Raw genomic sequence first — 57671 nt, 5'->3', positions numbered from 1 at the left:
TTCACCGGAGACCACGTTCTCCCCACCCTCTACCCGGGGCTCGGGCTCGGCGCACGAGTTGCTCCCCTGTCTCCGGATGCGGACCGGCAGGCTGGGGCGCAGTCACACCCGAAGCAGACGCACCCGAAGCAGTCAAACGCTGAGCAGTCAAACCCTGAGCAGGCGAACCCGATCGCCGACTATCTGCACTCTCTCGACCGCATTGCGCCGTACGACGAGTTCCAGGCGCTGCCAGGGCACGGCTACCGATTCACCGGTCTCGGCGAACGGCGTCTCGATACTGAACAGCATCACCTGGCCCGGTCACGTGAAATCGCAGCCATCGTTGCCGAAGACGCAGATCTGTCGGTCTGGCAGATCGCCGAACGGGTGAGCTGGTCGGCGGGCTGGGAGAATCTGCCCGCCTTCAACAGGATCTCCGCGCTCGCCCAGACGGAGATGCACCGGGAATTCGTGGCTTCGGCCGAGGGACGTGCCCGGCGGCTGCGCTGATCTGTTGCCCGGCTGCTGCGCTGGTCTGCTGCGTGATCTGCTGCGTGATCTACTGCGTGGTCTGGAGGATCGGGCTGACTGTTTTCCGCCAAGAGCCGGGTCGCTCAGGGTCTGCACACCTCGATCTGCCTAGGCTCGTACCCGATGACTACTGTGACCCCGCCCCATCAGCAACCCCGCCAGCACCGGCCGCTCACGCCCGAGCAGCGTCGGCGTCGGCGGCGACGCCAGGTCGCGACCCGGTGGATCGTCATTGTGGTGGTGCTCGCCGTCGTGGTGACGGGTGGGTACGTCGCCTACAACTACCAGAGGTTCGTCAACGGGATCACTCACATCGACGGCATCGGGAGCAACGGCGGCAGCGGTAAAGACCAGAACATCCTCCTGGTCGGCGACGATCACCGGCCCGACAACGCGACTCCGGAGCAACTGGCACAGCTCGGTACCGAGCAAGATGGCGGCGGCACCTCGACCGACACGATGATCATCGTTCATCTGCCGGCGGATGGCAGCTCGGCAACCATGATCTCGCTGCCTCGAGACTCCTGGGTCGACATCCCTGACAACGGCAAGGGCAAACTGAATTCGGCGTTCGTGCTCGGCACCGAGAACGGTGGAGGCGACGCCGGGGGCGCGAAGCTGCTCATCACGACCATCCAGAACCTCACCGGCCTCACGATCGACCATTTCGTTCGCGTCTCCCTGCTCGGCTTCTACAACGTCGTGCAGGCGCTCGGGCCGGTGCAGGTGTGCCTGAATGAGGCGGTTGACGACCCCTTCTCTGCAATCAATCTGCCCGCTGGTGTGTCTGAACTCAACGCATCGCAGGCTCTCTCATTCGTGAGGCAGCGCCACGGGCTCCCCCGCGGCGACCTCGACCGCGAAGTGCGGCAGCAGTACTTTCTCTCTGTCGAAGCCCGGCAGATCCTCTCGGCCGGCACCCTGCTGAATCCCGGCAAGCTCGCGAGCGTTCTTGACGCGATCAGTTCATCGATCGAGACCGACTCCGGGCTGAACATCATCGATCTCGCAGCGCAGATGCGAAACCTGAACGCCGACAAGATCTCGTCGGCCACCATTCCCATCACCGGCACACCGACCATCACCGTCGATGGCAACGATGTCTCAATCGTCGAGGTCGACACGGCTGCCATGCCCGCGTTCATCCAGGGCATCGTCAACCCAGGCGGCTCCGGTTCGTCTGGGTCAGCTTCGTCGGCACCGTCGGCGTATGACTCGGCGACGGCTTCGAACGTCGGCGACGTCACGGTGACGGTGCTGAACGCCAGCGACTCCGACGGCGTGGCGGCCTCGAACACCGATGCCCTGGGCGGGTTCGGATTCAAGACCGGTACCCCCGACTCTGCGGCCACGCGTGCAACGACCACCATTCAGTACGCTCCTGGCAAGGAGGGTGACGCAAAGGCCCTCGCCGCCTATGTACCGGGTGCCGCCCTGGAGGAGTCTTCGGACGCCACTGACGTCACGCTCATTCTCGGCACTGACGGCCTCGCTGCCGTGGACCCCAGCGCGGCTGCTCCAGCGACAAGCGACGCTCCCGCGAGCACCCCGGCCTCGTCTGCCCCCGCAACGGACGCCCCGACCACCAGTTACGCGTCAGGCTCCTGCATCAACTGAGGTGATTCCAGCCCGACATGCTGCACGGCCAGCGCAGCATCAGCAGCATCAGCGGCGTCAGCGGCGTGAGCGGCGTCGCAGCGGCGTCGCAGCGTCAACTCAGCCCATCTCGGGCTCAGCGCATCGCCTTCACGTACGGACGGAGACCGATCGCCAGATCGACGCAGATGGCGCAGAGAATGTCGCGCTGTAGCTCGGACAGCTGACCGGTCACGATGAGACGCGTTCCCTGGACGAGAATGGGCAGGGAGCTCCTCCCGGACATGTTCGTGAGATCGGCCAGGTCGCCGATGACCCCGTCGAGGCCCAGATTGTTGAGCCCCAGCCGCCACGCATTGGGTTGCAGGATCACATCGAGCCGCCCGATCTCTGAACCCGTGACATCAAGACCCGACTCGGCAGCGAAATCACCGGCAGTGCCCGCGAAGCCCGCAAGGCCTGAAGCATCACCGGCGGAGCCGCCAGCAACCACACGCAGCCTGTATAACTCGGGAGATTTCGGCTCCACGGGATCGGGAATGATCGTGAAGAGGTGTGTTCCGTCAGCCAGTATCACCTTCGAGACGTCGCCCCGTTCCACGGTGGCAATCGCTTCTCCCGCTGAGCCCGCGCCGGAGCCGGAACCTGAACCTGGACCCCGCACTATGCGAGTGGGGTCTCCTCCGCTGGTGACCACCGTGACCACCGAGCCGTCGCGCATGGTCATCACGTGCTGGCCCGAGCCACCGTTCTTGAAACCGAAGAGAACACCGAGCTTCGAACCGACCCCGTCAGCCCCGCCCTGCTGCGCTACCGCCAGCGGAGCGCTTGCGGGCCCATCGTTGAACGTCAGGACAAGCGAGTTGTTCGTCTTTCGGGTCACCCGGCCGATGATCATCGTCGGCGGCGTCTGGGTGACGAGGGGTTCGGGCAGCATGTCTGACATACCCTCAACACTACGCCGAAAATGACGGATCATCAACGACTCTGCGAGTCGATGCACCCGCCCGCTGGTGCGCGTTCGCAGTCTCAGTGAGGGGTGATGTCACGCCCCCACGCCGCAGGCCCCTCGCTGCCTGCACGGTACTCCTCGAGAGGCACCTCATTCCGCCTCCATGAGTTCAGCACCGGCGCGACGATACGCCAGCACGTCTCCGCAACGTCACCCCTGATCGAGAGTGTGGGGTCGCCGCCGAGCACACCCCGCATGACCTCTCCGTACGCGGTGATGGGCGCAGCATCCAGTGTCGCCGACAGGTCGTGTCGGTCGAGCCCGAACGGGTCTCCATCGCCGTTCATGGTCAATTCGAGCGTGACCGACGACGGCTTCAACCCCACCACGATGCGTTCCGGTCGCTCAGTGCCGGTCAATCCACGCGGCACGAACCCCACGGGTTTCAAGGTCAGGATGATCTCCTTACGAGGCACGCCGATCGCCTTGCCCGACCGAAGTACGAACGGCACGCCCGCCCACCGGCGCGTGTTCACCTCGACCACCATCTCGGCGAGGGTCTCGGTCTCGCGAGAGGGATCGACACCCTTCTCCTTCGCGTACGCAGGCATGCTTCTGCCGCGGCCCGTCTCCCCGGTGCGCGCATCCCCACCCACCGTTCCAGCGGTGTATCGCGCGCGCCTGCTCGGTAACGTCGTTCCGGAGAGCACCGGGGGCCCTGACCAGACCTCGGTGGCTCGCAACACCTGCGCCGTCGCCGCACGGAAGTCGACGGGGTCGATGCTCGCCGGCGCCTCCATCGCCACGATCGAGAGCACCTGCAGCAGATGAGACTGCAGCATGTCGACGAGCGCGCCCGAGGTGTCGTAGTAACCGGCGCGGCCTTCGAGGCCCAGGTCTTCGTCGTAGACGATCTCGACCTTCTCGATGTTGTCTGCGTTCCAGATCGGCTCGATCAAACGGTTCACGAACCTCAGACCGACCAGGTTGAGAACGGTAGCCATGCCGAGAAAGTGATCGACCCGGTGGATCTGCTCTTCGGAGACAACCTTGAGCAGCCGGCGGTTGAGGGTCGCGGCACTGCGCGAGTCCGATCCGAATGGCTTCTCGACGGCCAACACCGCCGTCTCGAGAATCTTGGTCGCCGTTGCGCTCAGTTTCGACAGAGCATCGGCGACGGTCAGTACAATCGCAGGCGGCAGGGCGAAGTAGATGATCAACCCAGCTACGTCTCCTGCATCGGGGCCCTGGCTGGCGCTGCTGCTACCGCCAGCATCGATACCCTCGATGATCTGGTTCAGGTCGTCCTTCGAGGTCGGGTCTGCAACAACATAGTCGGCCGCCGCAACAAGGGCACGGGCATCCGCTGCCCTCACACCCGCCTCGGCGAGCGCGGCCTCCACCTGTTTCTGCCAGTCGCTGCGGCTCCGCTTCGACCGCCCCGAGCCCACGATGCGAAGGCCTGCGACCATCTCCCGATCGGCCGGCACCGTGCTTGCGATGAGACTCGAAATCCCCGGAAGGAGCAGCCGCTTCGTGAGGTCTCCGCTGGCTCCGAGAATAAGGAGTGTTCTGGGCCGAGCCTGTTTCCGTGCTGTCATGATTTCCAGCGTACGATCCGGCAGGCGCATTCGCTCGCTCTGTGCCGACGGCTTGACAGGTAGTGCCGAGCACGCGTTCGATGTCGGATTCAGTGCCAGATTCCCGGTCAGCTATCCTTGGGATTCGCGTGCGAATCCGCTGCATGCCGGGGGGAAATCATGAGCATCGTCGCGTCCAGGCCTCCGGCCCCTACACGCCGCACCAAGTTGATCGGACTTGTCAGCTTCTCTGTTGTCGTTGCGCTTCTAACCGCTGGGGGCGTCACCGCGAACGTCATCCACAATGCCGAGGTCCACGACAGGGCAGTCGCGACAGCGCAGCAGGCCGAGTCCGACCTGCTTGCCGCGGGCACTGCACAGGATGCTGCGCTCTCCGAGCTAGAAACGGCAACGGCTGCGCTCAGTTCCGTTCGCACCGGACTGGGCTCGACGGTGGCCCAAACCGACGGCTATGCCGGGAGCGACGAGCAAGCGGGCATCACAGCCCAACTGTCATCGATCGACAGTGAACAGACAAGCAACACGATCACAACGGCAAAAGCGACCTCGTCGGTAGTCCCCCCCCAAGGTGAATCCTGCGTCGCTTCGCCCTGCTCAGCTTGCCGAATTGACGACCACGCTCACCCAGCAGATCTCCGATGCGCGCGCTCGCACAGACCAAATTGCCATCACGCTAGCCGATGTGAACTCTCAACTCGCTGCTGGCGAGGCTGCACTCGTCGCCCTGGCCACCTCGGTCCCGGCAGCGAGTGTCGCACTCATCGCCAGCAACCCCAGCGCAGACCAGGGAACGAAAGATGCGCTCACGGCTGCACTCGCGGCACTCGCCGCGGCGTCCGCCACTGCGAGTGGGACTGATGCTGTCACTGCCACATCGACTGCGACTGACACTCCGACTCCCACTGCGACCGCGAAGGTAACAACCGACGTGGCCGCACTGACGGAAGCGTTGAGTGTCTATGTAACGGCAGCGAAGGCCGTGCAGCAGAGCAACGCTGACCAAGTCGCAGCCCAGCAGGCTGCTGCTGACGCGCGGAAGCGATCTGCATCATCTGGATCAACATCCTCAGGATCATCGGGGGTCACAAAGATCTACTCGAACCCTGCCCCATTCGTGTTCACTGTCCCGCTTTCGCCAATGCCCGGTTTAGCTCCAGAACCGCAAAACAGTGCAGCTCCACCGTGTGTCGGCTCAGACGGCAACCCGTGCTGACAGACTCACTACGTGCACATTGGCGGAGACTGCGAAATGTACTTCGCGCTGGTCAATGAAAGGGGCACAACGGGCGTAGCCTGACTTCCTGAAGGTGAAGCCCGCCGTCAATTGGATGACTCATGAGAATCAAATGCCCTTCGTGATGGACGAATCAGTGTGCAACCACGCCAGCGCAGAAACCTCCCTCGCAGCGTGACCGGCGCGGCGACCCGCGCTGACGTCGGCTTCCGCTCCGAGCGCGGCCCCGTACTCATCGCCCTCATGCTCACGACAGGCCTCGTCGCCATCGACTCGACGATCCTGGCAACCTCCGTTCCCTCGATCGTCAGCGACATCGGCGGCTTCTCCCAGTTTCCGTGGCTGTTCTCGATATACCTGCTCGCGCAAGCGGTGTCGGTGCCCGTCTACGCGAAACTGAGTGACACGCTCGGGCGCAAGCCGATCATCCTCGTCGGTATCGGTCTCTTCCTGGTCGGCTCCATTCTCTGCGGGTTCGCGTGGAGCATGCCCGCTCTCATCGCCTTCCGCGTGGTGCAGGGCCTCGGCGCAGGCGCCGTGCAACCGATGGCCGTCACTATCGCCGGCGACATCTACAGCGTGGCCGAACGGGCCAAAGTGCAGGGCTACATCGCGAGCGTCTGGGCCGTCTCCTCTGTAGTCGGCCCGACCCTCGGTGGAGTCTTCTCGGAGTTCGTCTCGTGGCGCTGGATCTTCTTCGTCAACATTCCGCTCTGCTTTCTTGCGGGGTGGATGCTCGTGAAGAACCTCCATGAGAAGATCGCCCCGCAGAAGCACACGATCGACTACGCGGGTGCCGTGTTGCTCACCCTGGGCCTCAGCGCCCTCATTCTGGCGGTGCTGGAAGGCGGACAGGCGTGGGCGTGGGATTCTGCGATCAGCATCGGCGCATTCGTTCTCGGGGCGCTGCTTCTGGTCATGTTCGTGCTCGCCGAGCGTCGGGCCGCCGAACCGATCCTGCCCCTCTGGGTCTTCTCGAGGCGACTCCTGTTGACGACGACCCTCGTGTCGCTCGGCGTCGGCGCCATCCTCGTCGGGCTCACCTCATTCGTGCCTACGTTCCTCGAGGGGTCGATCGGCGTCACACCCATCGTTTCCGGGCTGGCTGTTGCAGCACTCACGGTGGGCTGGCCGATCTCTGCATCACAATCGGGGCGTCTCTACCTGCGGCTCGGATTTCGCCGCACTGTTCTCATCGGTACCAGCATCGCGGTCATCGGCACACTCGCGCTGTGCTTCACCGCTACCACGCCCAACCTCTGGCTGACCGCCGCGAGCTGTTTCGTCGTGGGCCTGGGTCTTGGGCTCACGGCTACCCCGGCACTCATCGCCGCGCAATCGAGCGTGCCCTGGAACGAGCGTGGTGTCGTCACCGGCACCAACCTGTTCGCCCGCTCCATCGGCAGCGCAGTCGGAGTCGCGATCTTCGGAGCGATCGCGAATGGCATCTATGCGGCGCACAGTGTTGGGGCGGGCTCCGGAGCAGGCTCCCAACACGATCCGGCGGTCATCGCGCTCGCATCTGGAAGTGCCTTCGTTGCCATCGCTGTGTGTGCTGGAGCAACGATATTCGCGGCTGCCGCTATGCCCGAAGCCCGGGTCGAAGACGTCGAGCGCGCCCGGCCAGCGCGGGGTCAGGGGCGGTAGACTCGCCAGAGGTCGCAGCAGACCGGATAAAAGCTCACAAGAATCGCAAGCACACAACGCTCAGCACAAAATGCGCACCACAGAATTTGTCAGCTCGACACGCGTCAGCACAAAACGTGTCAGCTCAACACAAGCCAGCTCAACACTCAGCAGATCAACATTCAGCAGCTCAACACTCAGCAGCTCAACGCTCACCAGATCAACGCTCACCAGATCAACGAAGATCGGAGAACCGTGGCCAGTCCCTGGATTGTCGCCCCGCCAGGCGGCCGTCATGATGGCCCACGCGAACGTGCGCGATCCCAGGCGCAGGCCCACGATGCGCTGATCGGCGCTGGAACGAGTCTGGACACCGGCTTGGACAACACCGCCAGAAGCGTTGTAGACACCTCGGGCACCCGAACCGGCGCCAGCAGCGCTCTCGACCACTCTGTGGGCACCGACTATGCAGACGCGGCTGGCGTGCGCCGCCTGGTCGAGGAGTCGTGGATGCGCTCGCTGGCGCGAAAACTCGACCCCGACACGCTTCTTCCGCGATTCGACCTCGACGATGAGACCCTGCGCGAGTACCGCAGGGAGCATCCCTTGTCGCTGGTGCTGCCGATCATCCACCGCCTGCTGATCGCCCACACCTTCGAGAGCGGTCTCATCGTCGCAATCGGGGACCAGGCCGGCAGACTGCTCTGGATCGACGGTGACCGCGAACTGCGCCGCCGTGCAGAGGGCATGTACTTCGTCGAGGGTGCCGACTGGTCTGAGGCCAGTGTCGGGACAAGCGCCCCGGGCACTGCCCTGGCACTCGACCATGGCATCCAGATCGGTGGCGCGGAGCACTTCAACCGCATCGTGCACCCCTGGAGCTGCACCGCCGTTCCCGTGCACGACCCCGCTACCGGCGACATTCTCGGTGTCATCGACATCACCGGCGGCGACAATGCCGTCTCTCCGGCGACAATGCCCCTGCTCGAGGCCGCTGTAGCCGCAGCGGAATCCGAACTGCGCATCCACCAACTGGCCCGGGCCCACCCCAGACTCGGCCTCACCACGCAGCTGCGACTGCCTCCGAGGCCAGGAGACACTGCTGGCTGGCCAGGTGCGGGAGGGCACGTCGTTGCCAACACGGCCGCGGCCAAAACGGCCGTTGCCAACACGATCGCTGCTATCAACCCGACCGCTGCCATCAATACGGCTGCCATCAATACCGCCGTGAGCATGAACACAGCCACCAGCATCAACACGGTGAACAGCGCAATCAGCGGCGCACCCGGCAACGTCGAGACCAGGGCCCGCTCATCGAGCAGCACGAAGAAGCCGCGAGCAACGGATGCCCGGCAACTCAGTGTGCTCGGCCGCGAGGTTGGCCGCCTCACGGTCGGCGCAGCTGCAAACACAGTCGAACTCAGCGCCCGCCACACCGAGATCCTGACGCTGCTGGCGTGGCACCGCCGCGGGCTCTCGGCCGAGCAACTGGCACAGAAGCTCTACACAGCCGACAATTCGGTCGCCACCCTGAGGGCAGAGATCGTACGATTGCGTGCCGTGTTGGCTGAGGTCGACCCTTCCGTCGTCATCGAATCACGCCCCTATCGACTCGCCACTCCGCTTGAACTCGATGCTCATCGCGTGCTGGCGTTTCTCGAACGTGGAGCGCACCGCGTTGCCCTGGCCGCGTACGTCGGCCCCGTGGTGATGGGTTCGACTGCGCCCGGAGTTGTGGAGATCCGGGCCGAGATCAGTGCAAATGTGCGCGAATCGCTGATGACCGATGCCTCAGCGGATGTGTTGCTGGCCTACGCCCACACTGATGAGTGCGCCTACGACCGCGAGGTGTGGATCGCCTGTCTGCAGCGTCTGCCGGCGCAATCGCCGAAACGGGCATCCGTCGTCTCACGCATCGAACGAATCGACGCTGAACTCAGACGCTGAGTTGTGGGGTGCGCGCCCACCACCCCGCAATTCCGCCGCCCTGCTTGCCCGCAACCCCTCGCAACCTTTCTGCAACGTGCACGGCCGTAGTGTGAGCGACACAGTCTGAACCTCGACTGTGAAGTACGTACACGACAGCACATACACGACAATGACGTCAGAAGGATGCAGACATGACCGTCTACGCAGTGCCCGGTACCCCCGGGTCCAAAATCACTTTCAAGCCCCGCTACGAGCACTGGATCGGAGGCGAATGGGTGAAGCCTGTTCAGGGCCAGTACTTCGAAGACATCTCCCCCGTCAATGGCAAGCCATTCGCCGAGGTTGCCCGCGGTACGCATGAAGACATCGATGCGGCGCTCGACGCTGCCCACAAAGCTGCACCGGCCTGGGGCAAGTCATCGCCTGCCGCGCGAGCCGCCGTACTCAACAAGATCGCCGACGTGATCGACGCCAACCTCGAACTTCTGGCGGTTGCCGAGACGTGGGACAACGGCAAGCCGATCCGTGAACCGTTGAACGCCGACCTCCCGCTTGCGTCGGACCACTTCCGTTACTTTGCGTCAGCCATCCGCGCTCAAGACGGTGACCACGCTGAGATCGATAGCGACACCGTCGCCTACCAGTTCCACGAACCGCTCGGTGTCGTCGGGCAGATCATCCCGTGGAACTTCCCGATTCTGATGGCAGTGTGGAAGCTCGCTCCGGCGATCGCCGCGGGCAACACGGTCGTGCTGAAGCCGGCCGAGCAGACCCCGGTCTCGATCCTCGTGCTGATCGAACTCATCGGCGACATTCTGCCGCCCGGCGTCATCAACATCGTCAACGGTTTCGGTGTCGAGGCAGGCAAGCCGCTGGCTTCGAGCCCGCGCATCCGCAAGATCGCGTTCACCGGTGAGACCAGCACCGGTCGCCTCATCTCGCAGTACGCGAGCGCCAACCTCATCCCCGTCACCCTCGAGCTCGGTGGCAAGTCCCCGAACATCTTCTTCAAAGATGTCGCGGACGAGAACGACGCGTTCTACGACAAGGCGCAGGAGGGCTTCACTCTCTTCGCATTCAACCAGGGCGAAGTCTGCACCTGCCCGAGCCGCGCGCTCATCCAGAAGCCGATCTACGACTCGTTCCTCGACACCGTCAGCGCTCGCACGGCCAAGGCGATTCAGGGCAACCCCCTCGACACCGACACCCAGGTCGGCGCCCAGGCATCGAACGACCAGCTCGAGAAGATCCTGAGCTACATCGACATCGGCAAGCAGGAGGGTGCGAAGCTCCGCCTCGGCGGCGAGCGTGCCGACCTCGGCGGAGACCTCTCAGAGGGCTACTACGTGCAGCCGACGATCTTCGAGGGCCACAACAAGATGCGCCTGTTCCAGGAGGAGATCTTCGGCCCGGTTGTCGCAGTGACTTCGTTCGACGACTACGACGACGCCATCTCGATTGCCAACGACACCCTCTACGGCCTCGGCGCCGGCGTCTGGTCACGCAACGGAAACGTCGCCTATCGTGCTGGCCGCGACATCCAGGCCGGTCGCGTGTGGATCAACAACTACCACGCCTACCCCGCTGGCGCAGCTTTCGGCGGCTACAAGAGCTCGGGCATCGGGCGCGAGAACAACAAGCTCGCCCTCGACCACTACCAGCAGACCAAGAACCTGCTGGTGTCGTACTCCGAGAACGCGCTGGGCTTCTTCTAAACCATCACTCGTGACGGAAGGGCGGGTTTCGGTATTCCCGAGTACCGAAACCCGCCGCCCGCCAAGGAAGGCCCCCGAGAAGCCCACGACAGGCGTAACGTTCTGAGAAGAGAGAAGGTCACCATGCTCGACACGACCGAAGCGCCGCTCGAAGCGCCGCTCGAAGCCACCGTCACGATTCCCGGGGAAACCCTGTCGCGGGTCTCCCTCAGCGCGACCGCCGTCGAGCTCCTCCGCAAGCTCTGGACCCAGTACGGCCCCCTCATGTTCCACCAGTCTGGGGGTTGCTGCGACGGAAGCTCCCCCATGTGTTACCCGGAGGGCGACTTCCTCACCTCCGACAACGACATACTGCTGGGCACCTTCGACATCAGCCCTTCAGCCGCGGCGGGTGCCGACTCCACCCCGACAGAACACCAACCGATCAACTTCTGGATGTCATCCGAACAGTTCGCCTACTGGAGCCACACACACCTGACGGTCGACGTGGTCAAAGGCCGCGGGAGTGGCTTCTCGGTCGAGGCTCCCGAAGGTGTTCGGTTCCTCATCCGATCGCGCCTCATGGAGACAGCGACACCCTTCGTCTGAGCTTCTGCACCGCAACGAGCTAACTGGCACAGCAGTGAGTGACTCAGCAAGGAGGCTGAGCAATCGGGTCTGGCAGCAGGGCGAGCTGGCCCGGCTGCCGAGCCGCTCGCAGACCCGTTCGCGCAGGCCCATTCGCACAAACCCGTTCGCTCAGACCCGTTCGGATTCCCGTTCGCTCGGGGCACTGGCAGACAACCCCTCCGAACCTTCACGCGCAAGCGCCGCAGCAACCAGCGAGGCATGCGTGGGCCCGTCGGGCACCGTCGCCGGCCGGTTCACGGCGAATTCCTTGCGAAGCACGGGAACCACCTCTTCGCCCAGCAGGTCGAGCTGCTCGAGCACCGTCTTCAACGGCAAACCCGCGTGGTCCATCAGGAAGAGCTGGCGCTGGTAGTCGCCGAAGTGTTCACGCATAGACGCGTAACGGTCGATGACCTGCTGCGGGCTCCCCACCGTCAGTGGCGTCTGCTCGGTGAAGTCCTCCAGTGATGGCCCATGGCCGTACACCGGAGCCTCGTTGAAGTACGGGCGGAATTCGTTCACCGCATCTTGCGAATTCTTGGCCATGTACGCCTGCCCGCCCAGCCCGACGATCGCCTGGTCGGCGGAACCGTGCCCGTAGTGTTCGAAGCGCTGGCGGTAGTAACCGATGAGCTGCATGTAGTGCTCTTTCGGCCAGAAGATGTTGTTTGCGAAGAACCCGTCGCCGTAATAAGCCGCCTGCTCAGCGATTTCAGGCGAACGGATGCTCCCATGCCACACAAACGGAGGCACCCCGTCGAGCGGGCGCGGCGTCGACTGGAAACCGTGCAGCGGAGTGCGGAACTTCCCCTCCCAGTCGACATACTCTTCGCGCCACAACCGGTGCAGCAGCGCGTAGTTCTCGATCGCCAGCGGGATGCCCTGGCGAATGTCCTGCCCGAACCACGGGTAGACCGGGCCAGTATTGCCGCGGCCCATCATGACGTCCATGCGACCGTCAGACACGTGCTGCAACATCGCGTAGTCCTCAGCAATGCGCACAGGATCGTTTGTCGTGATCAGCGTCGTCGACGTGCTCAGGATGATCTTCTCGGTCTGGGCCGCGATGTAGGCCAACATCGTGGTCGGCGACGACGACACAAACGGTGGGTTGTGGTGCTCCCCCAGCGCAAAAACGTCCAGCCCGACTTCTTCGGCCTTCTTGGCAATGGCAATGATCGCTTTGATGCGCTCGTGCTCGGTCGGGGTGGTGAGGTTGGTGGGGTCAGTGGTCACATCGCTGACGCTGAAGATTCCAAACTGCATGATGCCCTCATTTCTATGCTTACGCATTGACATACGAATCAACGAGCACCTGGATCGAACTATTCCAAACGATCCCAAACTATTCCATCATTCTTCAGGGTATTCCCATATTGAGTGGGATCACCTGATACCCCAAACACAATCGCCGCGCCTGAACTTTTCAGATCCCTCGGCCCTCCGTTGCCGCGTAGGCGGCTACTGTCTGGTTCTTCGTTGTGTGGAGGTCCTGGGTGTTTGTGTCCAGTCGATCTCGGGCGGCGGGATGATGCCGATCGATATACGCCGTGAACCCATCAGCCAACAACTGCTCACGCGCACGCCCATCAGCCAACACCGGGCTCACCTCATCGTCGCTGCCGTCGTCGGTGTCGTCACTGGTGAATGTGGGGAGTCGGGGGCTGAGGATGGTTTGGGCGATGGCCTGCCACTTCGCACCCTGCACCGCCGTCAACAGACCACCGACCTTGAACGTGCCGTCAGCCTGCTGCCGCAACCACAACCCGCGTTTCTCTTCCAACTCCGGAGACAAGACCACTGCCATCAGTCATCGAACGACTCGTAGTGTCCCGTCACTGTCAAGCTCGAGGCCTCAATCTCCAGCAGACCGGCGCCGTGTCAAAGAGTTCACGCAGATCACCATCGCGCGTGCCAGGGAGCGTCGTCTCACCCACCTGAAACGGGAACCGTGCGCTTACAGTTTCTCTGCACGCTCGGAGTCGGCTGACCAAGCCACACCCAAAGCGAACAGTGTCGACACACCGTAGTGCTCCATCGCTGCCGAAACCCGCCTCCGACCGGTGCGCGGGTTGACGCCGACGGCGCGCGAAGCCGTCTCGAGAGTTACTCCCTGCCTCATCAATCTCAGCAAAGGCGTCCACGGGTGTGTGACAGGCACAACAGGTTCGGCGCGCTCCCACAACTTCTGGAAATATGCGCCTGCAAGGCCGGCGATCACGCCGTTGCGAACGCCGAGAACGCTGGTCGGGCGCGATTCCCCCCATTCGAAGGGCAAGGCAAGCTGCTCACCGTCGATCCAGAACCAGCTCGGCAGATCGTCGAGCATACGAAGTTCGACACCAGCACTGTCGTAGCGGTGCACAATCGCAGCCGTTGAAGGATCGGCAATCGCTGATGTCGCGATGATGACGCGCACTGAATCTTTACCGCTGAGCGCGTGCGCAAACCGCGCGATCCGATCTTCGGCACCCGAGAGAAAGCGAGTCACATCGGGCACGATCGCCTGAAGTGTGCCCGAATCATGGCGAGCAGTGTCGAACCAGAGGTCTTCCGATGCGTTCGTCCCGTGTCGCACCAGAATGGGCACGAGTTCAGCTGACGCCTCGCCGACCGACCAGTGACGCAGCATCTCAGGAAGCCCCGCCACGGCTCGCTCGATCTCGGCCAGACTCGCTTCAGCACTTCGGCGCAAGTATTCAGCCCGCATAGCCACGGTCTCAGCGACCCAGGCCGACGGATTCATGTAGGCAAGAATGGCGTCGGTGCCTCCGAGAACTCCACTGTGGCGCAGACGCTCGACGGCCTCTTCTGCCTCGCGCTCTGTCAGGTGCGCCAGCGCCGCAACCTCACCGGTCGTCGCGGGCCGACCACGGTAGATCACCGCGCGGAGAGTCTCGTCGTCCATCGTGCCCCCTTCGTGAATTCCCCGAAATTGGTGCATCCGCAGGCGATCGCGTCTGCTTGTACTGATCGTTGCCGGTAGCGGACGTGTCCGCAAGCGGATCTTGTTGCCAGCTGGACAGTTCAGGACACTGGGAATACCCAGAGAAGGGAAAACCATGGCGGTCAACACGCCCCGCGCCGACGCCCGACCCGACGAATTCGATCCGCCAGCCACCGACCAGCCGCAGCTGAAACGCACACTCGGCGGGTTTCAGGTCTTCGCGATCTCCTTCGCCTTCATCTCTGTTGCTGTCGGCGTTTTCGCCACGTACGGCGAGATGTTACAGACGGCTGGACCAGTCGGTATCTGGCTCTGGGTGGCCGCGGCGATCGGGCAGACCCTCGTCGCGCTGGTCGTCGCCCAATTCGCCGCCCGCATCGCACTGAGTGGCTCCTCCTACCAGTGGGCCTCGAGGCTGGCGAATCCGAAGATCGGCTGGTTCTTCGGCTGGCTCAGCTTCTGGTATCTCGCGATCGCCGTTGTGACCATGGCCAACGCAATGGCGAGCCAGGCCGTCATGCCACTCTTCGGCATGAATGCTGACGAAGGCACTGCGCGTGTCGTGACCCTGGTCATCCTTGTCGTTCAAGCTGCACTGGTGATCGCCTCGACCCGACTGTTCGGCCTGATCACCTCCGCTGCAGTTGCCGTCGAACTCGGCATCATCGCCGTGCTGGTCGTCGCCCTGCTCGTCGTCATCGCCCTCACCGGTGGCGGTGACGTCGGCAACCTCGCGTCACGCGGAGTCTCGATCACCGACCCCAACTACTTCGCAATCGGCGGTGGGTTGATGGCCGGCGCCCTGATGGGGCTGACAACGCTGGTCGGGTTCGACTCGGCGGCGAACCTCGCCGAGGAGGCAAAGGACCCATTTCGAACGGTACCGCGGGCGATCGTCGGGTCGGTCGTCGCAGCAAGCGTTGCCGGTCTGGTCTTTCTGATCGTGCTCACGGTCTCGATCAAAGATGTGGGCGCGGTCACCGCCGACGCTTCACCGGTTGCCGCAATCATCCGGGGCCAGCTCGGGCCGTTCTGGGAGCGGATTCTCATCGGAGGCATCGCTTTCGCGTTCTTCGGGGCCGGGATGGTCGTGATGGCTGCCTGCGCGCGCCAGGCGTTCGCGATGGCACGCGATGGTCGCTTTCCCGCATCCGGTCTGATGAAACGAGTGAACCGACGCACGCGTACACCTGTCGCCGCGACCCTGTTGATTGTGGCCATAGGAGTGGTGCTCATGGTGGCGCTCCCCGGTGCCGCTCTGAACCAACTGATCGTGGGCGGCACGCTATTGCCTGCGTTGATGTATGGAGCCATCGTGGTGCTGTACCTCGCTGTGCGCACCAAGCTCGAACGTAAACAGGGTGGATTCAACCTCGGCCGCTTCGAGTTGCCCGTCACAGTCGTCGCGCTCGCGTGGGTGGCTCTCGTGCTCTTCGTACTCGTGACTCCTCCGGACGCGCTCGTACCGGCACTGGTGGTTCTCGGGCTCATTCTGGCCGGCGGAGTCTACTTCGCCTGGCTCATGATCTTCAGGCGCGCCGTACTCGAGACCGAGCCTGACGGCGGGGCCGCCGTTGAAGACATCGAGATGGATGCCCGGCACGAAGGCACTGCGACTGCCGACGCTGGCACCACTCCGGGGGCGTGAAGGTGAGCGCGCTCGACACACTCACCGGTCGGATCGTGTTACCAGGTGACGACGAGTACGATTCGGTACGGTCATCGTGGAACATGCTGTTCTCGCACCGGCCATCAGCGATCGTCTACGTGCATGACACGAGCGATGTGGTCAACGCTGTAGCCACCGCACGACACAGCGCCATTCCCCTGCGGGTTCGCAGTGGCGGTCATTGCCTCGAGGGTTGGTCGACACTCGACGACGGACTGGTGATCGACGTCAGCGGCCTCACCTCTTTCTCGATCGACACAGAATCCTGTATTGCGACGGTCGGCGCCGGGCTCACGCAGGCGCAGGCGGTTGCAGCGCTCGGAGCAGCTGGCTTCGCCGCACCGACCGGCACCGAGGGCACCGTGAGTCTCGCCGGGGCGACCCTCGGCGGCGGCTTCGGCCTGCTGACCCGCGCATTCGGCATGGCCTGCGACAACCTACTCGGTGTCGAGATCGTCGTGGCGTCAGCTGACGGCGGTGCCGAGGTGCTGACCGTTGACGCCGACCACAACACCGAGCTGCTGTGGGCGCTGCGTGGAGCGGGCAATGGCAGCTTCGGCGTCGTCACCGCGCTGAGGTATGCCGTGCATCCACTTGCCGAAGTCTGTTCGGTCACTGTTACCTGGCCGAGCCTCGAAGCCTTGCCCGAGGTGTTTTCGACATGGCAGGCGACTGCTCCGGCGGCCGACGAGAGACTCACCAGCCAGCTGGAGATCCGTCGCGATTCGGTGGTGCTTATAGCTGTGCTCCTTCCCGCAGGTTCGTCTGCAGCAACCGACCTGCGAGCCGAAGCCGAACGGATGCTCGATCCGCTGCTCGCAATAGCACGACCTGACGTCGTGGTGACGATTGCCTCGTGGCCCGAAACGTACGCTGGATTCCAGATCGCAACGGCCGATGAACCGGCAAACTGGAAATTCACCTCACAATTCGTGAAGCAACCGTTTGAAGCCGAAGCGATCGATCTCATCACCCGCTTCATGGCGGCCGCGCCGAGCGACGACTGCAATTACTTCACCCATGCGTTCGGCGGCGCCGTGGCCCACAGCGAACCGATCGGCGGTAGCGCCTTCGCCCACCGCGATGCCCTGTTCTACGCCGAACCCGGTGCGGGCTGGGGCGCTCGCGGAGGGGTGCCGGCCGCAGACGACCCGCTCACGTCGAGCTGCCTGCGCTGGGTCGCTGACTTCGTGGAGGCCCTCGCTCCTTTCGTGAAGGGCGCCTACCCCAACGTTCCCAATGCCGACGCGGCAGACTGGATGGGTGACTATTGGGGCGCTGGTGTCGGGCGCCTCAGTGCGACGAAGTCGGCCTACGACCCGAGCGACGTGTTTCATTTCGCTCAAAGCATCCCGCTGGCCGACGACCGGATTGCCCGCAAGGCGAACCGGTGAGAGAAAGCGAAAGCGATGCCTACTACACCGTTTCGAATGCTGTAGCAGTCACATCGGCGAGGGCGTGGGCGATGCGATCGGCGAAGTTCGCCGAAACGGGGGGCAGGGCATCCGCACGGAACCAGCGGGCCTCGGAGTTCTCGCCGTCGGCGGGGTGAGGCTCGCCTGAGACATACCTCATCAGGAAGGTCAGGTCGAGATACTGGGCCTGGTCGCCATTCGGATAGGTCATGGGCGGCAAGGCATTGACCCAGGCCAGCCGTGCGGCGACCGCGGTTATGTTGGCCTCTTCGAGCACCTCACGCGCAGCAGCGACCGCAGGCTGTTCACCCGGGTCGATGATGCCGGTGACGGGGGTCCAGGCGCCGTTGTCGGATCTCTTGACCATGAGGATCTCGGCGTGCTCGTCGTCACCATCGGCCCGCGTGACAACGGCCGTGACCCCGGTCAGCCAGAGTGGGTCCGTGCCGATGCGTTCGCGCAGCGCGATGACGAAGTCAGGGGTGGCCATACCTCGAGGGTATCGTGCAGCACAGATTTACTGCGGCCTCGAGGCTGCCGGAGTCAGCGCCGACCGAGACGGCGCTCGCCTGCGGCACCCGTCTCATAGGCGAGCCCGTAGTGAGCGTAGACCGCGGGCTCGCTCGCGGCATCCAACTCACCGTCGGTGGAAATGAAAGGTGCGTCTTTGATCAACTTCTTGTCGAAGGTGACCTTGAGGTTCTTGGGAGAGACGAGCGCACCAGCCAAGGGGACGAAGACGAGCTTCTGGCCACCCAGAATGCCGATGTGCACGGTGGCGAACGAAGGCTGGTCGCTCGTGGTGTCGAAGTAGATGCTTTCGAGCGAACGGACCTTGTCACCCGACGCATCGACAACGGCCAAGCCCACCCAGTCGCGCAGGTTTTCCGCTTCAAACATTTCGAACCTCTTCTCCGGGCCAGAAGGCCCCGGCACACTCCCTACGTTAGCCTGCCGGGGCCCTGGCTCGAGGAGACTAGCCCTGCGCCTCGACCGACACGTCGTTCCACTTTTCCCACGTCTCAATGCGGCTGGCGTAGTCGGCCTTGGCGATGCCAAGCGGCGCCGTACCGAAGAAGACGCGCAGTGGCGGCTCCTCGGCGTCGACGATCTTCAGCACCGCTGCGGCCGAAGCCGAGGGGTCTCCCGCGATGCCGAGGCGCTGTTTGCGCGCGGCCGCGACGGCTTCGTGAAGCTCGGCGTAGTCGGCGAGCGGCTCCGAGGTCACCGACGACGATCCGCCCCAGTCGGTGGAGAACCCGCCGGGCTCAATCAGGGTGACCTTGATTCCGAACGGCGCGACCTCCTGGGCCAGCGACTGGGTGAACCCCTCGAGCGCCCACTTCGATGCGTGGTAGATACCGACGAGCGGGAATGCCGAGATGCCGCCGATCGACGAGACCTGGATGATGTGCCCGCTCTTCTGCGCACGCAGGAATGGCAGCGCGGCCTGCGTCACCCACAGGGCCCCGAACACGTTCGTCTCGATCTGTGCCCGCGCCTCCTTCTCGGTGATCTCCTCGATGAATCCGAAGTGCCCGTAGCCGGCGTTGTTGATGACGACGTCGAGACGCCCGAAGTGCTCGTGCGCCAGCGCCACTGCGGCAAAATCGGCGTCGTGGTCAGTCACGTCGAGGGCGATCGGCAGAATGTTGTCGCCGTACTTCTCGACCAGATCGGCCAGTGAATCGACGTTGCGAGCCGTGGCTGCGACCTTGTCTCCACGCTCGAGGGCCGCTTCGGCCCATTCGCGCCCGAAGCCTCGTGACGTACCAGTGATGAACCATACCTTCATGTGAATTCCTTTCGATGAGACAAGTAATGCAACGACAGATCAGCCTGTCTTATGCCCGCCGCTTCAGAACTCCCTTGATGAAGGCGGCCTGGCCGACGTGCTGGGTGTCGTCGCCGATCACACTCACGAGTCGCGCCGAGAGGGTGACGGCCGGCGTCCAGCGAGTGTCGACGATACGGTCGAGGTCGTCGTCACTCAGTGCAGAAACGAAGGCGATCGTTTGAGTGTGCACGTCGTCGAAGTATCCGGCCAACAGTTCCGGCGTGAGGCCCGCAACGAGCTCAACGTCGTCTGACGATTGCCCGTAGCCAGTGGCCTCCACGTCGAACGGCAGCGCAAAACGGTCGAACCACCCGTCGGTCACCCAGAGCTGGGGGGTGCCTGCGGCGTCGGCGAGGTGGTCATCCTGCACGCGTGTGAGGTGCCAGACGAGCCAGGCGATGGTGTTCGCCTCACTGTCGACCCGGGCGATGAGCTGCTCGGGCGTGAGGCCGTCGAGAATGCGGTGCACCGAACCGTGGATGCGGTCGAACGAATCGGCGAGAACGGATGCTGCGCTCGTCAGAGTCCGACCCCATCGTGTGCCGCCTGCAGTGCAGCAAGGTCGATCTTGCTCATGCCCATCATGGCCTGCATCGTTCTCTCGGCCTTCACCGGATCGGTGTCGCCCAGCAACTGGGAGAGCAACGGAGGAACGATCTGCCAGGAGAGCCCGAATCGGTCTTTCAGCCAGCCGCACCTGCTGGGTTCACCGCCGCCCGAGAGCAGGGAGTCCCAGTAGAAGTCGACCTTCTCCTGTGTCTCGGCACTGACGAAAAGCGAGATCGCCTCGGTGAAGGGAAACTGTGGGCCGGCGTTCATGGCCTGCACCTCGAGCCCGTCGATCACAAAGCTGACTCCCATCGCTGTTCCGGCGGGCATGGGCGAACCTTCCGGGTATCGCGAGACGCTGAGGATCTTCGAGTTGTCGAAGATCGACACGTAGAGTTCGGCGGCCTCTTCTGCCTGCGTGTCGAACCAGAGGAACGGGCTGATCTTCTGCATGGAATTCCCTTCGTCGGGCTTCGTCGTCAACAATCCAAGGCTAGCCACATCTCGAGCTCACGGGCAGCTCGCGTGGTCGCCGGTCACGACGGTCGAGTGCAGTGGCTCGTGGTGTCACCCCGCCCCGCGCTCTGGGCCGACAGGATTGGCCGGCGTGACCGGCCGGCGCCTCGCTTCGCTCAGATCTCGCGGAGACGGGTGCCCAGCACCTCCGTGGTGCGCGCGACCCAGCCAGCGGGGTCTGGCGCCTTCGGACTCGTCGTGACCAGTTTGATTCCGATAGCGGAATATGTCTCCATCGCGGCGAGAAAAACGTCTGCGTCGTCGAAGCGGTCGGCGCCGGTGATGACGGTCTTCTCGATCGCGTCGTAGTCGCGACCGAGGTCGTCGCAGTGGCCGCGCAGAACCTCGAGCTTGTGACGGAGGCCGTCGAGACCAACGTCGAAGAGGTTGCACGCGTCAGCGTACTGCGCGACCAGACGAAGGGTCTTCTTCTCGCCACTGCCACCGATCAGAAGCTCGGGACCAGGCTTCTGAATGGGCTTCGGGGAACAGATGGTTTCAGCGAGGTGGTAGTACTCGCCGTCGTACGCCCCGTCGTCGTCGCTCCACATCTGCTGGCAGATCTGGATCGTCTCCTCCAGTCGCCCGAAACGCTCGCCGAGGGCCGGGTATGGCACGCCGAGCCCGAGGTGCTCACGTTCGTACCATGCCGCACCCAACCCCAGTACGGCGCGACCTCCGCTGAGAACATCGAGCGTCGTGACGATCTTGGCCAGCAGCCCCGGGTAGCGGTATGTCACGCCCGTGACGAGAAGCCCCAGCTTGATGGTCGAGGTCTGCCCGGCGACGAATCCGAGGGAGGTGTAGCCCTCGAGCATGGGGTCGTACGAGGTGGCGAGGCTCTCCATCTGGAACCAGTGGTCCATCAGGGTGAAGAGCGAAGCACCGCCCTCTTCGGCCGCTCTGGCCGTCGCTGCGAGGGTGGGGGCAAGGGCCTCGGCCCCGCCCGGAAGAGTGAAGTTCGAAAAATGGATGCCCAGTTTCATGTTTTCACTCTACGACGCTCTCTACTCGGCGTGGTCCTTCGACTCGTCGGCGACGACAGCGTGCTGCGTGGTTTCCGTCTGCTGCGCGGTTTCAGACTCGATGATCGGATCGACCGTATCTCCAGCCTGCCCGACCTCGATGTCGACGACATAGAACTCGTTGCGGGCACGGGCGCGTGCCTCGCGCTCGAGCCGCAGGCGTTCCTGCTTCTCTTCGCGCTCCCGCAGGCGATCCTGGTCGACCTCGACTCGCCGAACGCTCACTCCGCGCTTGACGGCGGGTGCCGTCTTCGGAGCCGCGCTCGTGCCGGTTCCCGAGGTCGAACGGCCGCTGCTCGGCGTTCGCGCTGCGGTCGACGTACTGCCGGAGCGAATAGCCGGAGATGCTGTGCGCGACGAGGCGGAACTCCCCGACGTGACCGGCGCCTGGCCCGAGCCCTGGCAGCGTTCGCCATTCTTGGTCTCGTGCTGGATCAACGCCTGGGAAACGAGACCGACGGCAACAGCCCGCCCGCAGATCGGGCACTTCGTGTTTACGCCACTCGCCATTTTTCTGTCAAACCTTTCGCACACACTGCGAGTCTCCCGGGTAAAGACCGCAGCAGGAGAGCCTGACGGACACCGTCGGCACAACCCGCCTCAGAGATTCTACGAGCAGAAACGTGCAGCGCGATCCCTCTGCACGGAGATCTGCCCGATATTGGCAGGCCGAATAGTGGGGTCATGCCTTCGCACGCCTGTGTGGAGTCGCCCTGAAACAATGGCGCCCAGTTCCAGATCAGTACCAGTTGACCGACTGTGAATGCGACCAAGCGGAGCACGGTGTCCCGTACGAGGAGGCGATGTACTGCAGCCCCCATTTGATCTGTGTGGTGGCGTTGGTCTCCCAGTCACTGCCGATCGAGGCCATCTTGCTGCCGGGGAGCGCCTGCGGGATGCCCGTGGCACCACTTGAGGCGTTGTAGGCCTGGTACGACCATCCGGATTCCTTCTGCCAGAGATTCGACAGGCAGGAGAACTGCGAGTCGCCCCACCCGTACTGCGAAGAAGCGATACTGGCCGCGGCGGCTTTCGCCCCATCGACGGTGTTTGTCTGGGCCAGTGCCTCGGCAGCAGCTGCGGCAGCAGCCTGAGCGTCTGCTTCGGCTTTCGCGGCGGCAGCGGCGGCGGCCTCCGCTGCGACTCGGTCTGCCTCATCGGCGGCGGCTTTCACCTGCTGCGCCTGGAATTCGGTCTGCACGGTGAGCGCTGTGACGGCGGGCGCATCGAGTGCGCTGTAGTTGGTGAGCGAGGCGATCGACGTCGAAAGTGTGGTGGTGTCGACCTTTGCGGTAGCCGCGGCGACAACCTGGTCAGCCCGCGCGAGGGTGTCCTGGGCCTGGGCTACGACCCGCGATTTCTCGACGGTCGCGGCGAGCGCGTGCTCGGTCCGCTGGGAGGAAGCGGCCTTCTCGCTCGAAGCGATCGAGGACTGCGCAAGAAATCCGGAGCCGACGAGCACTCCGGTTGCGGCGAGAGCCGAGGCGATGATGATCTGTTTCGTGGCGAACCGCCTCACTCCTCTGCGGAGTGCTCTGCGGCTGGCGACAGTAGTGGACTGGTCGGATTCGGTGTGACGGGAGTGCATGTATTCCAATGGTTCGGCCGACCTGTACCTGGTTTCCACAACGGGAAGCCGGGTACCGGCACGTCGGCTTTCGCAGAAGAAGAAGACCTTCCCCCATCGAGGGGCGCGGCTGGCAGGGGGCAGGGCACAGTGCGCATGACTCGAGCGAGGCAGACGTGACAGTCGGTGTCGGGTGTATTCGAGACGCATGGTGGTCTCGGCAGGTGCAACGGCTCCTCGATGGGCTGCCGCAGGCGAAGTGAAAACCCTAACCCGACTCAGCTGAAGAGAACCTCAGTTCTGGCTGGGAAGATCATCCACGGGCATCCGTGACCAGGGTGTGAACGAACGACAGCTTCTCAATGACAGGCTCGGTCAGGTCGAACGGATAGAAATCACCAAGACCCATGGACCGGTTCACCCGGTTGAACATCAGCGACAACCAGTGCCAGTCGGCGAGCAGCTCCTCGATCGTGCGGTCGGCGTACGAGAATCGGGCCACGATGTCGCCGACACCCGTGAACCCGACGCGATCGGCATGCAGGATGAGCCCGGAGCCGGCCGCGGTGGCGACGGTGCCGGTGATGTGGAGGTAGTGGGCAAAGGTCTCGGCGAAGTCTTCCCATGGGTGCATGGTCGCGTAGTCCGAGATGAACGATTCACGCCAGGTCGGCGGCGCGCCGTAACGATAGTGGCGGGCAATGGCGTCGCTGTAACTCGTGCGCTCGTCACCGAAGAGCCGGCGGCACTCTGCCCAGCGCTCCTCGGTGTCGACAAGGATGTTCTGGTAGTAGTGGCCGACTTCGTGCCGGAAGTGTCCGAGCACGGTTCGATACACCTCGCCGAGCTTCACCCGCAACGTCTCGCGATAGTCGTCGAGCGATTCGGCGAGATCGATGGTGATCACGCCATTCGCATGGCCGATCGTCACAGGCTCACCGCTGCGGCTCGACACGAGGTCGAAGGCGAGGCCACCCTCTCGCTCATAGAACGGCACGATCGGCAGCCCAAGGTCGTTCAGCTGCACCAACAATCGTCGCTTGTCGACCGCAGCATCGGCCAGCCGTTCGAGCGCCAGGGTGTCGTCGTTGGACGGCTGACGCCGGGTGAGGCGGCAGGCCCGGCACTCGCCGCTCGGCTGGCTTGTGTCGGCCAGCCAGTTGCACTGCCAGAATCGATTCGAACACGCCACCCAGACAGACCCGTCGATGTCGATCTCCCTGTTCTCTGCGCCGACCAGGAAGAACCCACGGGTCGGTGCGTGGAACCCGATCGGGGCGCTGCAGGTGGGGCAGTCGAGGGTTTCGAGAAAGACCGGGGAAGAGCAGTTCGGGCAGCGCAGGGAATTCACACCTGACATCTTGGCGGTGCGTGCACCCGAGCGCAATCGGCGAAGCGCTGCGCGTGTCAATCGTTACGCAGGAACTTCGCCGAACGCGCCCGTCGGGTGCGCCGGCTCGGGCGGCAGGCAAGTACCCTGATCAGGTGGAAGTTGAACTCATCACGCTGACGCCCATGCAGGCTCTCGGCATTCCGATCGCCCTCGTCGGTGCTGTCTTTCTCGCCCTCGGCGCGGAATTCCAGCACAGAGGAGTGAACAAGGTCGACGCCGCGACAGGTAAGAGCGCATCGACGGGCCTGAGCGTCAGCCAACTGCTGGCCCTGGTCAAGCGACCGTCGTGGGTGCTCGGCACTCTCATGCTCGGCCTCGCCATCGTGTTCCAGCTCATCAGCTTGTTTCTCGCTCCCCTGACCGTGGTGCAGCCCCTGGGTGCGATCGCCCTGGTGATCACCTCCATCGTCACGGCACGAACCACGAAGACGAAACTCAGCCGCCAGACCATCAGGGGCATCATCTTCTGCGTGGGAGGTATCGCGTTGTTCGTCACGGTCGCAGCGTTGACGACCTCGTCGCTCCCGATCGGTGAGGCGCAGCTCATCATCGTGCTGGTCATCCTCGCGATCGTGCTGGTCATCCTCGGCGCGGCATTCCTGATGTTCCGTCACCGCTTCACGAACATCTTCTACATCGTGGGCGCAGGCATCCTCTTCGGCTTCGTCGCAACGCTCGCCAAAGTCATCATCGACCGGGTGCACACGATCGTGCAGCGCGGATTCCACCTGACTCCCTCTGACGGAATCACCATCTTCTGCATCGTCGGCATCATCGCTGCGGCGCTCATCGGCTCGTACTTCGTTCAGACGGCCTATTCCTCCGGACCGCCCGACCTCGTGGTGGCCGGGCTGACCGTGATCGACCCGATCGTCGGCGTGAGCATCGGAATCTTCGTGCTCGGCGAGGCGGCGACAGCTCCGATCTGGGCCGGATTCGTCTTCGTGATCGCGGGTGCGCTCGCGGCCTACGGCGTGTTCCAGCTCGCCATGCGAGCGCCGCACGCGACCGAACTTCCGGGCACACCCGCTTCGGCGGCGGGAGCCGAAGGCATCCAGTAGCGATCGGATGCACGGCGATGGCCTATCAACCCCACGACCACTGGCGTCGCACCTGCCGCGTTACGCGCACGCGCACCGTCAGGCCAGCGGTCGGGCCGAGAGGCGCGCATTGACACGGCGCACTTGATCGCCGAGCTGCACTCCGAGCAGTGACGCCTCTTCCGAGGTGAGACGATCGCAGATCGCCCCCCAGTGCAGGGCAACGCGCTCGCCCACCGCGAGGTCCGGAACGAACAGGGACTCGACCCGCGTCGTCGACACGGTGTCGAATGAGAGCACCCCGTCGGTGAAACGCAGCGACGCAGCCTCCACCTCGACCAAGCCCTCATCGGCGAACCCCACCACGGTTGCCGGCCGGATGCAGCAGGAGTCGATGACCTGAACCGGCTCAGGGCGGCCGGTGGTCAACAGCCTCGTCCAGGGGTAGACGCCGAGTACGTGAAAGGCGTGGTTCGGCGCGGCTTCGACGGCGAGTGCCGCGTCGAGGTGCTTCCAGTACGAGCCGGCCTGTGGGCCGATCACTGCGAGCAGGCGGGCCCAGAACTCCTGCCTGTCGAGCGCTGCGGTCGCTGCCGTGCCCGTCCAGTACCCGCGCACGACCTCGGCATCGAGCGGGTCGAGACCGAGCATGTCGGCGATGACGACCTGGTAGGCCCAGGCCCCGGAGAAGCGTGAAGCGACACCCCGAACATCCACTGCAGCGTTCTCGCCACGGGCAACCGCGGCCAGCCCGGCGGCACCGGCCGGCCCGCAGTACCCGAGTTCGTTCGGAGAATACGCATACCGGCCGAACAGCTGCTCACCGCGGGTGTGCCTCGCGGGCACAGGTGGGCTGCCCACGGTCGTCAGGCGCTGCCCACGGCCAGCGCAGCCTCGCGGTGCATGCGCCCGAAGTTGTAGTACGCCGCACAGGCACCCTCTGGCGAAACCATGCAGGTGCCGATGGGCGTCTCGGGCGTGCAGGCCGTGCCGAAGACCTTGCACTCCCACGGCTTGATGACACCCTTGAGCACCCCGCCGCACTCGCACGCGGGTGGGTCCTGAACACGAACGCCCGGAAGGTCGAAGCGCTTCTCGGCGTCGAACTGGGCGAAATCCGGATGCACGGCGAGCCCCGAGCGGGGAATATAGCCGAGCCCCCGCCACTCGAAGGTGTCGCGCAGGGTGAACGTCTTCTCCATCAGGGCCAGCGCCTGCGGGTTGCCGTCTTCGCGAACGACCCGCGCATACTGGTTCTCGACCTCGCAGCGACCCTCGGCGTACTGGGTCAGGAGCATCTCGATGGACTGCAGAATGTCGAGGGGTTCGAACCCGGTGACGACGATGGGGATGTGGTACTCATTCGGAATGAAGTCGAAGATGCGGGTGCCGACCACCGTGGAGACATGGCCCGGGCCGATGAACCCGTCTAGCACCAGGTCATCGGAATCGAGGATGGCACGAAGCGGAGGCTCGATCGTGACGTGGTTGCAGAAGATGGAGAAGTTCGTCACCCCGAGGGCCTTCGCTCTGACGAGCGTCACGGCGGTCGATGGCGCCGTGGTCTCGAAGCCCACGGAGAAGAAGACGACCTGTCGGTCGGGGTTGTCGACCGCAATCTTCAGTGCATCGAGCGGCGAATAGACGAACCGCACGTCGGCGCCATCGGCCTTGGCCTGCAGCAGGCTCCCCTGCGTTCCGGGAACCCGCATCATGTCGCCGAAGGTCGTGAAGATGACGCCGGGCTGCCGAGCGAGCCATCCCGCGTCGTCGACGCGGCCCATCGGTATGACGCACACCGGGCATCCAGGGCCGTGGATGAGCTCGATGGAATCGGGCAACAGGTGCTCGATGCCGTGCCGGTAGATCGTGTGCGTGTGACCGCCGCAGACCTCCATGAACTTGAAGGTGCGGCCCGATTCTTCGGCGAGCTTGGTGATGACCTTGAGCAGACCCTTCGCCGCAGCGGGGTCGCGGAACTCGTCGACGAACTTCACTAGACAATCTCCGTTTCCATGAATGCAATCAGTTCTTCGTCGTAGGTCTGGCCGAGCTTCTTGATCTGGTCGAGCGTCATCTGGGCCTCGGCTTCGTCGATCTTGCTCATGGCGAAACCTACGTGCACGAGCACCCAGTCACCGACCTCGATGCCCTCGTCGGCCAGCAGCCGGATCGAGATGGTGCGTTTCACGCCGCTCACATCGACCTTGGCCAGGCAGTCGTCGGCATCGACGATCTCGACGATCTCGCCGGGGATTCCCAAACACATCAGTGTTCGCCTTTCGTAGTTGTGAAGGTACGGATTCAGCAGATTCGAGGGAGCGGGTCTCCGACGAGCATGTCGACGATGCGGGTACCTCCGAAGCTGGTTCGCACCACCACGATTTCGGCGGGGTCGGCCACGATCTCCCCGATCACCGCTGCGTCTGCCCCGCCGGGCAGCAACCGCAGTGCCTCGACAGCCGCGGCAGCACCCTCTGCCGGAACGATAGCCACGAAGCATCCTTCGTTGGCAACGTAGAGCGGGTCGATGCCCAGCATGTCGCAGGCTCCGCGCACCATCGGTTTCACGGGCAGGGAATCCTCGTCGAGCACGACGCCGAGCCCCGAGGCCTGGGCGAGCTCGTTGGCGACGGTACCCAGCCCTCCGCGAGTGGCATCGCGCATCCATCTGGTCTCGGGGGCGGCTTCGAGCAGTGCGGCGACGAGGCCGGCCACCGAGCGCGTGTCACTGTGGATGTCGGCCTCGATCGCCAGGTCGCCGCGCGCCATCATGACGGCCATGCCGTGGTCCCCGATCGACCCAGAGACGATCACCCGGTCGCCCGGCTCCACCAAAGTGGCGCCGAGCCTGCGTGCCTCGGGGATCACGCCGATTCCGGCGGTGGTGATGAAGACACGATCGGCGGCGCCCTTCGGAACGACCTTCGTGTCGCCGGTGACGATCAGCACTCCCGCAGCCTCGGCCGCCGACTGCATGTCGGCGACGATCTGCCGCAGAGTGGCGATGGGCAGCCCCTCTTCGATGACGAAGGCTGCACTCAGCCATTTCGGTTCGGCACCGCTGACCGCAAGGTCGTTCACCGTGCCGTTCACAGCGAGGTCTCCAATGCTGCCGCCGGGAAAGAAGATCGGATTCACGACGTAGGAATCGGTGGAGAATGCCACGCGGCCGGCCGGTACGGTCAATACGGCCCCGTCGCCCATCTCGTCGAGAGCCGGGTTGCCGAACGCCTCGACGAACACGGCGTCGACCAGCGCGGCCGATGATTTTCCTCCGGCTCCGTGGGCGAGGGTGATGGTCTCGTCGATCAGCCGGGGCCTGCGGCGACGAAACGCCTCGATGCGCTCGAGCACCTGTTGCTCGGAGTCGTTGAGCCGGTTGTTTCCCCGCGTGACGGGATGGGAGACGGTCATTCAGGCTCCTCGTACGGTCAGGGGTTCGAAACTGGGTTCAGGCTCGGCTTCGGGGACGACGGCGATGGCACTGCCGGCGTGAATCAGGATGAGTTCATTGACCATCAGGTCGCCGACGAGCGTCAGATCGACCTCTTCGACCCCCGTCGCCGTGCGTACCCGCGCCGGAAGATACCCCCCTTGCACAAACACCACTTCACCCAGGCGCCCCTCATCGCTGCAGGTGATGCAGACCTCGTCTGTGCAGTCGACTACTTCCGGCGCAAGTTGTTCGGTGTCTCCCGCGAGCGCCCGCATCTGCCCCACGAGAGCATCGAGCGTGCACTTCTGGTCGGGTACGAGCAGGCAGACGGTTGCCAGCCCAGGCTCTGGCCGATCATCCGTGCCCACCCAGACCGACGCGACGCCCCACGCTGGGCAGCGGCGCAGCAGACGGTCGCGCCCGGCGAAGTCGCCGACGACAAGCACGGCATCGCCCGGCCGCGACAAAGCGCGCAACTGGATTTCAGCGCTGTCGATGTTGAGTGGGGAGAAGTCGAACGGGGCTAAGTCGAGTGGGGAGGATCCCTCCACCGCCCCAGCGGGCACGCAGAACACGATGCCGCCGGGTTCCAGGGCGCGAGCAAGCGTGATCGCCGCAGCCCGCAGCTCACTCACGACTGCACCTCGAGAAGCCCCGCGTCGCGCATGCTCTCCATCACTTGGGCGACCTGCTCTATTCCCACGCGGCTGAGCGCGTAGCCGGCGTGCACGATGACGTAGTCGCCGACGTCGAGGTCAGGCAGAAAGTTGAGACACACCTTGCGGGTCTCCCCGTTGAAGTCGGCCTCGGCGAAGATCGCGCCGCCGTCATTCCAGGTCCGGATGATCTGCCCCGGTATTGCCAGGCACATACGGTGGCTCCTCAGCTCGTCAGTTGCAGGTACCCGGCGAGCGCCTGGCCGAGGCTCAGGCCGCCGTCGTTGGCAGGCACACGCTGGTGAGTCAAGACTGTCGAGATCGTCGTCTGCGAGTCAGACAAGGCATTCTGAACCGACCGTGTGAAGAGCCGGTTCTGAAACACACCACCGCTGAGACCCACTGTATGGATGCCGCGAACCTCACAGGTGTGACTTAAGTCCCGTGCTGTGATGGCAGCGAGTCCCGAATGGGCCTGGCGGGCCAGACAGCTCACAGCCGTACCCCGTCGCAGCCCCCAGACGAGCCTTGACAGCAGTTCGCCGAGCTCGTCGACGGCGGATCCGGCGTGCAGGGCTGCTGCGTGATGCACGAGTGCTGCGTGGTGCGGGTGGTCGCATTCCCGTGCGGCGCGTTCGAGCTCCATGGCGGCCTGGGCTTCATAGCTCACGTGGTGCCGGATCCCGAGAAGCGACGAGATGGCGTCGAAGATCCGTCCGGCGCTGCTGGTGCGAACGAGGGCGGTGGATGATCGCAGCTGGCTCTGCACCAGGCGGAGCTCTGCGGGCGGCGCTGCGAGCAGGGGTGGCAGGTCATCCGTTTCGATGCCGTGCTCGGCGAGCAGGGCGACCGCGAGCTTCCAGGGGTTGCGTACAGCGCTCTCGCCCCCGGGAATGGAGAAGGTCGGCAGGTGCCAGGCTCGCTCGAAGCTGAGCGGGTCGGCGCCGAGAACGAGGATCTCCCCACCCCAGACCGTGCCGTCATCGCCATAACCCGTGCCGTCGAAGACGGCCACCGCCACGTCTTCACCGGCAGCGTCGTGTTCGGCGAGCAGACTCAGCGCGTGGGCGTGGTGGTGCTGCACCTGCAACAAGTCGACTCCGGTGCGCTCGCAATAGCGCTGGGCCCATCCCGTCGTGGCGTATCCCGGGTGCTTGTCCGCAACGACGAGTTGCGGGGGTTGGGCATGGAAGCCCACGAGCTGCTCGACGCTTGCCTCGAAGGCCCGCTGGCTCGCGAGCGAGCCCATGTCGCCGATGTGCGCACTCAGAAAGGCGAGCCCGTTGCGGGTGAAGGCGAACGTGTTCTTGACCTCACCACCCACCGCGAGAACGTGGGCATCAGCCGAACCCAGCTTCACCGGGAGCGGCGCGTAGCCGCGGCTGCGCCTGATCGGCAGTGTCGTCGATCCGTCGGCAAGCAGCACAGAGTCCTCGACGGGCACATGGATGCCGCGGTCGTGCATCAGGAAGGCATCGGCGATTCCCGCCAGGTTCGCCAGTGCATCGTCGTTGCGGTAGCTCAGGGGCTCTCCCCCGCAGTTTCCGCTCGTGGCCACGAGGGTGAGCGGCCGTGCGCCGGGTCGCGCGCCGGTCACACCCCCGAGCAAGAGCTCGTGCAGCGGTGCGTATGGCAGCATCACTCCGATGTCATCGAGACCAGGGGCGACGGCGTCAGCGAGCGCGTACGTCGGAGCCTGCGGGCAGAGCACGATCGGCCGCTGCGGGCTCGCGAGCTGCTGCTGCTGGTTCGTCGACAGCGAGGCGATAGTACTGGCGACTTCCAGCGACGCGACCATGATCGCCAGGGGTTTGTCCGGACGGTTCTTCCGCTGGCGGAGGCGTGCAACAGCCAGGTCATTCGTGGCATCACAGAGCAGGTGGAACCCGCCGATACCCTTCACCGCGACGATCCGGCCTGCTGCGAGAAGCGCCCTGGCCTGAGCGATGGCATCACCCCAGAGTGCGAAGTCGTCTGGCCGGTCATCCACTGCCTGCAGCCACAGCACGGGCCCGCATTCGAAGCAGCTGATCGTCTGGGCGTGGAACCGGCGGCTCGTCGGGTCCTCGTATTCGGCCGTGCACGCCACGCACATCGCGAACTCGGCGAGGGTCGTCGTCGAACGGTCGTACGGCAGGTCACGCACGATGCTGAGGCGGGGGCCACAGTTCGTGCACGTGATGAACGGGTACTGGTAGCGCCTGTCCGCAGGGTCGGAGAGTTCGGCCAGGCACTCTGCGCAGCACGCAACGTCGGGAGGCACGAGAGTGCGGGCACCCGCCGCGTGGTGGCTGGCAACAATTCGAAAGCCACCAGGTTCGTCGAGCTCCGCTACATCGAGTGCCTCCCACGACACGATACTCGCCAGCGGCGGCAGTGTCTGGCAGACGGCATCGAAGAACGCCGCCACCTCCCGATGAGCACCTTGGACCTCGATGAACACCGATTCCTCGTCGTTGCCGCAGAACCCGCTCACGCGAAAGGCGCTGGCAACCCGGGCGACGTGAGGGCGGAATCCGACGCCCTGCACGACCCCGCGGATGACATATGAACGTCGAGGCATATGGTCGTGGAGTCGGCGAGCGCAGGTCAGTGGTCGCCGCAGACGCAGGATTCAGGGCCGCAGCTGTCACCAGCGGTGCCGCACCCTCCCCCGGTCTGCTCCGACGGGCCGCGGAGCATCGAGTCCAGGCTGATGAAGGCGCGGCCCGCCTTCGCAGGAGCCGGCGCCACGCCGTCGGCCCCGAGCCCAGCAGCCGCCCTCTGCGCCTGCTCCGGGTCGGGCAGGCGAATGATGCCGTACATTCCGAGCAGCATGCGCACGGCCTCGTCGTCCAGGAGTTCGAACAGCAGCTCGGTACCGCGCGGGTCGGCCCGCAGTGCCTTCACGATGGTCGTGAGCGCAACACGCGAGAGGGCATCGAGCGCGAGGGCGAACTGCTCTGCCACCACCTGCACGCCGGGGTCAAGGCTCCGGATGCCCTGCACAGCGGCATCGAGACGCACAGCCAGCTCGCTCACGTCGGTGGCGGCGGCAACGGCGAGGCTCGCGTCTGGGCTACTCGAGTCTGGGCTGCTCGAGTCGAGGGAATCTGCTGCAGAGGGCATGGACGGACTCGTGAGTGTCATTCTCGGTTCCTTTCGTTGATGCGAAATTCGTGGTTGCGCGGGGGTGATGCCTGAGCGTCAGCAAGCGCGGATGTCAGCCTCGGTCGGGTTGATCTGCCTGCTACACAGCGAGGTGCTGCTCACGACGCGGCGACGGCGAGTTCGGCCACCATGTCGCCGACCATCGCCGCCGATGCCGCATCGCCCTTCGATGCGAAGAGGTACCGCGCCTCGCCCAGCCGGGTGCGGGAATCCTCGAGCAGGCCGAGGTGGGCCAAGGCGTTGCCCTGGTTGGCGAGCACTCTGGCGCGGCCCAGAGGATCCTTCTTCGCCGAGCGAAGACGGATCACAGTCTCGTAGAGGTCGACGGCCTCCATGAGGTTGTCGCGTTGGTGGGTCGAGGGCGCGTAGACGAGGGAGTTCGCGAGGTTGAGCGTCGCGCTCGCCCACTCTTCGGCGTCGGTCTTCTCGTCGAGCAACCGCACGGCGGTGCGCAGTGACTGCACGGCGATACCGGCCCGCAGGTGGTCGTTCGCACTCATCAGAGGTGCCGCGAGATACGCGATGCCCAGGTTCATGTGCACCCGGGCGTAGAGCGGCGCGTTGTCGCGCTCGTTCAGGAACTTCAGGGCCTCGGTGTACCCGTTGATGGCCTCAGAGAGCGGTCGCCTGCCTTCGATGGCCAGGCCATGGATGAGCCCTGCGCGCTGGTAGAGCGCCTCGGCGTAGGCGACGGTGAGGTCGGTACCTTTCAACAGCTGGACCGCCTCGTCTGCCGCTTCGAGACTGTGCGAACGCCCGGCGTACTCACTGAGAACGATCCCGGCAAAGGCGGGGTGCGAGTGCCTCGACGCGTCAGCGGCCTTGTCGAGAAAGAAGAGCACTTCGTCTTCGTCGTCATCGTCGATTGCTGCGGCGGCGAGCGCGGTGAGGATGATCGCCGCCACTTCGCTGTGCGGCCCGGCCACCAGCGGCGGCACACTCGTCAACCCGAGCGCATAGGCCACATAGTCGACCAGCGGAACCAGGTCTTCGCCGAGGGCAGCAGCGACCTCAGTGCGCGAGACCCGCTCGGGGTCGAGAACGAACAGGTTGTAGAGGCTCGCCGCGTCGTCGCGCGAGGCGAACCAGGCGATCGCCGGCTCTATCTCGCCGGCGTGGGCGAGACGGTGGCCCTCGAGCGCGTCTGGCCACTGTTCGGGCAGCCGCCCGAGGAGAAGACCCTCCCTGACGGCGTCGATGTCGTCGGCAGGGCGATCAACAATGCTGTCATCCGCAGTGCCGCGATCGGGGCCATCGCCCTGCACGAGCAGAAGCCCTGCGGGCAGTGGGAACGCGCCCAGCGGCTGGGGGTGGGAGAGTCGCGTCATTCGTGTTCCTCTGATGTCAGGCTGTGCTCGTTCTGCAGCTGGTTCTGGAGCTCGTTCTGCGGCGTCGTCTCCGGCGTGTTCTGTGCTGAAGCGGCGGCCCTCGAGCCAGCTTCGCCCGAGGCGGGAGGCGTCGATAGGGTCTTTAGTACCAAACGACGCCGGCCGGGCATCCAGGAGGCCTCGAGGGTTCCTACCGGATGATCGTCTCCCCACACCTCTCGAATGAGCACACTCCGCTCCCCCGCCAGCGATCGCTGTTTCATGATCAGGGCGTTCGGCGTCACAGGCGTGACCGGCATCACGACGAATGACGTCTCGTCGAGCCGCAATCCGACGCACCGGTCGTGCGAGAAGTGGTCGCGGCTGAACTCGGGCGAGAGGCGAAGGTAGCCGTCTGCCGTCACCTCGACCGTCACCGACTCTGAGCGGCTCGCCGACACTGTCACGGTCGTGTTGTCAGGCATGGCCCACTTCACCGACCACGTGCCGTTCGCCGAGCAACGCCTCGGCCTGCAGTTCGATCAGCTCGGCGACCGCGTCGATGGCGGCGTCGACCGGGGCACTCAGCGCTTCGCCGAACTCGAAGTCCCGGCCCTCGATGAGGTACACCTCTATCTCGGTGGGCATGAGGGGGCCGAGCAGCCAGTGTCCGAAGGCGATCGCGTTGTCCCAGCGGAAGTCGTGGCTCGCCACCCCCGACACGGGCGGCAGCGCCGCCAGTTCGATGCCGGGTACGCGGTAGATCGTTCCGGGTGCGGCACCGGTTCGCGCAGCATCCACAATCAGCACCCGGTCGGCGTGACGCATCTGGAAGGCCACATCCATGCCACTGGTTCCTCCGTCGGCGAGGCGCACGTGCTCGCCCAGGCCGCCGCGCTCCCACAGCCGGCGAACAACCACGGGGCCTGCGGCGTCGTCACCACGGAGCACGTTGCCGCAGCCGATGACCAGCAACTCGATGCGCGGATGATCGAAGCCATCGTTGAGCAGCTCCCACGGTTGCTGCGCCGCAGCAGGCAGGTCGTCGCTCAGCGGATCGCCGAGCACGACGCCACCTGTCACCGCACGCACACCTGTCATCGCGGGTCTCAGACCATGCTGTTGATCACGAAGCTCGACAGCTCTCGCCCGGTCTTGCCGTCGTAGGCGTGCACCGTGCACACGATGCACGCGTCGAAGCTCCGTGTGACGTGGCCGAGCTCGACAGGGTCGCTCGTGTCGTACACCGGGGTGCCGACCAGGGCCTTCTCGATCGGGCCGAGAATCGCGTCTTTGTCGCGTGGGCCGATGTTCCAGCCGCTCGGGGTGATCACGTTGTAGTTCGCGATCTTCGAGTCTTCGATCACGATCCAGTCCTGCAGAGCACCGCGCGCGGCCTCGGTTCCGCCGTAGCCGCGAGCATTGACGGGCTCTTCGGGCTTCACATAGAACGAGCCGTGCAGGTCGATGCGGCTGAGCCAGTCCATCACGAGCTTGTAGTACTTCGGTGCCTCGTGCATGCGGGCGAGCTGGCGCACCATCACCGACGGCCCGAGGGTTCCCATCACGTTGGTGAACAGGGGGTCGTAGTCCTGGTGGGCTTCGGTCGTCGGCTTACCGGAGACGATCCGCCGTGCCAGCGGACCGGCCTCGAGCGGGAGCCGGCCGACGCCTTCGACGTCGTACCGCGGCGCCTTGGCGAACGAGTACTTGTCGTGCTTGGCGCCCTCGAGGGGGTCGATCGCGTTCTGCGTGCCGTCGAAGGGGTGCACGACGTCGCCGCCCGTGTAGAACGAATGCGCGACGTCTTCAGAGATGCGGGCCTGGTCGAACTCGTGGTGCTTTCCGTTCGCATAGACACCCGAACGGTTGATGAGCGCGGCGTTGCGGCCGTCGATGGTGGGGTTCTCGTATGCCTCAGGGTCGAAATAGGTGCCGGCCGCGATGTAGTTTCCCCAGCCCTGGCCGTACTTGTCGAGTCCGATGTCGAGGCAGTAGCGAATGAAGAACCCGCAGTCGGAGTTCTTCTGGGCTTCGTTCTCGTCGACCCAGGCGAGAATGTCATCCCACGTCTCGTTGGCGAGCCAGCGGTCGATCGAGCATCCGAGCCATTGATTCTCGAGCCAGTTGTCCTTCCAGTTGGCCAGGATGGCCGTCGAGCGGGTGACATCAGAGAGAGTCGGTGCGCCCATGATGCCGCCGGGAACCATGAACGAGGAGTGTGGCCACTGGCCGCCGAAGATCGCGTACACCTCGACGGGCTTCTGGCTCAGCACGACACCCGACTGGTAGCTCGTGCCGACGTAGGCACTGAAGCGGCGGCACGCTTCGTCATAGAGCGGAGAGTTCTTGTATTTCTCGTGCGTCAGGTCGATGGCGAACAGCGCGTAGAAGTACCGCGGAATGGACTGCAGCGTTTCGACAGCCTGGGCGATGTTGCGGATGAGGGTCGCGTTGTGCGGCACATAGGTCTTGAACGCCGTGTCGAGGGCGTAACAGGCCTTGTAGAGGTGGCTGCCGCCGCAGATGCCACAGATCCGCGGCGTCATGATGAGGCCGGCCTGCATGTCCTTGCCGCGCAGAATCGTCTCGAAACCGCGGAACATCATGGCCTTTGTCCAGGCGTCGGTCACCACGCCGTCTTCAATGATGACCCGCACATCGAGGTCACCCTCGACCCGGCCCAGCGGGCTGACGTTCAGGTCGATTGTTGAGGTCATCAGTGTTCCTTCTTCTTCGTGAGGTCTATCTGTGCTGGCTGTGCAGACTGTGCTGGCTGTGCAGAGAGTGCGGTGGTGCGTGCGGGGGAATTCAGAAGCCGAATGGATGCCCGGGGCGGGGCATCAGACGACGAACATGTCTTCCTTCGACCACTGCGGCGCGCCGATCTTCGCCGCGGCGGCCATGGCCATGTAGGTGACGTGGTCCTGGCCGGTGGGCACCTCTTTGGGAATCGCACCGGCGATCTTCTGCGTCTTGAACACGGTTCCCGGTGCCAGATCGGCGTGGGGGAACTCAGGCTCCGTGCACCCGAGGCACGGCATGCCCGCCCGCGTCTTCGACGACTGGCGATTCCACAGGATGCGGTTGCAGGGGGCGTGGGTCATCGGGCCACGGCACCCGAACTCGTAGAACAAGCAGCCGGTGCGGGTGCCCTCACCGAAGAGCATGGTCGACTGCTTGAACTCGAAGAAGGTGTTGCGCGTGCAGCCGTTGTGCACGAACGTCGTGAAGAAGGTCTGCGGGCGGTGCAGTTCGTCGAGGGCGATATCGCCGGCGCGACCTGTGGCGAGTGCCACGATGATCTGGGTGATCCAGTCGGGGTGGGCCGGGCATCCGGGAATGTTGATGACGGGAAGGCCGCTCTTCGACTTCCAGTCAGCGCCGAGAAAGCCGCCCTTGCTGCGCTTGTGGAACTGCAGGCCCGTCGAGGAACTGGGGTTCGGCTCCATCGCCGGGATTCCGCCGAAGCAGGCGCAGTCGCCGATGGCGACCACGATCGAGGCCGACTCCGCGAACTCGCGCGCCCAGTCCTTCATCGGGCGATCGGCGAACATGTCGAAGCGGCCGGTGCCGTTCGGGCCCTCGATGATGCTGCCCTCGAAGACGAAGATGTCGAGCGGCTGGGCACCGCTGACGCAGTCCGTGAAGATCTTCTGGGCGTTCTGGCCCATCTCGACCCCGAGGGAGGGGTGCCAGAGCACTTCGAGCCCGAAGTCCACGATCAGGTCGACCACGTTCGGTTCATCGGCATTCAGGAACGACATCGTGTTGCCGGAACACGCGCCGCCCTGGAGCCACAAGACACTGGTCATTACTTGGTCCTCACTCTTGGTTTAACATCTGCTGGGCTGGTTCGAACAGCGGTGGCCGGCGCATCGAGTGACTTGCCGAGCTCTTTCAGAATGCCGAGCACGAACCCGATGCCACGCTTCACATCGGGGTCACGGGTGGCACGCGCGGCCCTGGTGAGCCCGTATTCGTGGGCGACAGGGTCGGCCCTGACGGCGGCCTGGGTCGTGCTGATCGCACCGACGAGTGTCGCAAGCAGTTCGAGCAGTGCGGGGTCTGCGAGCTTTTCGAGTACTGCCGTATCGGCCAAGGTGCCCGCAAGCGGTGCGGCCTGGCCGGCGAGCTTCATGCCCGTCTTCAGCGCACCCGCCAGCGAGGCATCGGCAGACAGGCTGCCGGCGATCTCCTGGTAGCTGCTGGCCACGTTGTCGAGCACTTCTTCGCCGCGGGCCAGAAACGAGCCCGTGGCAGTGAGCAGCCCACTCAGGGTGGAGATGTTGTCGAGCAGATCGCTGAGCTCCGCGGCCGTCGCCGGGTCGTCGAGGCGGGCCAGAAGTGCGTCGTGCGCACTGATGCCCGCTTCCGCAGGCGCGGTTGCCGTATGCACGCTCATAGCTGCTCCTCCTGGTGAGAATCGTGGCTTCTTCTCCGACAGTAGAGCGGGCCTTTAGTCCCGACTATCCGCAGAACGCAGCAACTATCGTGATTGCGAACGCTTCACCTCCGCACGGTTTTTCGGAACAGGAAATCAATGACGCAGCGCCTGTCGCGACTGGGGTTCATCGACGCGCGCGCTACAGATCTGCCCGTCAGCCCCCGGCTCCGCTCGAGGGGCGTGCCCCCGGCGCTCGCCGGGCGCGAGGTGTTCTGCACCGCAGATGTCGAGCAGGCAAGCGTGCTGGTGGGGGCATTTCTCGGCAGGAACCGGCTGACGGTCGATTTCTCAGAGGCCTCCGGTTTTCAGGCGGCGCTGAACGCCGTGCGAGTGCGGGGCGTCACTCTCGCCCACCTCGACTTCCACTCGGCGGTCACGCTCGACATCCCCGCCACAGACGACATCTTCACCGTGCACATCCATACCTTCGGGCGTTCGGCCTGCCTCATCGGGGGCGCCAACGTCATCGCCACCTCGACCAGCGCGATCGTCACGTCACCCGGAACCCACGTTCGACAGATGTTCGACTTCGACTCGCCCCAGCTCATCGTGCGCCTCGAGCGCGAGAGCGTCGAACGCCAACTGAGCCGGATGCTCGGCAGGAGCATCACGAAGCCGATCGTCTTCGACCCGGTGCTCGAACTCACCTCCCCCCGGGCAGTGCGGTGGAACATGGCGATCCAGCTGCTCAGCGCCGAAGTCATGATGCCCGACTCTCTCGTGAACCTCGGAATCGGGCTCTCGAGCATCGAGGAGCTGCTGATCTCATCCCTGCTGCTGTCGATGCCCTCGAACTACAGCGAACTGCTCGCCCCCCGCGTGGAGCACGACGCCACAGTGACGGCGGCCAGTGACTACATCGAACAGCACCTCGCCGAGCCCGTGACACTCGCTGAGGTCGCGGGCGCCGTGTACCTCAGCGCACGCACCGTGCAGAAGGCGTTCAAAGAGAGCCTCGGAACAACACCGACCGCGTTCATCCGCGAGCGCCGACTTGAAAAGGTGCACGGTGACCTGCTCGAGGCACTGCCGAGCGACGGGGTCACGGTTACCGCCTCAGCCGAGCGTTGGGGGTTCAACCACCTCGGTGAGTTCTCGGTGCTGTACCGAAAACGCTTCGGCGAATCACCGTCGCAGACCCTGCGTGAGCACTGAGCCGCCACCACTGCGCACCAACCCGACGTGAAGCCGCCCACTACCCCGCACTCTCCCCGACACCTGTTCCACCCGCACTCTCGCACTGAACGGAAGACCTCACCCTCATGCACGAATTGTCGCTCTGCCGCTCGATCTACGGCATCGCCGAGCGCGCCGCTGCCGGGCGGGCGGTGACGCAGATCCTGCTCGACGTGGGTCAGCTCCGCCAGGTGGTGCCCGAGACACTCGTGTACTGCTGGGGTGTCGTGACCGAGGAGTCGGCCCTCGAGGGCAGCCAGTTGCGGGTGACCTCCATTCCCGCGGTGATCGCCTGTGCCGATTGTGGTGCGAACACGACGCTGCAGGGCGTGCCGATGCTGCTGTGCGGCCGCTGCGGCGGCGGTTCGGTCAGTGTCACCTCTGGCGAGGAGTTCCTCGTCAGATCGATCGATGTGAAGGACTGAAGACCATGGGACGATTCCACCGCCACGACGACGGCACAGAGCACTCGCACTCGCACGATGCAGACGAGGGCGGGGCTGAACACTCTCACGATGATCACACGCATTCGCACCACGAACCCCACGAGCATCCCCATGACGATGACACCGGCAGCACGCACGACACCGACCACCTCGGAGACCACTCGGGCTACGAGACCGGCACCGAACGCATCCAGGTGCTCGAGCGCATCTTCGACGAGAACGACGCCGCGGCCGCCCGTAACCTCGCGCTGTTCGACGCCGCAGGAGTCGTCGCGGTCAACCTCATGTCGTCTCCCGGCTCCGGTAAGACGAGCGTGCTCGGCCGCACCCTCGACCAGCTTCAGGGCGTTGTGCGCTGCGGCGTGATCGAAGGCGACATCGAGACCTCGATCGATGCCGACCGTCTGCGCGGATACGGCGCGCAGATCTCACTGCTCAACACGGGCAACGGCTTCGGGGGCGAGTGCCACCTCGATGCACCGATGGTCGCCAGGGCGATCACCGGCCTGAATCTCGACGACCTCGACCTCGTGCTGGTTGAGAACGTCGGCAATCTCGTGTGCCCTGCCGAGTTCGACGTTGGCGCGCACCGCAAGGCGATGGTCTACTCGGTGACCGAGGGCGAAGACAAGCCGCTGAAGTACCCGGTGATGTTCCGCAGCGTCGACGTGGTGATCGTGAACAAGATCGACCTGTTGCCGTATCTCGATTTCGACCTCGCCCTGTTCGAGTCGAACCTGCGGCTGATCAACCCCACCGCTACCGTGATCCACACGAGTGCCAAGACGGGCGAAGGCATCACCGAGTGGGTCGACTGGCTCATCGCCGGCGTCGCTCTCCCCGCAGCAGCCGCAGCGGCCGGCACTGGGCGGGAATGGCAGTAGAAGACCTGCGCTTCTCGAAATCCCGCTTTTCGAAGGCCAGGTCAGCACTCACCCGGCGCGAACGGGTCACCCTGGTGGCCATGTTCTCATTCGTGGCGTTGCTGCATGTGGTGGGCTGGGGCGTGCTGGTCATGATCGTGGCACCACAGCACCTGCAGGTGAGCAGCGCCGGGTTCTTCGGCGTCGGCCTCGGAGTCACCGCCTACACCCTGGGGCTCCGCCATGCCTTCGACGCCGACCACATCGCTGCCATCGACAACACCACCCGCAAGCTCATGCACGACGGCGGCAAGCCCCTCACCGTGGGCTTCTGGTTCTCGCTCGGGCATTCGAGCGTGGTGCTCGCGCTCTGCGTGCTGCTGGCCACGGGCATCCGGATGCTCGCCGGCCAGGTCGAGTCAGACCAATCAGCGACCCACCAGATCCTGGGTCTCGTCGGCGCCGGCGTCTCAGGGCTCTTCCTGTGGATCATCGGCATTCTGAATCTCGTGGTTCTCATCGGCATCGTGAAGGTGTTCCGGGGCATGCGGCGCGGTGAGTTCGACGAGAGCGAGTTCGACGACCAGCTGAAGAAGCGTGGTGGCTTCGCGAACCGTGTCTTCGGTCGGGTAGGGGCCGTGGTGCGGCGACCCCGGCACATGTACGTCGTCGGGCTGCTCTTCGGCCTGGGGTTCGACACGGCCACAGAGGTCGGCCTGCTGGTTCTCGCCGGGGGTGCCGCGGCTTTCGCACTGCCCTGGTACGCGCTTCTGACGCTGCCGATTCTCTTCGCCGCCGGGATGAGCCTGCTCGACTCCCTCGACGGCGTGTTCATGACGGTCGCATACAACTGGGCGTTCACGACGCCCGTTCGCAAGGTCTACTACAACGTCGTCATCACGGCCCTCTCAGTGGCGGTTGCGCTCGTGATCGGCACGATCGAGGTGGTCTCGATTGTCGTCGATCGTGCCGGGATCACCTCGGGGCCCCTCGCCGCGATCGGCTCGCTCGACCTCAACAGTGTCGGGTACGCGATCGTGGCGATCTTCGTGCTCTCCTGGGTCATAGCGCTGGCGGCATGGCGTTTCGGCCGCATCGAAGAACGCTGGTGTCTGCACCGCAGCGTTCCGCGCAGTCGCCCGGTGACACCCGGTGACACCCCGTGACACCCGGTGGCACCCCGTTGTGTGGGCAGAAAAGCACCCAAAACCCGGATCTTAGGGGGTTTTCTGACCACACAACGCACGAAAGCGCTGGGCGCGGCCGAACCAGCGCCGGTCTGGAGGAGATACCGTGGGACTATGACATCACCCGAAATCGTCGCGCCCAGTGAGGCAGAGACCGCCCCTGACGCTCTGACCTTCAACGAGCTGGGGCTCAGTGACGCGGTACTGAAGGCGCTGCGCGACGTGGGGTACGAGAATCCCTCTGCTATCCAGGCCGCCACGATCCCGCCGCTGCTCGCCGGTCGCGACGTGGTGGGCCTTGCCCAGACCGGCACCGGCAAGACCGCAGCGTTCGCGCTGCCCATCCTCTCGCGGCTCGACCTCTCGCAGAAGAACCCGCAGGCGCTCGTTCTCGCACCCACACGCGAGCTGGCACTGCAGGTCTGTGAGGCATTCGAGAAATACGCAGCACACATGATGGGTGTGCACGTGCTGCCGGTCTACGGTGGCCAGGGCTACGGAACACAGCTGTCAGCTCTTCGCCGGGGCGTGCACGTGGTCGTCGGCACGCCGGGGCGCATCATGGACCACCTCGACAAGGGCACACTCGACCTCTCCGAACTCAAGTTCCTCGTGCTCGACGAAGCCGACGAGATGCTGAAGATGGGCTTCGCCGAAGACGTCGAGACGATTCTGGCCGATACACCGGACGAGAAACAGGTCGCCCTCTTCTCGGCGACGATGCCCGCGAGCATCCGGCGCATCTCGAAGAACTACCTGCACGACCCCGAAGAGATCACGGTCAAGAACAAGACCACCACCTCGGCGAACACGACCCAGCGTTATCTTCTCGTCTCCTACCCGCAGAAGGTGGATGCCCTGACGCGCATCCTCGAGGTCGAGAACTTCGAGGGCATGATCGTCTTCGTTCGCACCAAGAACGAGACCGAGGCGCTCGCCGAGAAGCTGCGCGCACGCGGATACTCGGCGATGGCCATCAGCGGCGACGTGCCCCAGGCGCAGCGTGAGCGAACCGTGAACCAGCTGAAGAGCGGAAAGCTCGACATTCTCGTGGCCACCGATGTCGCTGCCCGCGGGCTCGACGTCGATCGCATCAGCCACGTGGTGAACTACGACATTCCGATCGACACCGAGTCGTACGTGCACCGCATCGGGCGCACGGGCCGCGCGGGCCGCAGTGGCGCGGCGATCAGCTTCGTCACGCCCCGCGAGCGCCACCTCTTGAACGCGATCGAGAAGGCGACGCGACAGCCGCTCACCCAGATGCAACTGCCGAGCTTCGAAGATGTGAACCTCACGCGGCTCGCGCGATTCGACGATGCGATCACCGAGGCGCTCACCCAGACCAGTCGCATCGAGGCCTTCCGCGACATCGTCGGGCACTACATCGAGCACCACGACGTGCCTGAGGCCGATGTGGCTGCGGCTCTTGCCGTCGTCGCCCAGGGTGACACGCCCCTGCTGCTCTCTGCTGCCGACGAGCGCGCCCAGCGCCCGGAACGCGCCGACCGCGGCGACCGGGCGGCACGCGCTGCCGAGCGCGACCGTGGCGGCCAGGGCGATCGCCGGGGGTCGTACGACCGCGACGAACGCGGCGGCCGCGGCGATAGGGCCGGCGGCGCAGGCTCGTACGGGGGCTCTTCTCGCGGTGACGACGGCGACAAGCCCGAACGCCGTGCACGCCCCGCGAACCGCGCCATGGCCTCGTACCGCATCGAGGTCGGCAAGCGGCACAAGGTCGAACCCCGCCAGATCGTCGGCGCCCTCGCCAACGAGGGGGGCTTGAGCCGCGAGGACTTCGGGGCGATCCAAATCCTGCCCGAGTTCTCGCTCGTCGAGCTGCCAGCCGATCTGCCCGGTGACGTTCTCGGGCGACTCAAGGGCACCCGCATCAGTGGAAAGCTGATCGAGATCCAGCCCGACGCTCGCCCCACCCGCCAGGGTTACGGCACCGATCGCCCCGACCGCAAGCCGCGCCGCTGAGAGACAGGGCGAGCGTCGCTGCGCGGGGAAATCGCTCTGCGCAACGCGGGGATCCGCCAGTTCCGATTGGTGGGGCGCCCCGGCAGTGTCGCGCCTGTGCCTGTCATGCCAGGGCACCGGGTGCGGCGGCAGGCCGCTAGGGAATGGCCGCAATCTGATCGACGGTCAACTGTCGGCCGATCGTCTCAGCCAGCAGGTTCTGCCCGTCGACAGTCGGGTGGGTGTCGTCGGCCTGCATGAGTTCCGGATGATCGAGAAACAGCTGCCCGATGTCGATGTAGGCGCCGCCGACCGACGCCGAGGCGTCTGAGACGATCTGGTTGAAGCGCACGAGTTGCTCTGGCAGGGGCGTGCTCCCCCAGGCAGCACTCACAGCAACGATCTTCGCCAAAGGCAGTGCCGTTCTCAGGCGTTGGAACACGCTGTCGGCTGTACTCTGCACGGCCGAGTCGTCCTGCCCGAGGTCATTGCTGCTTGCCGCCACGATCACAATCGAGGGGTTCAGGCCCTCTGCGACGACCGCTTGATCGGCAAATGTTTCGCCATCGTCGCCCACCGTGACAAATCCAGTGCCGTCACTGGCGAGATTCTGCAGCTGCCATCGGCCGGACTGCGCCAGTAGAGCGGGCCAGGAATCGGTCTCGCCTACCCCGTGCCCATCCATTATGGAGTCCCCGATGGCGACGACTGTCGACGGAACGGCGCCGGGTTCACGCCCATGACCGACGTCGGTCGGCTGTGCGCCAGCACCGACTGGGAGTGCTGGTGGAGTGCTCGGGGTAGTCACCTGCGAGTCCCCCGACACGACGATTCCGTCGACAAGAAGAAGACCAGACGCCAGAAGAGCACCGCCGGCAAGCCCTGCCCAGAGCACCCGGCGGCCGCGACGTCCTTTGGCGCGACTGGTTTCTCCTCCGGGTGATCTCACATCATCAAGGCTAATCACAGGATCGCGCGGGGGCGCCAGAATTCACCGGAAGGTAACACAATCAGAGAGATCGGCCTCTGTGACAATCGGCATCGTCCAGCTGTGGGTGCGCGCGCCGAGGCTGGGTCGACGGCCTTCAGAGCCCGGGCAACACCCGCTCGCGAACCTGCTTTCGGAGGATCTTACCGAGCATCGATCGCGGCATGTCATCGATCTGCACGATGCGCTTCGGGATCTTGTAGGCAGCGAGCAGGTCGCGGCAGTGGGCCCGCAGTGCCTCCTCGTCGAGCGTCACGCCCGGTTCGAGCTGCACGGCAGCGACGACCAGTTCTCCCCCGCGTTCGAGAGGCTTGCCGAACACGGCCGCATCGACGACGTCGGGGTGAGACCGCAGTGCGAGTTCCACCTCGGTGGGCGACACATTGAACCCGCCGGTGATGATCAGCTCTTTGGCACGGTCGACGATCGTCGTGAAACCGTCGGCGTCGACCGTGACGATGTCGCCAGTTCGCAGCCACCCTCCCGGCAGGAGCGCCTTCGCCGTCTCTTCGGGGCTGTTCCAGTACCCCTGGAACACCTGCGGGCCGGAGATGAGCAGCTCACCGGGTTCGCCCTGCGGCACTTCGATGGCCGGATCATCCAGATCGACCACCTTCATCAGCGTCGACGGGAAGGGCACGCCGATGGTGCCGGTTCGTCGGGTGCGGTAGAACGGGTTGCCGAGCGCCACCGGAGAGGACTCGGTCATGCCGTAGCCTTCCACGAGCAAGCCGCCAGACACCGATTCCCAGAGTTCGACGACGCTGTCGGGCAGGTTCATGGCGCCCGAGATGCAGTACTTGCACGACTTCAGCGAGATGCCGCGTTCCTTCGCGGCAAGCGCAGTTCTCTCGTAGATCGGCGGCACCGCGCAGTACACCGTGGCCGGCGACTTCTTCATGGCATCGAGAATGAGACCCGGCTCGAACTTCGGGAAGAGCACGATCAGCGCCTGTTTGTGCACGCCGTAGGTGAGGTACAGCGTCATTCCGAACGCGTGGAACATCGGCAGGATGGCATAGAAGATCTCTTTGCGCGGCTCGGCCCCGAGCATCCATGCCTCGCCCTGCAGGGCGTTCGAGTAGAGGTTGAAATGCGAGAGCATGACGCCCTTGGGTCGCCCGGTGGTGCCTGAGGTGTACTGGATCGCGGCGAGGTCGCCGACGGCAGGCTTCGGATGCTCGGGGTCGATCGGTTCGTGGGCGAGAAGTTCTTTCCAGCTGACCGTTCCTGGCGCCTTGCCACTGAGGGCTTCACGTGATTCGCGCAACTTCTTCACGGGCAGGTGCAGGGCAAGGCGCTTGAGCGTCGGGAACGCTTGCAGCAGGTTCACCGAGACGATCTGGTCGATCTCGACGTCTGAAGGGAAGCTCTGGATGGCGGCGACCGACTTGTCCCACGCGATCACGACGCGGGCCTGGTGGTCCTCGAACTGGTGGCGGAGCTCCCGCGAGGTGTAGAGCGGGTTGTGCTCGACGACCACGGCACCCAGGCGCAGGATCGCGTAGAACGCGACGACGTGCTGCGGGCAGTTCGGCAGCAGCAGGGCGACCCGGTCACCCGAGCGCACGCCCAGGCGGCGAAGGCCCTCGGCTGCGCGGTCGATCTGGTCTCCCAGCTCGCGATAGCTCGTGCGGCGGCCGAAGAACTCGGTGGCCGGGCTGTCACCTGCTTCGGAGACAGAGCGTTCGAGCATGTCGACGAGCGATTCGGTCGGCAGTTCGATGTCGGCGGGGACTCCCGGCTGGTAGTTCTTCAGCCAGGGGCGTGATTCGGTCGTTGCCATGGTTCTATCTTGCCGTGCGGCCAGGTCGGCTGGCTGCACGCCAGCGCTCGTAGCCTGGGCTCATGCCGGGTCGATCATCGGCAGCCAGCCGACCATCACCAGGGGTGGGCAGAAATGAATTGCTTGCCCATCCCCCGGTTGCGTCGATCAGGCCTCGAGCGTGCGCGGTGCCTTCGCGAGGTTCGCCTCGAGCTCTGCCTTGTTCTGGCGGATCACATAGGCAGGCCGGTCACGCTCGACACGCCAGCTCTCTGAGAGTGGGCCAACGTCGACGGTGTCGAAACCGAACTCATCGTAGAGCGCGACCACAAGGGCGGTGGCTTCGGGGAAGTCGCTCGAGGTCGCGAGCGCACGGCGGTCAGCGGTGCCAGCAGGCGAACCGGTGGTCTGGATGTCGGCAGCCATGATGTGGTTGAAGCCCTTGACGACCTTCGACTCCGGCAGGTGCTCCTGCAGCATGCTCGAGACGGTCGTGCGCCCCTCGTCGAGGGCCGCGATTCGCCCGTCACGCTCCCAGTAGTAGTTGTTCGTGTCGATCACGATCTTGCCGACCAGCGGTGCGACCGGAACGGCGGTGTAGTTCTTCAGTGGCACAGTCACGATCACGACGTCGCCTGCCTCAGCGGCCTCTTCCGCGGTCGCAGCGACGGCCTTCGGGCCAAGCTCTGCGACGAGGTCAGCCAGGGTTTCGGGCCCACGTGAATTCGCGATGGTGACGGTGTGACCGTGCTCGATGAGTGTGCGTGCAAGAGCCGTGCCGATGTGGCCGGCTCCGATGATTCCGTATTCAGTCATAAGTACTTCAACACTGCGAAGCAGATTTCATTCCATCGCTGACCCACAAAGAAGGCGTTGTCGGCCGAACCGCGGTGGCCCGGCCGACGACGGCTCGACATAGGAGGTGAATTACGGGGTCAGGGCCTCGATGCCCGTGAGCGACTCAGCACCCGTCGACGAGACGGCACCAGCGGGTGACGCCGCGGGTCGCACAGCGGCCGAAGTAGTACCGGCCTTCGCGCCCTGAGCCGACAGTTCTGTGACTTTGCCTGCCTTGATGTGCAGGCGCCGCTCGGCCCGGCGCGCCACGGCCGAATCGTGCGTCACGATGATCAGTGTGAGCCCCTGGTCGCGCCAGAAGCTCTCGAGCAACTCCATGATCTCGTCACGGGTGTCTTCGTCGAGTGCTCCGGTCGGTTCATCGGCGAGCAGAACATCCGGTCGCTTGACCAACGCTCGGGCAATCGCAACACGCTGCTGCTGGCCGCCCGACAGTTCGGCGGGCAGGTGGCTGTACCGCTCCGAGAGACCGACAGAGTCGAGGGCCTCCTGCGAGCGCCGCCTGCGCTCCGGCCCAGAAACCGGCAGGGGCGCCAGAGCGGTCTCCACATTCTCGAGAGCCGTCAGCGTCGGAATCAGGTTGAAGCCCTGAAAGACGAAGCCGACCTCCTTGGCCCGGATGGCCGCGAGCTTGTTGTCGCCCAGCTTTGACAGCAGCGACGAGCCCAGCATGACCTCGCCCGAGGTGGGCCGGTCGAGCGCCCCGAGCATCTGCAGCAGCGTCGACTTGCCACCGCCTGTCGGCCCCTGGATGGCGACCATCTGCCCATCGGGAATGCTCAGCGTCACTCCGTCGAGGGCTGTGATCTTTCGTTTCGATGCGTTGTAGGTCTTCGTCACGTTCTTCAGTTCGTACATGGTCTGCAACTCCTTCGTGTCGTTCGTATCGTTCAGATGGTGGGTGTGGCGCGCGGGGCTGTATGTGCCGTCCGCGCCGCGATTGTGCACTGCTCCGGATGCCCGTGGTGCTAACCCACCGAACGCAGAGCCTCTGCGGGCCGAAGCCGGGCCGCGCGCCAGCCGCCGATTGCGCCGGCCAGCAGCCCGCCGAGCACGGCCAGCCCCACAGCGATCAGGATGATGCCGATCGTGACCGGTGCCTGCAGCGTGACCGTCGTGGATGCGACCGCCGATGCAGCTGCTCCGAACCCACCGCCGCCTGGGCCACCCCCACCGGGGCCACCAGACGCTGCAGTCGTCGACGCCGCTGAGCCGCTCAGCGTCGGAGCGATGATGTTGACGATGAGAATGCCAACCAGGCCCACGACGATGCCGATCGCGCCACCGATGAGTCCCTGTACTACTGACTCACCGGCGACCTGGCTGACGATGCGGCGGTTGCTCCAGCCGACGGCCTTCAGAGTGCCGAATTCACGCGTTCTGCGGGTCACGCCCGAGATCGTGAAGAGGATAGCGATCAAAAAGGCAGCTGCGAGCACCAGCACCGACAGCCACGTGCCGAGGTTCGACAGCAGAGACGATGCGGTCGAAAGCGAGCCGGAGACGGTCGACGCAAGGTCAGCCTGCGTGCTCACCGTCGCGGCGGGCAGAGCGGCCTGAAGCGCAGTGGCCACAGAGTCGACGCTGCCCGATGAGGCGGCCGTCACGTAGATGTTGCTGATCATGCCGGCGTTGCTCGAGAGCGTCTGGGCGACATCCAGCGGGATGTACACGTTCGAGGCCGTCACACTGTCAGAACCGGTCGATGAAACCGTGCCGACGATGGTGAAGGTCGTACCGCCGATGTCGATCGTGCCGCCGGTGGCGAGAGAGGCCGAGGTGGCGTAGCTACTGTCGAGCACAGCATTGTCTGTTCCGACGTCGGCTGCGGTCAGCAGACGGCCTGTCGCAAGACTCACCGCCGAGAGTGGGCCAACAGAGCTGCCGCTCGGGTCAAGGCCAAGCACAGTGAAGCTGTTCACGTCGAACGCGCTTCCGCCTGCGCCATCGGGGCCGCCCGTCGGAGGCGTGTCGCCGGCCACTGGGGCGGCGCCCTGGCCACCGGTCGTGCCGCTTGCACCAGACGCATTCTGGTCGGGAAGCTGCCCGTTGAAGGTCAGGTTCGTCAGTGCAAGGGTCGCGGTCGCCGCCGAGACGCCGCTCGTCGACTGCACGGTGGCGAGCGCGGTGTCGGCGAACACCGTTTGCGTTCGGCCTGCCGTCAGGGTGGACTGGTTCAGAGTGGTCGTTCCACCGGAGGTCGCGCCCGACCCCGAACCGAAGTTGAACTGCCCGCCGGGGTTTGCGCCGGCCGTCGGGGCTGCAGCGGCCTGGCTGATCGTGATGTCGGTGCCGACACCGTAGACCGACTGCAGCACCGAGGCCTGGGCACCCTGCACCCCAGCCGAGATCGAGTTGACCAGAATGACGAGGCCGATCGCCAACGCCATGCCGATCGAGATGATGATGGTCTGTTTTCGCCTGTTGACGAGTTCTCGCCGGAGGTACGTGCCGAACATGGGGCTCCTTCGTGTGGGTTCTGACACGACCCTAGAAAGGAGTCCTATGCGGGCCCTATGACCCGCCCTTCAACCGTCTAAGCAACCGCTCTCGTGCCCTGCCCCAATCAACTTTGTTGCCCATAAAGTTGATTTGCTGTCCGAGCGGTCCCGGTTAGTGGTTTCCTCTCTGGAGAGCACGGGAACGCTATTCGCAGGCGATTCCGTCGTGGTCGCGGTCGAGGCCCGACCGGTAGCCGGGGTCACCGGTGTGCAACGGTGCAACGCCAGCAGCGCGTGCGGCGGCACAGTTGGCGTAGTAGACGTCGGGGGCCGGAGCGGGAGCCGGTGCCGGTGCCGGTGCGGGAGCAGGTGCAGGAGCCGGTGCCTGGGCCGGTGCTGGAACAGGCGTTGGCGCAGCGGGCCCCGGCGTGGGCTGCACGACCACCGGGGGCGCGAATGTCGACGACACCGCCGGCTGGCTCGGGCAGGCACTGAGGATCGTCGCAAGAGCGTCATGCTCGGCCTGCGTGACCCACAAGCCATACGTCGCCTTCACCGAGATCTGGCGAGCGGCGTACTCGCAGCGAAACGATTTGTTCGGCGGAAGCCAGGTGGCAGCATCCCCATCGCTCTTCTGTTCGTTCGTCGGCCCGTCGGTCGCGATCAGGTTGAGCGGGTCGTTGGCCAGGCTGACGCGCTGGGCCTGGGTGAGCTGCTGCGCACCCTTCTGCCAGGCGTCAGACAGGGCGACGACATGGTCGATCTGCACGGCGAGCGATGTCGTGTTGCCGCGCACGAAGCTGATGGTCTTCGCCGTGTAGGGGTCGGTGAGCGTGCCGGTCATCACCTTGCACGGCCCGGACTTCGTCGTCGCGGTGAGGTCGCGGCCGAGAATGTCGTTTCGGGTGTCACAGCCATTTCTGTCGACATCGAGCCAGGCTGTGCCGAAATCGCCGACCCGGTCGTAGCCGGTCTTAGGCGCACGGCCCTTGACCGCCAGCTTCGCGAGCACATCGATCGCCATTCCCGTCGTGACGCTGGAATCGGATGCGGCGACGCTTGCGCTGTCACCTGAGGCGACCGGCGTCTCCGGGTCGAGCTGCCCGGAATTCGCGAGTGCACTTGGAGGCGGGCTGGGAGTCGGTGTCGCGACCGGCGTCGCAATCGATTGTGAAGCGACCATCTCGGCCGTCGACGCGCATGATGTCAGCGCGAAAGCGACAACGAGTGACACGACTGCGCCTGCAACCGCCATGGAATACCTAGGCGAGCGCCCCAACTTGTTCGTCACTGTTCCCCCGATGTGATGACTCACAGCTTGACACACCTTGCGGTCACCCCAAGGCGGGCCTGTCGCTACCGAACCCGCCGACTACATCGAGCCTCCCGAGGAGGACGACGTCGAACAGTGACGTTTCGGCGCGGCGACGATCGCCGCCGGTGCTGAACGTTGTTACTTTTGGGCGCGGCGTTCGACTGACGAGGCCCATACCCACGCTTGATGCCGCCCACCGTCTGCGGCCTTCCACGAGACGTGCACGGCCTTATCTGTCCACTCGAACGCCTCAGCTTCTGCCTGCACCGCGGTCTCGGGGAATCGCACCCAGGCAAGTACAGGGATGACTGACACCGCCTGCTTGATGGGGTGATTGGCGACGTCGAGTTCTGCCGCGGTGAGGGTCACCGGCGTGGGTCTGGGCACGGCCTGGTCGATCCGTTCACTCATGCGGCGATCGACGGCTTCGGAGTAGCGCTTGTTTGTGCCCATAGAGAAACATTAGAACATATGTTCGAATGACGCCGTCGTGTTTGGCGACTCGTACGAGTACACCGCCTGGCCAGCGGGTCACTCCCGGCACCCGGAACCACGGCACGGTGAAGTTCTTCTACAGATCGGCCTCCGGCAATCTGGATGGGTGCGTGCCGGATGCCCTACAGTTCTTTTCACAAGGGTGACTTCTCACCCGAGATCGGGGCGTGTGCATGACAGACGTAGACGCTCCCTCCGGAGCACTGCCGCTTCGTCAGCTGGCACTGCTGGCCATACCGGCTGTCGCGATCGGAATCGTCTCGGCCCTCATTCTGTGGGCGCTCGAGTGGGTTTCGGGCCAACTCGAGCACTATCTCTGGTCAACTCTGCCCGCGAGCCTGAACGTCGACTCGAACAACGGGTGGTGGATCTTCGCACTGCTGACCCTTTCAGGTGTTGCGGTCGGACTCGTGGTGTGGCTGGTACCCGGGCATGGGGCGCGGGACTCGGCGACGACCGAGTTGATCGCTCCGCCGCTGAAGCTCGCCGTCATCCCGAGCCTCATACTGGTGACTGTTCTCGGGCTGGCTGGCGGCGTCAGCCTCGGGCCCGAGAACCCGATCATCGCCATCAACACGGCCGTGCTGGTGGCGCTGCTCGCCCGGCTCATGCCGAAGGTACCCACCCAACTCATCCTGCTGCTGGCGGCCGCGGGCACGATCGGAGCGCTGTTCGGCACTCCCGTTGCTGCCGCCCTGGTCTTCACCGGCGTCGTTGCGGCACTCAAAACCGGCGGGGCCCTGTGGGACAGGTTGTTTCTGCCGATCGCCGCGGCGGGCGCGGGATCGGTGACCACACGGTTACTGGGAGGGTCATCACTCACGGTGGATGTTCCGAAGATGGGCGACCTCCAGCCCATCTACGTAGTCGACGGCCTCGCAGTCGCCGTCGCCGCCACCCTGTTCGGCCTCGCGATGGTGCTTGTGTTTCCCTACATCCATCGCTTCTTCCACGGTCTGAGACACCCAATCGTGTACATCACGCTCGGCGGCGTGGTGCTCGGCGCGCTCGGTGCACTGGGCGGGCAGATCACGCTGTTCAAGGGGCTCGCGCAGATGGCAACCTTGGTCGACGACCGGGCGAACTACGACCCGGGGCAACTCGTCGTGGTCACTCTCGTCAAGGTCGCGGCCCTGATCGTTGCCGCAGCGGCCGGGTTTCGGGGCGGCCGCATCTTTCCGGCCGTGTTCATCGGAGTCGCGGTCGGGCTGGTCGCGGTGGCGTTCTTTCCCCAGGTTCCGATTTCGCTCGCCCTCGCCTGCGGAGTGCTCGGAATGGTCCTGGCGATCGCCCGTGACGGTTGGCTGGCGCTGTTCGTGGCGGTCGCAGTCGTCGGAGACATCACACTCCTGTCGCTGCTGTGCGTGATCATTCTGCCGGTGTGGCTGATGGTTTCGCGTGCGCCCGCGATGATCATCCACCAAAAGGAGACGCCCGTTGATGGCGAACCGGCGGCAGCGCCGTGAGGCGTTGTTCGTCAGCATCGGCGTGGCCGTGCAAACGACGTGAGCGCGTCCAGCACCTCAACAACGCAAAAAGGCCACCGTTAGGTGACCTCTTTTCGTTTGTCGGGCTGACAGGATTTGAACCTGCGACCCCTTGACCCCCAGAGAACAGGCGGGGGTCCCTTTCGCTACCATTGGGTCCCGACAAGCCAGCGCTTCCCAAAGTTGTTCCGCAATGCCGAATCGTGAGTTGCCGTCCATTCCCACCCGTTCCTAAGCGGTTTGCACACATCGGTGCACACACATTTGCAAAGCGCCGCCCGAATTGGATTTGAAATTACAGTTGCGCCCGAGGGATAACCGGTATGTCGGCCTTTCGCTGTTCGCCCGAAGCTGCACTCCATGTCGCATCGGCCTGTATGGACTTTACAAACTCGGACACCTCCGACGGCCCAGAGGTGTTGAATCGCCTAATTTCTCGCTCCTCGTCGGGCTTAAGTCGTCCGATGTCGGTCGTTGTGATGTCGCGAGAAGTCTCAATGATCAGGACCATCGAAGTCGCGGCACGTTTTCCCCGATTCACCGCAGTCAGGACAATCTCCGGCCCAGCCTTTCCGAATTCTCTAATAGAGCGATCTAATGAGCGCTCTAATAGAGACATATCAATTCGGGGTGCGCCTGAATACTTTGCTTTCGCGCCTCCAGTGCTGGGCTGCGGCTGAATTTTCACCGGAGGTGGCACGATATCGATGAGCACGTAGATTTCGGCATCATTCTCAAGCCTGATAGCGGCAATTTGTGCATCTGCACTGCGACGGGCATGTCTGGCTTGAAATCCGGCGAAGACGGCGGCGATAACCGATGCCACGAATGCGCCACACGAAACCGCGAGCGCTACCTGAGACGTATCCAAGTGCCCCCCTCGCTTACGATTGGTCCCAAAAATAGCATCTCAGTGCGTCACAAAATTCCGGTCCCGTACATCCCGAAGTTTGATTCCGGCGAGTGACCAGAGTTGTCCTACCGCACGGAATCGTTGGCGGCCTCGAGCGTCCGATACCTCCCGAGCAGTTCACGTTCGCTCGGATCGGGGTCGAACGTAACCGCCCGGTAATGCTCGGTTGTCTGCCCTGGGTCGATACGGCGAATGACAGCAGCCGGATAACGTGGGTTATTCCGCACGATGACCCACTCGTGCAAACCGATCCGGATAGGCCCGTCACCGACCATCTGCGCCCTCTCAAGAGCGTTCCGGCCAACGTAACCTCAACGATAGACGCATGGTCTGACAGCCATGCGGTAGTCTCATGCGACGACCTACGGAGCCCGCATGAATCGCATTCTCGCCGCCCTTGTGGTCGGTATTCTCTCAACGACTTCCATCGTTCTAGCTGACTCCGCTCAGGCAACGGTTTCGCCAACCACCGCGAGTATCAGCGGAGTCGTGACCGACAGCAGCGGCGCACCAAGGGCCGGCGCTTTTGTAGTGCCGCGAGAATACGACAGCAACGGAAACGATCTGTCGTCATACCCATCCGAGTTCTACGCCGTGACGGCTGCTGACGGAAGCTATACCATTTCCGGTCTGACGCCAGATCACTACCACGTCGAGTTCACCTCGTTCGACGTAAGAACAATCGGCGACGCGCTTCCACAGACGTTCGACGCGTTCTGGGGCGGGACAACGCTAAACCCGAACGGCACCGCACCGTTTGCGCTTGCCGCCGGAGAGAACAAGACCGGTGTGAGCATGTCAGTTCCGACATCGACCATCGTGAACGGAGACATTACCTGCGTCGGATGCACGTTTAATGTGAAGTACTTCGGAACGTTTTACCTTTTCATTTCGGTCAATTACTACGACCCGCAGACAGCGACCTGGGTGCAGTTATACACAATCCCCATCAATGGATATGACATGAATTGGAACGCGATCTTCTACTTCCCGGGAACGTTCCGCTTCGACATCCTGCAGAATGGCGAAAAGGGCTACCAGCAGACCAATTCCCAGTCGGTTGTCATCGATGAAGGTCAGGCTCTCAACTCGAACCTGACCATGACCCAGCTACCCGCGCGAGTCACCGGGGTTCCCGCTTCCACTCAGAGCTTCATCACCGCTCTCTACTCCGATTATCTGGGTCGCACTCCCGCCAACAATGACATCGCGTTCTGGAGCAATCAGTTCAGCATTGGCGCTCCGCGGAGCGCCGTCTCTGCGGGCTTCGTGAACAGCGACGAATACCGTCTGAGCCGTATCAACGCGGCCTATCAGACGATCCTCGGTCGTGGCGCGGACCCGGCGGGCCGCCTCGACTGGCTGCACTGGATGCAGCAGGGTCGCATCACGACCGATGACATCGAGACATCGTTCTATGCGTCTGACGAGTACTTCAACAAACAGGGTGGCACGAACAAGCAGTTCGTCAACGCCATCTACCAGACGCTCCTGCACCGAGGCGGAACCGACACCGATTACGCGTTCTGGTCGAACCTCGTGCAACAGCACGACAGGGCTTGGGTCATCGCACGCTTCTGGGACTCCACCGAGACCATCAGTGAGCGCGTCAGCCTGATGTATGCGCACTACCTCGGTCGTACGCCTGACCCCTCGGGTCTGGCGACCTGGGTCGGCCTCGCACTCCAGATCGGCGACTCCGGCCTGCGTGCCGGCCTCACGTGCAGCGATGAATACTTCAGTAGATCAGCCGAAAGATTCCCGATCAGTGGCTAAGAAGACATTGCGCCGTCGGTCGCCCCGATACGCTGAGCCATGCTCGAATGCATGATGGAGCAATGCGACCGCGACGACCTTGACGATCGTTTGGCGGGCGCGCTCATTGCGTGGAAGCTGCAGCAGGCCGCTGAGGCCGACAAGTGGGCTGAAGCGTACGAGAACACCGGCTACGTCTTTACATACGAGAACGGCCAACCTCTGAAGCCTCAGTACGCAACCAGGCTGTTCGCGAAGCTTCAGGAAAAGTCGGGGCTGCCTGCCCTCACATTCCACGGTCAGCGCCACGAAGCTGCATCGCTGCTGCTTGCTGCTGGCACCGATGTGTCGCTGGTCGCCAAGCGGCTCGGGCACAGTTCAGTGTCGATCACGAGCGACATCTATTCGCACATGATCGGATCGGCATCACGTCAAGCAGCGGAGAATGCGTCCGCTTTGGTGCCTGCGAGGAAGGCCGGTGCACACACACTGCACACACAACCCGTTTGAAGGCAGAAACACGAAAGCCCGGAACCTGCGAGATCCGCATGATTCCGGGCTTTTTCTGTGTCGGGCTGACAGGATTTGAACCTGCGACCCCTTGACCCCCAGTCAAGTGCGCTACCAAGCTGCGCCACAGCCCGTGGGACAACTTGACTATATTAGCCCGAAAACCAAGCCGCCGTGGAACACCAGGCACGACAACTGCACCACGAGACGCCCAGCCGACCTCCGCGCCCCTAGAGTGAACTCAAACGAAAGGCACGCATGACAATCGCCGGCTGGAATCTCGACGAACGTGAGGGCCGCGCGTCCCAGAGCGACCTGCTGGCTGCGGGCAAAGCCCTGCGTTCGAAGGTGCCGCGCCAGTCGCATGCGAGCTACGTGCCGTCAGCGCAGAGAGACCCGCTGGGCATCCTGAACGAACAGAACGCCACGCGGGTGCAGGAGCTGGTGCCCCTTCGAATGCAGCGGATGCTCGTCAGCCCTTTCACGTTCTACCGCGGTGCCGCCGCCATCATGGCCGCCGACCTCGCATCCGGCCCGATCACGGGTATTCGCGTGGTGAGTTGCGGCGACGCCCACATCAGCAACTTCGGCCTGTTCGCCAGCCCGCAACGCACGATGGTGTTCGACCTGAACGACTTCGACGAGGCCGCGGTCGGGCCCTGGGAGTGGGACGTGAAGCGCCTGGTGGCGAGCGTGGTGATCGGCGCCCGCGAGTCGAACTTCTCCGCCTCCGAGATTCGCCGGGCGGCCACGGCGGCAGCAGCGGGTTACCGCGAGG

54 protein-coding genes, 2 tRNA genes and 1 pseudogene (2 of these 57 cut by a window edge) are annotated in these 57671 nt (G+C 64.4%); 18 read left to right on the top strand and 39 right to left on the bottom strand.

The window, feature by feature from the left end; all coding sequences use genetic code 11:
• Both KPL76_RS10315 and KPL76_RS10310 read left to right on the top strand, forming a co-directional pair.
• A protein-coding gene (locus KPL76_RS10315; RefSeq protein ID WP_216333072.1) for an MBL fold metallo-hydrolase crosses the window boundary here: on the top strand, nt 1-492 show its 3' portion. The gene continues 648 nt to the left of window position 1, outside the view; the window shows 492 of its 1140 coding nt (coding positions 649-1140); its start codon lies beyond the left edge, outside the window; the stop codon is at nt 490-492.
• A gap of 144 nt (nt 493-636) precedes the next feature.
• Nucleotides 637-2130 (top strand): LCP family protein, encoded by a 1494-nt coding sequence (locus KPL76_RS10310; RefSeq protein ID WP_216333070.1) that lies wholly within the window; start codon nt 637-639, stop codon nt 2128-2130.
• A gap of 115 nt (nt 2131-2245) precedes the next feature.
• Here KPL76_RS10310 and KPL76_RS10305 read toward each other — a convergent pair whose 3' ends face one another.
• Entirely contained in the window at nt 2246-3055 is an 810-nt protein-coding gene (locus KPL76_RS10305) for a hypothetical protein (protein ID WP_216333068.1), read from the bottom strand.
• 83 nt (nt 3056-3138) lie between these two features.
• Nucleotides 3139-4662 carry a glucose-6-phosphate dehydrogenase gene (locus KPL76_RS10300; protein WP_216333066.1) on the bottom strand — a complete coding sequence of 508 codons (1524 nt, stop codon included), beginning with the start codon at nt 4660-4662 and terminating at the stop codon, nt 3139-3141.
• 1477 nt (nt 4663-6139) lie between these two features.
• Here KPL76_RS10300 and KPL76_RS10295 point away from each other — a divergent pair.
• Nucleotides 6140-7543 carry an MDR family MFS transporter gene (locus KPL76_RS10295; protein ID WP_216336355.1) on the top strand — a complete coding sequence of 468 codons (1404 nt, stop codon included), beginning with the start codon at nt 6140-6142 and terminating at the stop codon, nt 7541-7543.
• 60 nt (nt 7544-7603) lie between these two features.
• On the opposite strand, the gene KPL76_RS10290 is transcribed toward KPL76_RS10295, so the two are convergent.
• Nucleotides 7604-7972 carry a hypothetical protein gene (locus KPL76_RS10290; RefSeq protein WP_216333064.1) on the bottom strand — a complete coding sequence of 123 codons (369 nt, stop codon included), beginning with the start codon at nt 7970-7972 and terminating at the stop codon, nt 7604-7606.
• Between the two features lie 3 nt (nt 7973-7975).
• On the opposite strand from KPL76_RS10290, the gene KPL76_RS10285 reads away from it, so the two are divergent.
• From KPL76_RS10285 to KPL76_RS10275, 3 genes are all read left to right on the top strand, one after another.
• The gene (locus KPL76_RS10285; protein ID WP_216333062.1) at nt 7976-9469 is read left to right on the top strand and encodes a helix-turn-helix domain-containing protein; all 1494 of its coding nucleotides are present in this window, start codon (nt 7976-7978) and stop codon (nt 9467-9469) included.
• Between the two features lie 173 nt (nt 9470-9642).
• The gene (locus KPL76_RS10280) at nt 9643-11166 is read left to right on the top strand and encodes an aldehyde dehydrogenase family protein (RefSeq protein WP_216333060.1); all 1524 of its coding nucleotides are present in this window, start codon (nt 9643-9645) and stop codon (nt 11164-11166) included.
• Between the two features lie 123 nt (nt 11167-11289).
• Entirely contained in the window at nt 11290-11754 is a 465-nt protein-coding gene (locus KPL76_RS10275; protein WP_216333058.1) for a DUF779 domain-containing protein, read from the top strand.
• Nucleotides 11755-11904: 150 nt separating this feature from the next.
• Here the strand turns inward: KPL76_RS10275 and KPL76_RS10270 are convergent, their stop codons facing one another.
• The 3 genes from KPL76_RS10270 to KPL76_RS10260 all read right to left on the bottom strand — a co-directional run bounded on the left by KPL76_RS10270 (nt 11905) and on the right by KPL76_RS10260 (nt 14683).
• On the bottom strand, nt 11905-13041 hold the full coding sequence (locus KPL76_RS10270) for an LLM class flavin-dependent oxidoreductase (protein ID WP_216333056.1): 1137 nt from the start codon (nt 13039-13041) through the stop codon (nt 11905-11907).
• A gap of 160 nt (nt 13042-13201) precedes the next feature.
• Entirely contained in the window at nt 13202-13582 is a 381-nt protein-coding gene (locus KPL76_RS10265) for a hypothetical protein (protein WP_216333054.1), read from the bottom strand.
• Between the two features lie 150 nt (nt 13583-13732).
• Nucleotides 13733-14683, bottom strand: a complete 951-nt coding sequence (locus KPL76_RS10260) for a hypothetical protein (RefSeq protein ID WP_216333051.1) — start codon at nt 14681-14683, stop codon at nt 13733-13735.
• Nucleotides 14684-14837: 154 nt separating this feature from the next.
• On the opposite strand from KPL76_RS10260, the gene KPL76_RS10255 reads away from it, so the two are divergent.
• Both KPL76_RS10255 and KPL76_RS10250 read left to right on the top strand, forming a co-directional pair.
• On the top strand, nt 14838-16370 hold the full coding sequence (locus tag KPL76_RS10255) for an APC family permease (RefSeq protein ID WP_216333048.1): 1533 nt from the start codon (nt 14838-14840) through the stop codon (nt 16368-16370).
• Nucleotides 16371-16372: 2 nt separating this feature from the next.
• On the top strand, nt 16373-17785 hold the full coding sequence (locus KPL76_RS10250; protein WP_216333047.1) for an FAD-binding oxidoreductase: 1413 nt from the start codon (nt 16373-16375) through the stop codon (nt 17783-17785).
• Between the two features lie 22 nt (nt 17786-17807).
• Here the strand turns inward: KPL76_RS10250 and KPL76_RS10245 are convergent, their stop codons facing one another.
• The 9 genes from KPL76_RS10245 to KPL76_RS10205 form a co-directional block, all read right to left on the bottom strand.
• Nucleotides 17808-18296, bottom strand: coding sequence for an NUDIX domain-containing protein (locus KPL76_RS10245; RefSeq protein WP_216333045.1), 489 nt, complete (start codon nt 18294-18296; stop codon nt 17808-17810).
• 53 nt (nt 18297-18349) lie between these two features.
• Entirely contained in the window at nt 18350-18706 is a 357-nt protein-coding gene (locus tag KPL76_RS10240) for a PRC-barrel domain-containing protein (protein WP_216333043.1), read from the bottom strand.
• Between the two features lie 76 nt (nt 18707-18782).
• A complete protein-coding gene (locus KPL76_RS10235; protein WP_216333035.1) occupies nt 18783-19601 on the bottom strand; it encodes an SDR family oxidoreductase in 819 nt (272 codons plus the stop codon).
• A gap of 49 nt (nt 19602-19650) precedes the next feature.
• Nucleotides 19651-20166, bottom strand: a complete 516-nt coding sequence (locus tag KPL76_RS10230) for a DUF664 domain-containing protein (RefSeq protein ID WP_216336352.1) — start codon at nt 20164-20166, stop codon at nt 19651-19653.
• A complete protein-coding gene (locus KPL76_RS10225; RefSeq protein ID WP_371733892.1) occupies nt 20163-20675 on the bottom strand; it encodes a VOC family protein in 513 nt (170 codons plus the stop codon). The genes KPL76_RS10230 and KPL76_RS10225 overlap by 4 nt, the downstream gene beginning before the upstream one ends.
• 149 nt (nt 20676-20824) lie before the next feature.
• Nucleotides 20825-21694: an LLM class F420-dependent oxidoreductase gene (locus tag KPL76_RS10220; RefSeq protein ID WP_216333033.1), complete on the bottom strand. Its 870-nt coding sequence runs from the start codon at nt 21692-21694 to the stop codon at nt 20825-20827.
• 21 nt (nt 21695-21715) lie between these two features.
• Nucleotides 21716-22243: a hydophilic protein gene (locus KPL76_RS10215; RefSeq protein ID WP_216333031.1), complete on the bottom strand. Its 528-nt coding sequence runs from the start codon at nt 22241-22243 to the stop codon at nt 21716-21718.
• 229 nt (nt 22244-22472) lie between these two features.
• Nucleotides 22473-23321 carry a hypothetical protein gene (locus KPL76_RS10210; protein ID WP_216333029.1) on the bottom strand — a complete coding sequence of 283 codons (849 nt, stop codon included), beginning with the start codon at nt 23319-23321 and terminating at the stop codon, nt 22473-22475.
• Between the two features lie 292 nt (nt 23322-23613).
• Entirely contained in the window at nt 23614-24651 is a 1038-nt protein-coding gene (locus KPL76_RS10205; protein ID WP_253201998.1) for a putative zinc-binding metallopeptidase, read from the bottom strand.
• 134 nt (nt 24652-24785) lie between these two features.
• Between KPL76_RS10205 and KPL76_RS10200 the strand changes: the two genes are divergently transcribed.
• Nucleotides 24786-25754, top strand: coding sequence for a multidrug DMT transporter permease (locus KPL76_RS10200; RefSeq protein WP_253201997.1), 969 nt, complete (start codon nt 24786-24788; stop codon nt 25752-25754).
• A gap of 78 nt (nt 25755-25832) precedes the next feature.
• On the opposite strand, the gene KPL76_RS10195 is transcribed toward KPL76_RS10200, so the two are convergent.
• The 14 genes from KPL76_RS10195 to KPL76_RS10130 form a co-directional block, all read right to left on the bottom strand.
• A complete protein-coding gene (locus KPL76_RS10195; protein WP_216333026.1) occupies nt 25833-26594 on the bottom strand; it encodes a DUF6390 family protein in 762 nt (253 codons plus the stop codon).
• A gap of 5 nt (nt 26595-26599) precedes the next feature.
• A complete protein-coding gene (hypD, locus tag KPL76_RS10190; RefSeq protein ID WP_216333024.1) occupies nt 26600-27730 on the bottom strand; it encodes a hydrogenase formation protein HypD in 1131 nt (376 codons plus the stop codon).
• The gene (locus tag KPL76_RS10185) at nt 27730-28002 is read right to left on the bottom strand and encodes a HypC/HybG/HupF family hydrogenase formation chaperone (protein ID WP_216333022.1); all 273 of its coding nucleotides are present in this window, start codon (nt 28000-28002) and stop codon (nt 27730-27732) included. Before KPL76_RS10185 ends, hypD begins: the two co-directional genes overlap by 1 nt.
• A gap of 35 nt (nt 28003-28037) precedes the next feature.
• Nucleotides 28038-29150 carry a hydrogenase expression/formation protein HypE gene (hypE, locus tag KPL76_RS10180; RefSeq protein ID WP_216333020.1) on the bottom strand — a complete coding sequence of 371 codons (1113 nt, stop codon included), beginning with the start codon at nt 29148-29150 and terminating at the stop codon, nt 28038-28040.
• Nucleotides 29151-29807, bottom strand: a complete 657-nt coding sequence (locus tag KPL76_RS10175) for a hypothetical protein (RefSeq protein WP_216333017.1) — start codon at nt 29805-29807, stop codon at nt 29151-29153.
• Nucleotides 29804-30043, bottom strand: a complete 240-nt coding sequence (locus KPL76_RS10170) for a HypC/HybG/HupF family hydrogenase formation chaperone (protein ID WP_216333009.1) — start codon at nt 30041-30043, stop codon at nt 29804-29806. Before KPL76_RS10170 ends, KPL76_RS10175 begins: the two co-directional genes overlap by 4 nt.
• Before the next feature lie 11 nt (nt 30044-30054).
• On the bottom strand, nt 30055-32391 hold the full coding sequence (gene hypF / locus KPL76_RS10165) for a carbamoyltransferase HypF (protein ID WP_216333007.1): 2337 nt from the start codon (nt 32389-32391) through the stop codon (nt 30055-30057).
• A 26-nt stretch (nt 32392-32417) separates the two neighbouring features.
• Entirely contained in the window at nt 32418-32957 is a 540-nt protein-coding gene (locus KPL76_RS10160; protein ID WP_216333005.1) for a hypothetical protein, read from the bottom strand.
• Between the two features lie 119 nt (nt 32958-33076).
• Entirely contained in the window at nt 33077-34306 is a 1230-nt protein-coding gene (locus KPL76_RS10155) for a hypothetical protein (protein WP_216333003.1), read from the bottom strand.
• The gene (locus tag KPL76_RS10150) at nt 34303-34770 is read right to left on the bottom strand and encodes a hypothetical protein (RefSeq protein ID WP_216333001.1); all 468 of its coding nucleotides are present in this window, start codon (nt 34768-34770) and stop codon (nt 34303-34305) included. Before KPL76_RS10150 ends, KPL76_RS10155 begins: the two co-directional genes overlap by 4 nt.
• Entirely contained in the window at nt 34763-35386 is a 624-nt protein-coding gene (locus tag KPL76_RS10145) for a hydrogenase maturation protease (RefSeq protein WP_216332999.1), read from the bottom strand. The genes KPL76_RS10150 and KPL76_RS10145 overlap by 8 nt, the downstream gene beginning before the upstream one ends.
• An 8-nt stretch (nt 35387-35394) precedes the next feature.
• Entirely contained in the window at nt 35395-37005 is a 1611-nt protein-coding gene (locus tag KPL76_RS10140; RefSeq protein ID WP_216332997.1) for a nickel-dependent hydrogenase large subunit, read from the bottom strand.
• Nucleotides 37006-37128: 123 nt separating this feature from the next.
• Entirely contained in the window at nt 37129-38100 is a 972-nt protein-coding gene (locus KPL76_RS10135) for a hydrogenase (RefSeq protein ID WP_216332995.1), read from the bottom strand.
• Nucleotides 38100-38690 (bottom strand): DUF1641 domain-containing protein, encoded by a 591-nt coding sequence (locus KPL76_RS10130; RefSeq protein ID WP_216332993.1) that lies wholly within the window; start codon nt 38688-38690, stop codon nt 38100-38102. The genes KPL76_RS10135 and KPL76_RS10130 overlap by 1 nt, the downstream gene beginning before the upstream one ends.
• Nucleotides 38691-38828: 138 nt before the next feature.
• Between KPL76_RS10130 and KPL76_RS10125 the strand changes: the two genes are divergently transcribed.
• The 5 genes from KPL76_RS10125 to KPL76_RS10105 all read left to right on the top strand — a co-directional run bounded on the left by KPL76_RS10125 (nt 38829) and on the right by KPL76_RS10105 (nt 44387).
• The gene (locus tag KPL76_RS10125) at nt 38829-39887 is read left to right on the top strand and encodes an AraC family transcriptional regulator (RefSeq protein ID WP_216332991.1); all 1059 of its coding nucleotides are present in this window, start codon (nt 38829-38831) and stop codon (nt 39885-39887) included.
• 107 nt (nt 39888-39994) lie between these two features.
• Nucleotides 39995-40333 (top strand): hydrogenase maturation nickel metallochaperone HypA, encoded by a 339-nt coding sequence (locus KPL76_RS10120; protein ID WP_216332989.1) that lies wholly within the window; start codon nt 39995-39997, stop codon nt 40331-40333.
• A gap of 5 nt (nt 40334-40338) precedes the next feature.
• Complete coding sequence (hypB, locus tag KPL76_RS10115) at nt 40339-41238, top strand: hydrogenase nickel incorporation protein HypB (RefSeq protein ID WP_216332986.1); 900 nt, start codon at nt 40339-40341, stop codon at nt 41236-41238.
• Nucleotides 41229-42383 carry a HoxN/HupN/NixA family nickel/cobalt transporter gene (locus KPL76_RS10110; protein WP_253201995.1) on the top strand — a complete coding sequence of 385 codons (1155 nt, stop codon included), beginning with the start codon at nt 41229-41231 and terminating at the stop codon, nt 42381-42383. The genes hypB and KPL76_RS10110 overlap by 10 nt, the downstream gene beginning before the upstream one ends.
• Nucleotides 42384-42518: 135 nt before the next feature.
• Complete coding sequence (locus KPL76_RS10105) at nt 42519-44387, top strand: DEAD/DEAH box helicase (RefSeq protein WP_216332984.1); 1869 nt, start codon at nt 42519-42521, stop codon at nt 44385-44387.
• Between the two features lie 136 nt (nt 44388-44523).
• On the opposite strand, the gene KPL76_RS10100 is transcribed toward KPL76_RS10105, so the two are convergent.
• From KPL76_RS10100 to KPL76_RS10070, 7 genes and pseudogenes are all read right to left on the bottom strand, one after another.
• Nucleotides 44524-45315 carry an SGNH/GDSL hydrolase family protein gene (locus KPL76_RS10100; RefSeq protein ID WP_216332983.1) on the bottom strand — a complete coding sequence of 264 codons (792 nt, stop codon included), beginning with the start codon at nt 45313-45315 and terminating at the stop codon, nt 44524-44526.
• A gap of 136 nt (nt 45316-45451) precedes the next feature.
• Nucleotides 45452-47140 carry a long-chain-fatty-acid--CoA ligase gene (locus tag KPL76_RS10095; protein ID WP_216332981.1) on the bottom strand — a complete coding sequence of 563 codons (1689 nt, stop codon included), beginning with the start codon at nt 47138-47140 and terminating at the stop codon, nt 45452-45454.
• 147 nt (nt 47141-47287) lie between these two features.
• Nucleotides 47288-47935, bottom strand: a complete 648-nt coding sequence (locus tag KPL76_RS10090; RefSeq protein WP_216332973.1) for an NADPH-dependent F420 reductase — start codon at nt 47933-47935, stop codon at nt 47288-47290.
• Between the two features lie 234 nt (nt 47936-48169).
• Nucleotides 48170-48835, bottom strand: a pseudogene (locus tag KPL76_RS10085) (ABC transporter ATP-binding protein); the annotation flags it as partial.
• A 110-nt stretch (nt 48836-48945) separates the two neighbouring features.
• Entirely contained in the window at nt 48946-50436 is a 1491-nt protein-coding gene (locus tag KPL76_RS10080) for an ABC transporter permease (RefSeq protein ID WP_216332969.1), read from the bottom strand.
• Nucleotides 50437-50623: 187 nt separating this feature from the next.
• Nucleotides 50624-51652: a DUF1524 domain-containing protein gene (locus KPL76_RS10075; protein WP_253201994.1), complete on the bottom strand. Its 1029-nt coding sequence runs from the start codon at nt 51650-51652 to the stop codon at nt 50624-50626.
• Between the two features lie 219 nt (nt 51653-51871).
• On the bottom strand, nt 51872-52186 hold the full coding sequence (locus tag KPL76_RS10070; protein ID WP_216332960.1) for a hypothetical protein: 315 nt from the start codon (nt 52184-52186) through the stop codon (nt 51872-51874).
• 215 nt (nt 52187-52401) lie between these two features.
• On the opposite strand from KPL76_RS10070, the gene KPL76_RS10065 reads away from it, so the two are divergent.
• Nucleotides 52402-53694, top strand: coding sequence for an ion channel protein (locus tag KPL76_RS10065; protein WP_216332957.1), 1293 nt, complete (start codon nt 52402-52404; stop codon nt 53692-53694).
• Between the two features lie 102 nt (nt 53695-53796).
• On the opposite strand, the gene KPL76_RS10060 is transcribed toward KPL76_RS10065, so the two are convergent.
• Nucleotides 53797-53886 (bottom strand) — tRNA-Asn (locus tag KPL76_RS10060).
• Nucleotides 53887-54010: 124 nt separating this feature from the next.
• A complete protein-coding gene (locus tag KPL76_RS10055) occupies nt 54011-54541 on the bottom strand; it encodes a hypothetical protein (RefSeq protein WP_216332949.1) in 531 nt (176 codons plus the stop codon).
• Between the two features lie 462 nt (nt 54542-55003).
• Between KPL76_RS10055 and KPL76_RS10050 the strand changes: the two genes are divergently transcribed.
• On the top strand, nt 55004-56404 hold the full coding sequence (locus KPL76_RS10050) for a DUF4214 domain-containing protein (protein WP_216332941.1): 1401 nt from the start codon (nt 55004-55006) through the stop codon (nt 56402-56404).
• A 51-nt stretch (nt 56405-56455) separates the two neighbouring features.
• Nucleotides 56456-56893, top strand: coding sequence for a tyrosine-type recombinase/integrase (locus KPL76_RS10045; protein WP_216332939.1), 438 nt, complete (start codon nt 56456-56458; stop codon nt 56891-56893).
• 60 nt (nt 56894-56953) lie between these two features.
• On the opposite strand, the gene KPL76_RS10040 is transcribed toward KPL76_RS10045, so the two are convergent.
• Nucleotides 56954-57027, bottom strand: a tRNA-Pro gene (locus KPL76_RS10040).
• Nucleotides 57028-57151: 124 nt separating this feature from the next.
• Between KPL76_RS10040 and KPL76_RS10035 the strand changes: the two genes are divergently transcribed.
• Nucleotides 57152-57671 carry the 5' end (the start) of a DUF2252 domain-containing protein gene (locus KPL76_RS10035; protein ID WP_216332937.1) on the top strand. Its footprint extends 863 nt past the window's final position, so 520 of the gene's 1383 nt are visible here — the first part of the coding sequence; the start codon lies at nt 57152-57154; its stop codon lies off the right edge, out of view.

The sequence above is a fragment of the Subtercola sp. PAMC28395 genome (assembly GCF_018889995.1).
Lineage (GTDB): Bacteria > Actinomycetota > Actinomycetes > Actinomycetales > Microbacteriaceae > Subtercola.
The sequence above is the reverse complement of the archived record's forward strand: the minus strand, read 5'-3'. Positions and strand labels throughout refer to the sequence as shown.

Bases quoted from the DNA above. Each gene is read 5' to 3' on its own strand.
- KPL76_RS10275 (WP_216333058.1), top strand. From the start codon at position 11,290: ATGCTCGACACGACCGAAGCGCCGCTCGAAGCGCCGCTCGAAGCCACC.
- KPL76_RS10310 (WP_216333070.1), top strand. From the start codon at position 637: ATGACTACTGTGACCCCGCCCCATCAGCAACCCCGCCAGCACCGGCCG.
- hypF (WP_216333007.1), bottom strand. From the start codon at position 32,391: ATGCCTCGACGTTCATATGTCATCCGCGGGGTCGTGCAGGGCGTCGGA.
- KPL76_RS10130 (WP_216332993.1), bottom strand. From the start codon at position 38,690: ATGAGCGTGCATACGGCAACCGCGCCTGCGGAAGCGGGCATCAGTGCG.
- KPL76_RS10045 (WP_216332939.1), top strand. From the start codon at position 56,456: ATGATGGAGCAATGCGACCGCGACGACCTTGACGATCGTTTGGCGGGC.
- KPL76_RS10210 (WP_216333029.1), bottom strand. From the start codon at position 23,321: ATGCACTCCCGTCACACCGAATCCGACCAGTCCACTACTGTCGCCAGC.
- hypE (WP_216333020.1), bottom strand. From the start codon at position 29,150: ATGACCGTCTCCCATCCCGTCACGCGGGGAAACAACCGGCTCAACGAC.
- KPL76_RS10135 (WP_216332995.1), bottom strand. From the start codon at position 38,100: ATGACCAGTGTCTTGTGGCTCCAGGGCGGCGCGTGTTCCGGCAACACG.
- KPL76_RS10295 (WP_216336355.1), top strand. From the start codon at position 6,140: ATGCTCACGACAGGCCTCGTCGCCATCGACTCGACGATCCTGGCAACC.
- KPL76_RS10300 (WP_216333066.1), bottom strand. From the start codon at position 4,662: ATGACAGCACGGAAACAGGCTCGGCCCAGAACACTCCTTATTCTCGGA.
- KPL76_RS10120 (WP_216332989.1), top strand. From the start codon at position 39,995: ATGCACGAATTGTCGCTCTGCCGCTCGATCTACGGCATCGCCGAGCGC.
- KPL76_RS10140 (WP_216332997.1), bottom strand. From the start codon at position 37,005: ATGACCTCAACAATCGACCTGAACGTCAGCCCGCTGGGCCGGGTCGAG.
- KPL76_RS10155 (WP_216333003.1), bottom strand. From the start codon at position 34,306: ATGACGCGACTCTCCCACCCCCAGCCGCTGGGCGCGTTCCCACTGCCC.
- KPL76_RS10125 (WP_216332991.1), top strand. From the start codon at position 38,829: ATGACGCAGCGCCTGTCGCGACTGGGGTTCATCGACGCGCGCGCTACA.
- KPL76_RS10220 (WP_216333033.1), bottom strand. From the start codon at position 21,694: ATGAAACTGGGCATCCATTTTTCGAACTTCACTCTTCCGGGCGGGGCC.
- KPL76_RS10050 (WP_216332941.1), top strand. From the start codon at position 55,004: ATGAATCGCATTCTCGCCGCCCTTGTGGTCGGTATTCTCTCAACGACT.
- KPL76_RS10080 (WP_216332969.1), bottom strand. From the start codon at position 50,436: ATGTTCGGCACGTACCTCCGGCGAGAACTCGTCAACAGGCGAAAACAG.
- KPL76_RS10160 (WP_216333005.1), bottom strand. From the start codon at position 32,957: ATGACACTCACGAGTCCGTCCATGCCCTCTGCAGCAGATTCCCTCGAC.
- KPL76_RS10090 (WP_216332973.1), bottom strand. From the start codon at position 47,935: ATGACTGAATACGGAATCATCGGAGCCGGCCACATCGGCACGGCTCTT.
- KPL76_RS10070 (WP_216332960.1), bottom strand. From the start codon at position 52,186: ATGGGCACAAACAAGCGCTACTCCGAAGCCGTCGATCGCCGCATGAGT.
- KPL76_RS10185 (WP_216333022.1), bottom strand. From the start codon at position 28,002: ATGTGTTTGGGAATCCCCGGCGAGATCGTCGAGATCGTCGATGCCGAC.
- KPL76_RS10110 (WP_253201995.1), top strand. From the start codon at position 41,229: ATGGCAGTAGAAGACCTGCGCTTCTCGAAATCCCGCTTTTCGAAGGCC.
- KPL76_RS10255 (WP_216333048.1), top strand. From the start codon at position 14,838: ATGGCGGTCAACACGCCCCGCGCCGACGCCCGACCCGACGAATTCGAT.
- KPL76_RS10095 (WP_216332981.1), bottom strand. From the start codon at position 47,140: ATGGCAACGACCGAATCACGCCCCTGGCTGAAGAACTACCAGCCGGGA.
- KPL76_RS10305 (WP_216333068.1), bottom strand. From the start codon at position 3,055: ATGTCAGACATGCTGCCCGAACCCCTCGTCACCCAGACGCCGCCGACG.
- hypB (WP_216332986.1), top strand. From the start codon at position 40,339: ATGGGACGATTCCACCGCCACGACGACGGCACAGAGCACTCGCACTCG.
- KPL76_RS10260 (WP_216333051.1), bottom strand. From the start codon at position 14,683: ATGGACGACGAGACTCTCCGCGCGGTGATCTACCGTGGTCGGCCCGCG.
- KPL76_RS10065 (WP_216332957.1), top strand. From the start codon at position 52,402: ATGACAGACGTAGACGCTCCCTCCGGAGCACTGCCGCTTCGTCAGCTG.
- KPL76_RS10145 (WP_216332999.1), bottom strand. From the start codon at position 35,386: ATGACAGGTGTGCGTGCGGTGACAGGTGGCGTCGTGCTCGGCGATCCG.
- KPL76_RS10235 (WP_216333035.1), bottom strand. From the start codon at position 19,601: ATGAAGGTATGGTTCATCACTGGTACGTCACGAGGCTTCGGGCGCGAA.
- KPL76_RS10270 (WP_216333056.1), bottom strand. From the start codon at position 13,041: ATGCAGTTTGGAATCTTCAGCGTCAGCGATGTGACCACTGACCCCACC.
- KPL76_RS10240 (WP_216333043.1), bottom strand. From the start codon at position 18,706: ATGTTTGAAGCGGAAAACCTGCGCGACTGGGTGGGCTTGGCCGTTGTC.
- KPL76_RS10105 (WP_216332984.1), top strand. From the start codon at position 42,519: ATGACATCACCCGAAATCGTCGCGCCCAGTGAGGCAGAGACCGCCCCT.
- KPL76_RS10280 (WP_216333060.1), top strand. From the start codon at position 9,643: ATGACCGTCTACGCAGTGCCCGGTACCCCCGGGTCCAAAATCACTTTC.
- KPL76_RS10265 (WP_216333054.1), bottom strand. From the start codon at position 13,582: ATGGCAGTGGTCTTGTCTCCGGAGTTGGAAGAGAAACGCGGGTTGTGG.
- KPL76_RS10215 (WP_216333031.1), bottom strand. From the start codon at position 22,243: ATGGCGAGTGGCGTAAACACGAAGTGCCCGATCTGCGGGCGGGCTGTT.
- KPL76_RS10170 (WP_216333009.1), bottom strand. From the start codon at position 30,043: ATGTGCCTGGCAATACCGGGGCAGATCATCCGGACCTGGAATGACGGC.
- KPL76_RS10150 (WP_216333001.1), bottom strand. From the start codon at position 34,770: ATGCCTGACAACACGACCGTGACAGTGTCGGCGAGCCGCTCAGAGTCG.
- KPL76_RS10245 (WP_216333045.1), bottom strand. From the start codon at position 18,296: ATGGCCACCCCTGACTTCGTCATCGCGCTGCGCGAACGCATCGGCACG.